A 57,671-nucleotide genomic window follows, 5' to 3' on the forward strand; every position below is an offset into this window, starting at 1 on the left:
TCATCGCATTTTTATCAATGGCAACAAAGTACAGATGGGATTAGTTGGACAGATATCTCAGGTGAAACTAATAATACGTATACCGTTCCAGCGGTAAGCAATACTATTTTATATAGAGCTTTAGTTGCGGAAGATGCTGTAAATGTATCTAACGCCTCCTGTAATTCCATATCAGAAATCTTCGAAATAAATATTATTCCATTTCCAGAAGCACCAGTCAATAACGGGGATGTTTTAATTTGTGAAAATGAGACCATGCCACTCACGGTGTCTGTGCCAAATGGTGTTATAGCGAATTGGTATGATGCTTCAATTGGTGGTAATCTGCTTCAAGCAAATAGTACATCGTATAATCCAGCAAATGAAGGCGTGTTTTATGCTGAAGCGGAAACAGTAACAGCAGGTTGTAAGTCCTTATCTAGAACTGAAATTAGACTACAATATTTTGAAACCCCACAAGTGCAAGATGACATATTATCGTTTTGCGAAGACACTACAATTATTCTAGAAGCGAATGCGAATATTGCAACAGTGACTTATTTATGGAGTACAGGAGCCATTACAGAAACCATTGAGGTTAGTGAACCAGGCATTTATACCGTAGCTGTTAGTAATGGTAATTGTACGGTAACTAAAACAATCGAACTTAATCAAATTGATACGCCTGTGATTGACAGCGTCATTTCAGATGGAAATGACATTATAATGACTACCACAAATTCTGGAGATTTTTTATACTCCATAAACGGTAATGTTTTTCAACCTAGCAATACTTTTGAAGACATAGAAGGGGGCTTATATACGCTTTATGTTAGGGAACAAAATGGTTGCGGAACAGATACCACACAGTTTATTCACTTTTATATCCCTAAGTTTTTCACGCCAAATAATGATGGTGTAAATGATGAATTTGACTTAAAGGGGATTGAATTTTTTGCAAATTCGCAGGTATCCATTTTTAATAGATATGGAAAACTTCTTAAAAACTCTAGAAATGCAGCATTTTCATGGGACGGAACGTATAATAATACCAACTTGCCAAGTGATGATTATTGGTATCTCATCATTATAGATAACCAAAAATTTAACGGTCATTTTACATTAAAACGATAAAAGATTAATCTTTAAATATACCAACGTATAGAGCGCCAGTCTCGTCCATGGTTGCGCGGTACATGCCTGCGGTATTAAATTCCATAACCATATTACCTTTTTTATCTATACCTATTATTCCTCCAGTACCCCCAAGGTTTTTCAGTTTAGTTTGAATCACTTCTTTTGCGGCCTCTCGTAAAGATAATTCGCGGTACTCCATGAGTGCCGATATATCATAAGCCACCATACCGCGAATAAAATACTCACCCCAACCAGTACTTGAAATGGCACAGGTTTTATTATTAGCGTAAGTGCCAGCTCCAATTATAGGGGCATCGCCAATGCGTCCCCATCGCTTATTGGTCATCCCGCCAGTTGAGGTGCCCGCAGCTAAATTTCCAAATTTGTCTAAAGCCGCACAACCTACGGTACCATATTTAGAATTTTGAATGTCCTCATCATAAAAAGAAGCCACCTTATTTTTTTCTGAAGCTTTGACCCGTTCTAAAGACTTCATGCGTTTTTCGGTGTAAAAATAATTTGGGTCAACCAGCTCTAAACCTTGTTCTTTAGCGAATGTTTCAGCCCCAGTTCCAGAAAGCATCACATGAGGCGAATGCTCCATGACCGCTCTAGCTAGGTTTATGGGATTTTTTACAGTTTTAGTTCCTGCCGAAGCACCGGCATTCAAATTGCTGCCATCCATTATAGAGGCATCATGTTCATTAGTACCTTCGTGCGTAAAAACAGCACCTTTACCTGCATTAAAAATGGGCGAATCTTCAAGCACGTTTATTGTTTTTTCTACGGCATCTAAACTGCTCCCTCCATGTTTTAAAATGCGATGCCCTACTTTAATAGCTTTTTCCAGTGTTGTTTTATAGAGCGCTTCGTTTTCGGGGGACAAATTTTCTCTTAAAATAGTACCAGCACCACCGTGAATGATAATAGAAAATTCCGCGGCCTTCTCCATTTTTTCGGGAGGTTCGGAGATCATAGTTGTGTCTTCTTTACAAGCTGTAAATAGAAATGAAAGAATGACTAGTAAGATGATTTTTTTCATATGAATTCAAATTTCATTGCGCATTAAATTTAAGCGTTTTATCATCACCAAACTTCAATAAAAACAACTTTTTATTGCTATATTCGCAGTCAAATTCAATTCAAATATTAAATCAATAATTATGCAAACAGTTGCTACCAATTTTGGTATAAACACAGCACTTAAAACTTTAGGTGTAAAGGATATAAATGAAGGCACATCAACGGGTTCAAATAATTTTTCCAACGGATCGGTCATCGAAAGTTTTTCACCTGTAGATGGCACTTTGATTGGTAAAGTAAAAACTACCACAGCTGCCGATTATGAGGAAGTGATGAAAGCGGCTACTTCGGCTTTTAAAACTTGGAGAACGATGCCGGCACCCTTAAGAGGAGAAATTGTGCGTCAGTTTGGTGATAAACTTAGAGAAAAAAAGGAAGCCCTTGGTAAATTAGTGTCTTATGAAATGGGTAAGAGCTATCAAGAAGGTTTGGGCGAAGTTCAGGAGATGATTGATATTTGCGATTTTGCCGTTGGTTTATCGCGTCAACTCCATGGTTTAACCATGCATAGTGAGCGTCCAGGACACAGAATGTACGAGCAGTATCATCCATTGGGTGCTGTTGGCATCATTTCAGCATTCAACTTTCCTGTTGCTGTTTGGGCATGGAATACCGCTTTAGCTTGGGTTTGTGGTGATGTATGTATATGGAAACCAAGTGAAAAAACACCGATGTGTGGAATTGCTTGTCAAAACATTGCCGCTGAAGTATTTGCTGAAAACAATTTACCTGAAGGTATTTCTTGTTTGATAAATGGTGATTACAGAGTGGGTGAGTTTATGACTAAAGATAAACGCGTGCCTTTAATTTCGGCAACAGGTTCTACCAGAATGGGCAAGATTGTAGCACAAGCGGTAGCGGGACGTTTAGGAAAATCATTATTGGAATTAGGAGGAAACAATGCCATTATAGTAACGCCGGACGCCGATATAAAAATGACTGTTATAGGCGCTGTTTTTGGAGCAGTAGGAACAGCTGGACAACGTTGTACGTCAACCCGTAGATTGATTATTCATGAAAGTATCTATGACCAAGTTAAAAAAGCGGTTGTAGATGCTTACAAGCAATTGCGTATTGGAAACCCGTTAGATGAAAATAATCACGTAGGCCCGTTAATAGATAAGGACGCCGTTAATATGTATAATCATGCCTTAGAGCAAGTTGTTGAAGAGGGCGGACAAATTATTGTCGAAGGTGGTGTGATGTCTGGTGAAGGTTACGAAAGTGGCTGCTATGTAAAACCAGCTATTGCTGAGGCGAAACCAGAATATAAGATTGTGCAACACGAAACATTTGCACCAGTTTTATATTTATTAAAATATTCTGGCGATGTTGAAAATGCTATAGCTATTCAAAATGAAGTGGCTCAAGGTTTATCTTCTGCAATTATGACCAACAATTTACGTGAAGCAGAACGATTCTTATCCGTTCAGGGATCAGACTGTGGTATTGCTAATGTAAATATAGGAACATCTGGCGCAGAAATTGGAGGTGCTTTTGGAGGTGAAAAAGATACTGGTGGCGGCCGTGAGTCTGGAAGTGATGCATGGAAAGTATATATGAGAAGACAAACAAACACGATTAATTACACTACCGAGTTGCCTTTAGCACAAGGTATTAAGTTCGATTTGTAGATTTAATAATCATATTCTAAATAAAAAACCGCTTCATTTGTGAAGCGGGTTTTTCACGTTTTCATTAAATTATTTTAGAAGAGAATGAGTCTTTAAAATTCAAATAGTGCTTAGAAATATTTACGCCACGGTATTAAACAAATGGCTTGTGGTAGATGATGCTAAAATATTAAATAGGTCATTTAAGTCATTAGACTTTATATAATAAAAAAAACCTCACTTCAATGCCGAGTTGTTCGGGAGAAGCAAGGTTTATATCTTGAAAAGATTAATAGCAATGCAAAGATGTGGCATTCAATTTAAATAAATGTGCTCTATCGATTAAATTAAGGTTAAGTTTATAGCTTTTTTAGCTATATTTCACTTTTCTGAGTACGCGTGCAGCTTCCTTGTAGAGAATATATAATTCTTCGCTATAATTTTTTAAATACGGTTTTGCTTCATGGAATTTATCAATAGCTTCATGAAACAAATTTAGATAGCATATTAAATACGTGACGGGAAGATTTTTTAAATCGATTTCTTCAGCCTTTGTTAGCGATAATCCTTTTTTAAGCTTCTCTACAATAATATTGTTAGCATTGTAAATATGATGCAACACCCTTTTATCAAATTGCGGCGCTTCGAATAATAGTTTGGTATCAATATTATAAGTAGCGTTGTCTCCAAACCGAATGATAGTTTCTTCTAAAGGATAATATTTAAAGGCTTTTTGAAGACCTAAATTTACATATTCAATAATCTTAAAGCTATCCTCGTCAAATTCGATGGACACTTCATCTAAGGCCGAAAAGAATAAACGTACTTGCTCATTTATTAATTCAATATCTACACGAGAAAAAAATGCATCATTTTTAACCATTTTTTTTTGGCCCGCCCAACACACCACAAAATATTCCTTAAAGACTTTATATTGTGCATTAAAATTTTGTCGGGCATTCATAAAGTCAAAAACGCCGTTCAGGGTGTGCTCAATATTGTTTTGCGCATTGTTTTCGATGGCTTCCACAATTTTGGAGTTCACATCTTTTATCTCAATATCAAACACCTTGGGCATGCTGGTGCTCCCATCCCTGAAAAACACCGAACCACCGTAATATTTCCAAATGTTTTTTCGCAGAGAAGTTATTTTACCTGTTGGCCTAATAGTCACCAAACCAACAACCTTGTTGTCGGGCAAATGTGGAAATGGAATATTCTCATACTGAACTATGGGCGGATGGGTTAAATAGGCATTTATAAGATTTTGAATTTTACTGTCGTCAAAAAAATCCACACCATCAATTCTGTTGTCTTCATCTTCTACTCCAATTACGATATACGAGTTGTTTTTTGGATTGCTATTAGATAGCGCGCACACGTGTTTTAAAAATTTGGCTTTTCCTTCTTTTTGACTAATATCTATTTTTCGCTTTTTATCATAAAAACTGTTCTCATCATTGTGAGCTAATAGATGTTTTATAAGTAGGCGTTTGTTAATCATAACATTCATTCCTGCGAAAGCAGGAATCTTATTGTTTTTGGTTTAAAATTCTTTTTTAACAATTGTTGAACTCGCCTGAGCCGTTGGAAAAACCAATACATCTGCAATATTTACGTGTGCCGGACGCGTTACGGTAAAATAAATAACATCGGCAATGTCTTCAGCTTGTAGGGCTTTAAATCCTTTGTAAACAGCATCTGCTTTAGCATCGCCTTTAAAGCGTACTTTTGAGAACTCCGTTTCTACCAAACCTGGGTTGATGGCACTCACTTTAATTCCAAAGGGGTTTAGATCAATTCGCATGCCTTCAGTAATAGCCAAAACAGCATGTTTGCTAGCACAATACACATTGCCTTTAGGGTATACTTCCTTACCTGCCGAGGATCCAATATTGATAATATGTCCAGACTGTCTAGCCGTCATTTGAGGGATAATGGCCTTGCTTACATATAACAGCCCTTTTACATTGATGTCCATCATCGCATCCCAATCATCAATACGTCCTGTTTGGATCGGATCCAATCCATGAGCGTTACCGGCATTATTAATTAAAATATCAATTTTTTTGAATTGTTCTGGCAGCGAATCTATCGCTTCAAAAGTGCCACGTTTATCGCGTACATCAAAATTTAGGGTGTGCACGTCAGTATGTTTTTCTAAAGCTTTCTGTATAGTGTCTAATCTGCTAGAGCGCCTTCCGCAAAGCACGAGTTTAATGCCGTGTTTTGCAAATTCATAGGCTGTTGCATGTCCTATACCACTTGTAGCACCAGTAATAAGAGCAGTTTTTGTCATTAAAAGGGGTTTTATTCTTGTAATTCACCTATAAAAATACTCAAAACTAGTTTAAAAATATAGTATTGAAAATTAATTGTTTTATGGGTTCAATAGTAAGTTTATAATCTACAAACCATTTTATCACGTATATACTCATATAAACTTTAAAAAATATAAAATGAGTATTTTAAGAAAGATTAAATTTATTTTCCCATTAGTATTCCTAACCTTTTTAATGTCTTGTAATGATAGCGAATCTAGTAGTATCAGTAAAGATGCGCCTAGATTAAGTATAAGGCTCGTTGATGGCCCTGGAGATTATGAAGCGGTTAATGTTGAAATTGTTGATGTTATGATTAAAATGGATAATGACAGCGATGACGGTTCAGGTTGGATGTCTCTTGAGGCTAATAACGAAATCGTAAACTTATTAGACTTTACAGGAGGCATAAGCAAAGTATTAGTAGAACGATTTCCAATACCAGCAGGAACTTTAAGCCAAATGAGGCTAGTTTTAGGTGATGGAAACACCATTGTTATTAAAGATGAAAATAATGAAGACGAAGAATTCGATTTAAAAACTCCAAGTGCACAACAATCAGGTTTAAAACTTAAAGTAAATACTTTAATTGAAGAAGGGTACACCTACGATTTTGTATTGGATTTTGATGTTGAAAAATCAATCGTACATGCCGGTAACTCAGGAAATATTATTTTAAAACCTGTGCTTTATGTAAGCGCTGAAGCTAGTTCTGGAATTATTGAAGGGACGGTTTCACCAAACGATGTTCCATCGATGGTTTCTGTTTTGGTTGATGATAAAGGAACTCCTGAAACTGATGACGATTTTGTAATTAGTGCATATACTGATGAAACTACGGGCGAGTTTGCATTATGGGGCGCTCCAGCAGGAACCTATGAAGTGACGGCAAAACCAATTGATGAAGATTCAGATTACTCATATGGAAGCGCTATGGATGTAACGGTTTCTATTGGTGAAATCACTACAATTACAAACCCCATTGAGCTTATGTTTAAAACAGCTTCCATTAGTGGGACGATCTATGGGCTAGGTGACGGACTTGTTGCTACAATATCTATTAATGATACGGCTTCAACAAGTGTTGAAGCAGACGGTAATGGCATGTATATAATAGAAAACCTTGTGCCAGGTGATTATACAGTAACAATAAGTGCAGAAGGCTATGCCCCACAGGAATTTATGATTACTTTAGAACCAGCTGAAGAAGAAGTTATAAATGCGACATTAGTATTGGAATAATAAAACCTAGATTTTAAAAATAAAGCGTAATATCGAAAGATGTTGCGCTTTATTTTTTAATTAAAAATTGCAATTATGATTTACTTATCATAATTATTCGTTAAAGCTTTAAATAAAGGCGTTTCACCAATTTTTTTAACCATTCTTTAACAAGGATTAATGAAAAATTTTAACAATTTGCATGGCTCAAATATGAGGAGTATATTCGAGAGCTTAAAAATAAAAAATAATGGAAGAGACAGGTACAATTGATATTAAGACAATTAACGAGAAGATTGAAAGAGAAAGCGCTTTTGTCGATTTACTCATGCTAGAAATGAACAAAGTGATCGTTGGCCAGAAACATATGGTGGAGCGTTTACTTATTGGTCTGTTGGGTCAAGGGCATATTTTGTTGGAAGGTGTTCCAGGTTTAGCAAAAACCTTGGCGATTAATACCTTAGCACAAGCTGTGCATGGCAGCTTTAGCAGGATTCAATTTACACCGGATTTATTACCTGCAGATGTGACCGGAACATTAATTTACAATATGAAGCTTAATGATTTCTCTATCAAAAAAGGGCCTATTTTTGCAAACTTTGTGCTGGCAGATGAGATTAACCGTGCACCAGCAAAAGTGCAATCGGCATTATTAGAAGCCATGCAGGAAAAGCAAGTCACTATTGGTGATGAAACTTTTATTTTGGACAAGCCATTTTTAGTTATGGCTACCCAAAACCCAGTTGAGCAAGAGGGTACTTATCCTTTGCCAGAAGCACAGGTAGACCGTTTTATGTTGAAAACGGTTATCGATTACCCAAAATTGGATGAGGAACAACTTATTATGCGTGCCAATTTAAAAGGCGCTTGGGATAAAGTAAACCCGGTAGTTTCGGTATCGCAAATTTTGAAAGCTCAAGAGGCTGTACGTGAGGTGTACATGGACGAAAAAATTGAGAAGTACATTTTAGATATTATTTTTGCAACACGGTATCCAGAGAAATATAAACTTGCCGATTTAAAACCACTAATCTCTTTTGGTGCGTCTCCTCGTGGAAGTATAAATTTAGCAACAGCAGCGAAATGCTACGCCTTTATTAAGCGAAGAGGGTATGTAATCCCAGAAGATGTTCGTGCCGTGGTTTACGATGTATTAAGGCACAGAATAGGAATTACTTATGAAGCTGAGGCTGAAAATGTCACATCTGAAGATATTATAGCTAAAATTATAAACGAAATTGAAGTACCATAAAAAAGCCCCTAACCCCAAAAGGGGGCACACTCGCACTCAATTAGGGGTTAAGAGGGCTTAAAACAATATCATGCGTAACACTGTTTTTCAAAATTAACATTTTAACCGCAATCAATTCCCCCTTTGGGGGTTAGGGGGCTTATGGATACTAAAGAATTACTAAAAAAAGTACGAAAAATTGAGATCAAGACGCGCCGTTTGTCTGATCATATTTTTGGAGGGGAATACCATTCTACCTTCAAAGGTCGTGGTATGACTTTTAGTGAAGTACGTCAGTATCAATTTGGAGACGACGTAAGAAACATAGACTGGAATGTGACGGCGCGCTACAATGAGCCTTATGTCAAAGTTTTTGAGGAGGAGCGGGAACTTACTATGATGCTCATAGTAGATATTTCTGGTTCTGAATTATTTGGCACCGAGGAGCAATTTAAAAACGAAGTGGTCACAGAAATAGCGGCAACCTTAGCCTTTTCGGCGACCCAGAATAATGATAAAATAGGGTTGATTTTATTTACAGATAAAATTGAACTGTATATCCCACCAAAAAAAGGGCGATCACACGTGTTGCGAATCATCCGTGAATTAATAGAGTTTCAACCAGAAAGTAAAAAAACGAATATCGCTGAAGCCTTAAAATTCATGCAAAATGTCATGAAGAAAAAAGCCATTGTATTTGTATTGTCTGATTTTATAGCAGACGATTACCACCAAACCATGAAAATTGTTGCCAAGAAGCACGATGTTACCGGAATACGGGTTTATGACAAACATGAAGAGGCCGTCCCGAATTTAGGAATGGTAGAAATGGAGGATGAAGAAACTGGCGAATTAATGTTGGTCAATACTTCCTCAAAAACAGTACGACGCAATTACAGTAAGTTTTATCACGATAAAGTGAATTATTATAAAGAGAGTTTTACGAAATCAGGCGCAGGTGCCATAGATTGTCGTGTTGATGAAAGTTACGTAAAAAAGCTTTTGGGTTATTTTAAAAGAAGAGGTTAATCTTAGTTAAAAGTTAAAAGTTAAAAGTGAGAAGTTTGAAGTTTAATTATAACGTGAATATTGAAATGAAGTCAGCAGTCTTCAGTTTTCGGGCTTCTGTCATTTTTTTCTTGGTCTTTTTTCTTTTCTCTCTTTTCTCATTTTCACAAGTTACATCTTCAATCGATCCCACTTCCATAAAAATAGGAGAACAGATTACCTACCACATTCAAGTAGAAGCAGATTCAACAGCTTTAGTCGTTTTCCCCGAAGGGCAAACTTTTGTGCCCTTGGAAATGATTGAATCCTATGATATAGATACTTTAAAAAACAAGGACAAATTCAACCTTATAAAGAGGTATGGATTAACGCAATTTGATTCTGGTCGGTATACTATTCCGAGGCAAAAAATTATTATTGGAAGCAAAACGTTTTTTACGGACTCTCTTCAAGTTGAGGTACGCAATATTTTAGTCGATTCAACCAAACAAGGTTTGTACGATATAAAACCCATTATTGAAGTTGAAAAAACAGGGAGCGATTGGTGGAAATATGTGTTGTTAGCGTTATTAATTATAGGCGTTTTAGGATTTTTAATCTATTGGTTTATTTGGCGAAAAAAGCCTTTAACCGAAGAAGAACAAATAGCTTTATTACCGCCGTATGACAGAGCCAAATTAGCTTTAAGAAAGTTGGATGAAAGCAACTATCTCGAAAACGAAGCTTTAAAGGATTACTATTCCGAACTTACCTTTATCATTCGAAAATATTTAGATGAAAAAGTATATGATCGTGCGCTAGAGAGTACCACAGATGAACTTATTAACAGACTTAATTTATTAAAAGCGGGGAATCAGGTCGATTTAAGCAAAGAAGATATTAGAAACTTAGAAAGTATCTTAAAACGTGCCGATTTGGTAAAATTTGCAAAATCTGCCCCAGATGTAGAACTCGCTAAAATAGATAGAAATACTATTGATATTGAGATTGACCATGTTAAGGAAGCCTTACCAGAACCTACAGAAGAAGAGAAATTGCAAAACATAAAATATAAAGAAGAACAAGAGCGTAAGAAGAAACGTAATAAAACCATTTTGACAGTTATAATCGGTATCGCTTTGCTTATTATGGTTTTTATAGGCTTCTCTATTAAATACGGTTTCAGTTATGTCAAGGACACTATTATTGGACATGATAGCATAGAACTTCTTGAAGGTGATTGGGTAACCAGTGAATATGGCGTGCCACCAATAACCATTTCAACTCCAAAAGTTTTAAAACGATTGAATCTAGAACTGCCTAATGAAGTTTTAGAACAAGCAGATGTCACCATGTTTGGATATGGTAGTTTATTAGAACGATTCAGTATTGTTGTGGCGACATCACATTTTAAAAATTTAGGAGAAAATAAAATCGACTTACAGCAATCGGTAGAAGCCAATTTAAAAATGTGGGAACAAAAAGGCATTCAGAATATGGTTGTTCAAAACGAAAAATTTACAACACCAAATGGTGCGGAAGGTTTAAAAACCTATGGTAATGCAGATTTTCCTTCTGTGAATGCCGGTACATTTGAAAAAGGGAATTATGTTATTTTCAGTTTTACTTCAGAAAATGTATTGCAGCAAATCATTTTGTCGTGGCGTGAAGATGATGTTTATGCAAAGCAAATGATTGAACGCATTCAAAATTCTATTGAACTTAAAAAACTAGAAGAATAATGTTTGAAGGGATAGAATTTGTAAATAAAGAATTCTTTTGGCTATTGCTACTTTTACCATTAGCAATGGCTTGGTATATGCTTAGTTTTAAACGGCAAACTGCCGAACTTAAGATGTCTAGCTTAAAAGGGTTTAAGCTTACTAGTTCCTGGTTGCCAAAACTAAAGCATCTGTTATTTGTGCTCCGATTAATAGCCTTGGCACTTTTAATCACAGCCTTGGCCAGACCACAAACAATTGATGTGTCTTCAAAAACAAAAACAACGCGCGGTATTGATATCGTTATGGCCATAGATGTATCGGCAAGTATGTTGGCTAAAGATTTGGTTCCTAATAGATTAGAGGCTCTAAAAAAAGTAGCGGCGGAGTTTATTAAGGGGCGTCCAAATGACAGAATTGGTTTGGTAGAATATGCTGGGGAAAGCTATACAAAAACACCGATTACAAGCGATAAAGCTATCGTACTGCGCTCTTTAAAAAGTATAAAATATAATACCATTATTGAAGGAGGAACCGCCATTGGTATGGGATTGGCCACTTCGGTAAACCGTTTAAAAGACAGCAAAGCGACAAGTAAGGTGATTATCTTATTAACGGATGGCGTTAATAACTCTGGTTTTATAGACCCTAAAATTGCCAGTGAATTAGCTGTCGAATATGGCATTAAAGCCTACACCATTGGTTTAGGTACAAATGGTATGGCATTATCACCTATTGGGATTTTGCCTAATGGAAAATTTCAATACGGGCGTGCTCAAGTAGAGATTGATGAAGCCTTATTAAAGGAAATAGCAGATGTTACGGGCGGTAAATATTTCAGGGCCACAAATAACAAAAAGTTGGAAGAAATCTATAATGAGATCAATAAACTCGAAAAAACAGAAATAGAGGAATTTAAGTTCTATAATTATGAAGAAAAGTATAGGGGGCTGGTTATTTTAGCTGGTTTTTTATTGCTTTTAGAACTGATTTTAAGATTCACTCTTTTTAGAAGTTTTGTGTAAATGAAAAAGGGAGTTATTGTTCAAGCAAGTAGTAGAAGCAACGGTAACACATCTTTGATCGTATCTTTTGTGAATGAAGAATTAGGGTTTGATATAATAGATTTAAATAAAAAGACTATTGGGCATTTCGATTATGAATTTAATAATCAGAATGACGATTTTAATAGCTTGTTTAAGCACATAGTAAGCAATTATGAAATTATCATTTTTGCTACACCTATTTACTGGTATACTATGAGTGGTATATTAAAAGTTTTTCTGGATAGAATTTCAGATTTTTTAAAAATTGAAAAAGAATTTGGAAGATTATTAAGGGGTAAAAAAATGTCAGTTATAAGTTGTGGTTCCGATCATGAAATATTTGATGGATTTACCATGCCCTTTGTTCAATCGGCTAATTATTTAGGAATGGATTATTTAGGACATGTACATACTTGGCTTGAAAATGATGAAATTCCAAATAAAGTTAATTTAGAAATAAAAAAATTCGTGGCAAAACAATTAAACAAATCCACGAAAAACACATAAACTGTAATGTATCAATTAGAAGAGAAAATATGGTTTTGGGCACTGGTTATTATCCCAGTAATAATCCTATGGTTTTTAGCGCTTCAGTATTGGAAACACAGAAAGCAAAATAAATTTGCAGATAAAAGACTATTGAAACGACTGAGCCCAAATAGGTCAAACTTCAAACCTGTTTTAAAAGTTGTTGTTTTGAGTTTAGCCTTTGCCTGTTTCGCAATAGCCTTAGTTAATCCAAAAATTGGCACGAAATTAGAAACAGTAAAACGGGAAGGGGTCGATATTGTTTTCGCATTAGATGTTTCTAAAAGTATGTTGGCCGAAGATATAGCACCCAATCGTCTTGAAAAGTCAAAACAGTTAATTACTCAAATCATCAATAATTTGGCGAGTGACAGGGTGGGTATTATTGCCTATGCCGGTAAAGCTTTTCCGCAGTTACCTATTACCACAGACTATGCTTCTGCAAAAATGTTTCTGCAAAGCATGAATACCGATATGCTGTCCTCTCAGGGTACCGCAATTAATGAAGCCATTAAATTGGCTAAAACCTATTTTGATGATGAAGAACAAACCAACAGGGTACTTATCATCATATCAGATGGTGAAGATCATAGTGAAGAAGCGGTAGCCGTAGCTGAAGAAGCGCACGAAGAAGGCATCCGGATTTTCACTATTGGCGTAGGCGATGTTAAAGGCGGCCCTATACCAGAAAAGCGAAACGGGGTTATTTTGAATTATAAAAAAGACAATCAAGGTGAAACGGTGATAACACGCTTAAATGAGGAAACTCTAAAAAATATAGCCAATGAAGCCAACGGGGTATACATAAACGGAAAAAACACAAATGAGGTTATTGAAAATATTAGAGGGATTTTAAATGGTATGGATAAAACCGAATTTGAAGCCAAACAGTTTGCCGATTTTAAAGATCAGTTTCAATGGTTTTTAGGTTTTGGGATTTTCTTTTTACTGTTGGATATATTTTTATTGGAACGTAAAACAGCTTGGTTGAAAAAGCTGAATTTATTTAATGAAAATTTTTAGGAACGAGAAAAGAAGGATATTTTATAAAATTCTTAACGAAGAAAAACAATACGTTTTTCTATATTAGAATTTAGAAGCGAATAAAAATGAAAAGGATAGTTTTAATTATAGTGTTAGTTTTTGTGTCAAACGGGTTTGCACAACAAAAAGAAGCGTTGTTGGCTGCAAAAAAAGCCAATAATTACGTATATGATGGCAACACCTTAGTTGATGAAGATGCGTTTATCGAGGCAGAAATGGCGTATAGAAAAGCTATTTCAGAGCAACCACAAACCGTGGCTGGAATTTATAATTTGGGGAATTCCTATTATGAAAAAGGAAATTTTGACGAAGCATTATACCGACACCAGCAAGCAGCAAAGACCACCACAGATAAATCTGAAAAGCATAAGGCATTCCATAATATGGGGAATATTTTAATGAAGAATAAAAAGTGCAAGGAAGCTGTTGAAGCCTTTAAAAGCGCATTGAGAAACAATCCTGCCGATGATGAAACCCGCTATAATTTGGGTTTGGCAAAAGAATGTGCTGAACAACAAAAGGATCAGCAGGATGATCAAAAGGACGACGACAAGAAGGACAAGAATAAGGAGGACGAAGAGAAAAAGGACGATAACGAAAAGAAAGACAAAGACGGCGACGAAAAAGACGATAAAAAGGACGAAGGCGACGAAGATAAAAAGGAAGGTGAAGATGAGAAAGATGAAGAAGGCAAACCAAAAGATGAGAAAGAAGACAAGGGCAAACAGGGCGATGAAGAAAAAAAGGAGCAACAGCAGCCCAAGCCGCAACCAGGGCAACTCTCGCCTCAGCAAATTAAAAGTCTTTTAGAGGCCATGAACAATCAAGAGCAGAAAGTTCAGGAAAAAATGAACGCTGAAAAGCAAAAAGGCGTAAAAGTAAAAACCGAAAAAGATTGGTAAAAGTTTAGAACAGAGAATCAAAAATCAATAAAGAAAATGTTTCTTTCCTTTTGGGAAAGATGACCGAAGGACAGAAAGGGCTATGAAGCTTATTAAATACATATCGGTAATTCTCCTCATACTTGTCACGAGTATAGGCACTGCGCAGGTAAAATTCGAAGCCAAAGTCAGTAAGAAATCGCTGGGGGTTAACGAAAGACTCCGTATTGATTTTGAAATGAACCAAGATGGCGACAATTTTAACCCACCAGATTTTGCAGGATTTACAGTGGTTGGTGGCCCTAATCAATCCGTTAGTAATTCATGGATTAATGGTGTACGGTCCTATAAAAAAACATACAGTTACTTTTTAGCGCCCAAAGGGCGCGGTACATTCACTGTTAAACAAGCAAGCATTACCATTGACGGTGAAACTTACAAAACACTCCCTCTTAAAATTCAGGTCACCGAGGCCGTTGATAAACCTAAGGATCCTAATGATCCTAGTTATATTGCTTCAGAGAATATTCATTTGGTAGCTGAGGTTTCAAAAGGCGATCCGTATTTAAATGAAGCCATAACCGTAGTATATAAACTTTACGTATCTCCTAATACTGGAGTGAGTAATTGGCGCCCCATTGACAATCCGAGATTCAATGATTTTTGGAGTCAGAATATCGAGATGAAAACCCAAAAAATTCAGAATGGCTCTTATAAAGGGGAAGAGTATCGTTATGTGGTGTTGCAAAAAGTCGTATTATATCCCCAAAAAACAGGTAAGTTAAATATTGAACCTTTAAGTTTAGACATAACCGTACAAGTACCAACAAACCGGCGTGATATATTTGGGAGCAGATTGATGACTTCGGTAAATAAAACGGTTTCCGCGGGCAACCGGACCATTACGGTAAAACCATTACCAGAGAAAGGAAAACCGGCAGATTTTTCAGGCGCTGTGGGCGATTTCAACTTTAATGTGTTTACTTCGAAACAAGTACTTGATGCCTCGGAGTCTTTGCAAGCTAAAGTAGAAGTCACGGGGAAAGGCAATCTTAAATTATTCAATCTTCCTAAAATCTCACTACCGAGTTCTTTGGAAGTGTATGAGCCTGAACATGAAGAAAATGTGTCAACAAATCTATCGGGAATGCAAGGGCGGATCTCAGACACCTATACTGTTGTTCCCCAATTTAAAGGCAAGTATCCTATACCGAGTATCTCCTTTTCATATTTCGATTTAGAAACTGAAACCTATAAAAGATTGTCGTCCCAAGAAATCATAATTAATGTTATGGAGGGACCGACCAATGGCGATACTTTTGCTGGTAATATAGCTTCAAATGGAAACAAGCAAGCTGTAGTTTTAAATAGTGATCAATTCAAATTTATTAAAACCAAAACTGATTTTATTAGCAAAACAGAATCAAATTTCTTTCAGTCTACCCCATTTTGGACCTTGCTATTAACACCATTTTTACTGATTCCTTTGGCCATTGTAATCCGAAAGAAAAAAGCAACCCGGGATGCTGACGTTTATGGAAATAGAATTAGAAAAGCAGATAAACTGGCTAAGAAATATTTAGGTCATGCTAAAAAAGCACTTGGTAATAAAGAGGCGTTTTATATCGCTTTAGAAAAAGCCTTGCATAATTACTTAAAAGCGAAATTACATATTGAAACAGGTGATTTAAGCAAAGACATAATTAAAAATCTGCTTAAAGAACGCGGTGTAAAACCTGATGTCATTCATGATTTTGAAAGTCTATTAGAAAATTGTGAATTGGCGCGCTATACACCAATCACCGTGGTTACCATGAAAGAGGATTATGAAAAAGCCGCGAAAACCATTTCTTTAATTGACAAACAAGCACGTTGATATGAGAACCATGATTTACATAATATGGCTGTTTTTAAGTCTGGGTAGTTTTGCTCAAAACAATGTATTATTTGAGCAGGGCAACACCTTGTACAATGCAGGTAAATATGCCGAAGCTATAGATAAATACGAGACCATATTAGAAACCAATGTACAATCATCAGACTTATATTTTAATTTGGCCAACGCCCATTACAAATTAGATAATATAGCACCAAGTATTTTTTACTACGAAAAGGCACTGCTACTAAACCCGAATGATAGTGATATTGCACATAATTTAGCATTTGCTAAAAACATGACCGTAGACGCTATAGACGATATACCGGATGCGGGATTTTCTAAACTCGTGAAAAGCATTACCAATATCACGAGTTTTAATACTTGGGCGAAATTTTCCATAGCCTTCGCTATAGGTTTTGTCGTTTTATTTTTGAGTTACTATTTTGCCCATGCTACCTTGAAAAAACGATTGGCTTTTATAGTCAGTTTGACATGTCTGTTTTTAATGTGTGTTACTTTAGTATTGGCATTTAATAAACAGAGTTTAGATAAAAGGAACAATCCTGCCATTGTATTTGCCCAAGAGAGTCAAGTAAAAAGTGAACCTAATAACAGAAGTGAAGAAGTTTTTAGATTACATGAAGGCACAAAAGCTCAAGTTCTAGATACCGTGAGTAACTGGAAAAAAATTAAGCTTGCCGATGGTAAAACAGGCTGGATACCTTCTGATGACATAAAAATGTTGAACAATTTTTAAATTTTAGTTAACAAAATAAAATCTAAATAGTATATTTGTGGCTATTCAAAAATAAATGCATGTCAAGAAACATTGTTTCTATATTATTATCATTACTCTTTGTGGCGTTTTTAGCAGCACCAACCATAATTTCTATAGTTGATGACTCTATTGATATATCTATGTTTTACGCATCTGCGGAAGAGGAAGATAAAGGACATGAAAAAAATAAAGATGTAGAAATTCTATTTTCAGAATTTGCTTTAGTTGAATCAGGTTTTACTTCTAGCGAAAAGGAAAATTATTTGGGGTATCGTTTTAAAAATTACCCAAAGCCGCATCTTAATCTTATTTCCCCACCTCCGGAAACACACATATCATAATCTAGTTTAATGACTTTTTTACAAAGTCAGTTATTTATTTTAACGGCTTTTAGTGTTTTACTAAAAGCAAAAACTTATTATATATGTTTAAAACTATTAAAAAAGACTTACCAGCGAGTATAGTCGTGTTTTTTGTTGCATTACCACTTTGTTTAGGGATTGCTTTAGCCAGTGGCGCTCCCTTATTTTCAGGTTTAATTGCAGGTATTGTTGGCGGAATTATTGTTGGCGCATTAAGTGGGTCCAAAATTGGGGTTAGTGGGCCTGCTGCAGGTTTGGCAGCTATTGTATTAGCAGCAATTGCAACCTTAGGAAGTTATGAAAATTTTTTAGTGGCCGTTGTTTTAGGAGGCATTATTCAAATTCTTTTTGGAATTTTAAAAGCGGGTATTATTGGCTACTACTTTCCGTCATCCGTAATTAAAGGAATGTTAACTGGGATTGGACTAATTATCATACTAAAACAAATTCCGCATTTTTTCGGGTATGATGGTAACTTTACATTTTTTCAAGTAGATGGAGAAAATACGTTTTCAGAAATAATCAATTCTATAAATTATATAAAACCAGGTTCAACGCTTATTGGTTTGATTGGACTTGGCATTCTGTTACTTTGGGATAAAGTGCTTTCAAAAAAAGGCAAAATTTTTCAACTTGTACAAGGGCCTTTGGTAGCTGTTGTAGTTGGTATCATTTTCTATGTTGTAACTCAATCCAATGACGCTTTAGCAATTGCCCAATCGCATTTAGTGAGTGTACCTGTACCGGAAGATGCGGCATCATTTTTAGGGCAATTTAGTTTTCCTAACTTTTCAGCTATTTTAAATCCGGACGTTTGGATTGTAGCTTTTACCATTGCCCTAGTCGCGAGTTTAGAAACACTTTTATGTGTTGAGGCTACAGATAAATTAGACCCCAATAAAAATGTCACTCCAACCAATAGGGAATTATTGGCACAGGGAACCGGTAATATTATTTCTGGAATGATAGGCGGGTTGCCAATTACACAAGTAATTGTTAGAAGTTCGGCTAATATTCAATCTGGAGGTATATCAAAAATGTCTGCTATAATTCATGGCTTTTTCTTATTGATTTCAGTAATATTAATTCCTAGGTTGTTAAATATGATTCCGCTATCCGTATTAGCGGCAGTACTTTTAATTGTAGGCTATAAGTTAGCAAAACCAGCATTGTTTAAAACAATGTATAATTTGGGTTGGAAACAATTTATCCCTTTTACGGTAACAGTTTTAGGAATTGTGTTTATAGATCTTTTATACGGAATAGGTTTAGGTCTTACCGTTGGTATTGTGGTTATTTTAATTAAAAGTTACCAGAACTCACATTTTTTACACATTGAAGATAAAAGTAATGGAAAGCATAAAATAAAAATGACTTTAGCGGAAGAGGTTACATTCTTTAATAAAGGGGCTATTTTAAAAGAATTACATAGTTTACCAAGAGATACGTATTTAGAATTGGACGTAAGAAAAACGAGATATCTGGACAACGATATTATTGAAATTCTAGATGACTTTGCATTTAAAGCAAAGGGAAAAAACATTGATATTAACTTAATTTCAGAACGCGGTATAGTTGAAAACCCTTCAAGTTTTATCGAGTTCTTTAAATTGAGACCAAAATCAGCTTAAATCAAAATATTATGAAAAACAATAAATATAAAATATTAGTCCTTTCAGACTTAAAAAACGCTACTAATACCACGTTAAAAAGCTCTATTAGTCTTGCTAAAATGGTTGATGGAGATATAGATTTTTTCCATGTGAAAAGACCTACCGATGTAGTAAAAAAAGAAAATCAATTATCGGCCATTCGTACTATTAATAAAGAACATTTTACAACGGATAAGGAAATTAAGAATTTAATCGACCCTATTTATAAAGATTATGGCATAAAGATAAATTATAAAATTTCTTATGGTAATGTAAAAAGTGAAATTAGTAGATACATTAAAGAACACAAGCCAGATATAATTGTTTTGGGCAAAAGAAAATCGAAACTACTTAGTTTTATAGGCGATAACATTACCCATTTAATTCTTAAAGAACATAAGGGTGTGATTATGATAGCTGCCGATAAAAATCCTTTGGAGCCAAATAAGGAAATATCATTAGGGATACTTAACGATATGAATGAATCGTTTAATCTGGAATTTGCAGAAGATTTGATACATCATAGTCAAACGCCGATAAAGTCGTTTAACATTATCAAAAATTCGAATGTATCAAAGCCCGACTACAAGGCGGCTAACGACGAAAAAACAAAAGCATTTGTATTTGAGCACAACGACAATGCAATTGAGAATATTGACAACTATCTGTCCAAAAACAAGGTAAACTTATTGTACTTAAACAGAACGGAAAATAAGGAGTCGGAAAAATTGGGATTAATAAATTCAGATCTTAATGAGGTAATTAGCAGACTGAATATTTCACTAATAGTTGCTGGAGAGCAAAACCTAACCTCATCATAACAACATTAATAAATAATAAATTTTAAATATTATGAAAGCACATACAAAAGAAACACAGTCAACCATGACACCGCAAAAGGCGTTGCAATTTTTAAAAGAAGGGAATCAAAGATTTCAAAATAATTTAAAAGCAAACAGAAACCTTTTAGAGCAGGTTAACGATACCAGTGAAGGTCAATTTCCATTTGCAACTATTTTAAGTTGTATTGATTCCAGAGTCTCAGCAGAATTGGTATTCGATCAAGGATTAGGAGATATTTTTAGCGTAAGAATAGCCGGAAATTTTGTGAATGAAGACATATTAGGAAGTATGGAATTTGCAAGTAAATTGGCTGGCACAAAGCTTATTGTAGTTTTAGGCCATACCAGTTGTGGTGCCATAAAGGGCGCTTGTGATGATGCTAAAATGGGCAATCTCACAAAACTGATTGAAAAAATCACACCAGCAGTTAAAGCCGTTTCAGAACCAGAAGATGCAAGTTTAAGAAACTCAAAAAACTTAGATTTTGTTGATACCGTTTCCAAAAAGAATGTGGAACTGACGATTGACAGGATACATGCCGAAAGCCCAATACTTTCAGAAATGGAGAAAGAAGGCGACATTATGATTATTGGGGCGATGTACGATATTCATTCAGGTGAAGTCACGTTCTATTAGATTTAAATGGATACTGTGGGAAGACATTATATAAAAAAGAAAATCACTGTGGCAGCGGTAATCCTCGGGTTACTGCTGCCTATTTTTGGACAAGCTCAAGATAGCAATTTTGGGAATTGGCTAATTTATTTCGGGAACAAAAAACTAAATACGAAGTGGAACATTCATCATGAAGTTCAATATCGAAATTATAATGCTATTGGCGATTTAGAGCAATTGTTATTAAGAACAGGTTTGGGCTATACCTTTAATGAAGGTAAAAGCAACGCTTTATTTGGTTACGGTTATATTTCCTCAGAAAATTATTTAGGTGATTCTGATGATAAGGTATCTGTAAATGAGCATCGTATTTTTCAGCAGTTTATATCTCAGCAAACCATAGGCGTCATAAAATTAAGTCATCGCTATCGTTTTGAACAACGTTTTGTGGAAGACGATTTTAAATTGCGATTCCGTTACTTTTTAGCGCTAAAAATGCCTTTCAAGTCACAGGAGAACGAACAAAGCAAATATTATCTTTCCGCTTACAACGAAATATTTCTAAATACCCAAACGTCTATTTTTGATAGAAACCGGGTTTACGCAGGAGCAGGTTATAATATCAACAAAAACGTAAGAATTGAGATTGGTTATATGAATCAATTTTTTGAAACAGCAAGTAGAGACCAGTTAAATATTATGACATTCGTTACTTTTTAATGATATTTACACATTAAAAAGCAATTCAGTGATAAGGGCTTTTTTTTTGAACATTTATCAATTAACTTAGAGATTTTAAAATAATAATTAAGAATGAAAAAACTTTTTTCAAACATAAAAGGAGATGCTTTTGGTGGTATCACAGCGGGTATTGTAGCCCTTCCTTTAGCCTTAGCATTTGGGGTGTCATCTGGTTTAGGCCCTAGCGCTGGACTTTATGGCGCTATATTTATAAGTTTCTTTGCAGCCTTATTTGGAGGTACACCAACCCAGATCTCTGGACCAACCGCACCAATGACGGCGGTAAGTATGGTGGTTATTGCTGGTATTATTGCAGCTCATGACGGTGACATTAATAAAGCACTTCCAGCGATATTGACCGTATTTTTATTAGCAGGACTTTTTCAGGTCGGTTTGGGTGTATTAGGTTTAGGTAAATACATTAAATATATTCCTTACCCAGTGGTATCAGGCTTTATGACAGCTATTGGTGTCATTATATTGGTCACTCAAGTATTGCCTGCTTTAGGATATTATCCTAAAGAAGACATGGAATTTGTCGATCAATACAAGCCACAGGCCGAAGAAATAATCCTTGAAAATATTTTAATAGAAGAAGCAGGCGAGGGTATTTTGGTTTTAGAAGATTTTCAAGAAACAGTAGATAGAGCGCAAAATATAACACAAGACGACATTTTAAAGGAATCTAAAACCTTAGCAGCTAATGAAGCTTCGGGTGTGCTGGGCGCTTTTAAAGTGCTGCCAAGAGCACTTAAAAGTATTAATTGGCTAGAGCTTATCTTAGCACTAGCGACTATAATCATTGTGTACGGGTTTAAAAAAGTAACCACAAAAGTACCAAGTGCGCTAGTCGCATTAGTTGTTGTATCTGGTGTGGCATTTGCTTTCGGGCTCGATTATAGACCTATTGAAGAAATTCCAACGGGCTTACCCATTCCTAAGCTGGAAATTATCACAGCATTTAAATTATCAAGCATTACACCTTATGTGTTTACCGCTATCTCATTAGCTTTATTAGGTGCAATCGATTCATTATTAACGAGTGTCGTTGCCGATAATATGACAAAAACCAAACACTTACCAAACAAAGAACTTATTGGGCAAGGTATAGGGAACAGTATCGGTGCCTTTTTTGGTGGTATTCCAGGTGCTGGTGCTACTATTCGAACCGTAGTCAATATTAATGCTGGCGGTAAAACAAAGCTTTCAGGAATGATTGCTGGTGTCATGTTACTTTTTATTTTGCTAGCGTTAGGTCCCGTAGCGTCTAAAATTCCTGCTGCGGTTTTGGCTGGGATCTTAATAACTGTTGGTATTGGGGTTATGGATTATAAAGGTTTAAAAGCCATTCCAAGCTTACCTAAAGACATGAAGATAGGTCCTTTAAAATTAAGCTCAGAGGTGCTCATTATGCTTGTCGTATTGGTGCTTTCTACTTTTTGGGACTTGGTTTACGCTGTAGGTATCGGGTTAGTTATTGCTTCTTTAATGTTTATGAAGAAGATAGGCGACTTAACTTCAGAGCGATCAGATGTGAAACCTCTTAAGGAAGAAAATTGGGCCGATGAAATTGACTTCCCTGAAAGTTTAAAAGAGGAAGTGTTTATCAAGCACGTTAAAGGCCCTTTGTTTTTTGGGTCTACAAGTGATTTTCAACAATTGGCCAAACAAATACCAAAAACTGCAAATACGGTAATTATTAGATTAGGCCGGATGCAATACATGGATCAGTCAGGTCTTTATGCGATGGAAGACGTGTTGATTGATTTGAAAAAAGACGACATAAATGTGTTATTTGTAAATTTATTACAGCAACCTAGGTATATGATGGAACGTATTGATATCATTCCTGATTTGATTCCTAAAGAGCATATCTTTACTAGTTTCAAAGCATGCCTGAATTGGGTGAAAACAAATGTGAGAGACGTCAACTAAATAACACTATGGATTTATCTAAAGTATTTCAGAACAATGAAGCGTGGATTAAGAAACAGTTATCAACTTCAGAGAATTATTTTGAAGACTTAGGTAAAGGGCAAAATCCAGAGCTCTTGTATATAGGTTGTAGTGACAGTAGGGTAACTGCTGAAGATTTAATGGGACTCGGTCCCGGTGAGGTATTTGTACACCGCAATATTGCCAATATGGTCATCAGCATAGATTTAAATGTGATGTCTGTTGTGGAATATGCAGTGGATCATTTGGGTGTAAACCATATTGTGGTTTGCGGGCATTATGCCTGTGGGGGCGTAAAAGCTGCTATGCAATCAGCAGATTTGGGCGTCTTAAACCCATGGTTAAGGAACATTCGCGATGTGTATCGTATTCATAAAAAAGAATTGAATGCTATTGAAGATGAAGAGAAAAAATACGATAGATTGGTAGAACTTAATGTTAAAGAACAATGCGTGAATCTTATAAAAACAGCAGCCGTTCAAAAAGCCTATAGGTCGCGGGGCTTGCAAGTACATGGTTGGGTGTTTGATGTGCATACAGGAAGACTTATCGATTTAGAAATCAACTTTGAAAAATACCTAAAAGATATCATGGAAATTTATCATTTAGATTAGTGATATAACAAAGGGTTACGCTTCGTTATCCAATTCAAATATTTCAGTATCAGTGTCGTCTGTATTTAAAAGTGCTGGAAAAATTGTAGGGACAAGCGATTTTACGGGCTCATAAAGTACAGACGATTCTAAATCTTCATCATCCGTAAAAGGAATCCCAAAGTCACTTATTTTTTCAAATATTAAGAGTATCACACTCAAAATTAAAGCTATTTTTAGACCTCCAAAAACCCCGCCAAGGAGTTTATTTATAATACCTAAAGCCGCAAAGTCGGCCAATTTAGTTAATGCTTTTCCTGCTAGAGCAATTACTAAAACAATAATTACGAAGGTAATCGCAAAAGCCACGATATTAATTGTTTTCTCATCCCAGTCAACCTTGCTATCTAAAAAACCTGCCGCAAAATCACTAAAATGAATTGCGCCATAAACCCCAGCAACCAATGCAATTAGCGAAGCGATTTCAACAAAAAACCCTTTCATTAATCCGCGCACCAATCCAAATAAAATTAAGGCACCTAAAACAATATCCAATACATTCATAAACTTTCAATTTAAACAAATATAAAATAATAGTGACAGTTAGGTTTATTAACTTTGCAACTTTAAAAATATTATGTCTAGAGACGAACAATTAAAAGAACGGTGGGAATTAGTAGTTACAAAACTATCTAATCAATTTGCAGATGGAGACGCTTTAGATTTAGATGCGATTATCTATTTAATAGGCGTTCAAGAGCTTGGGCAGTTGCATAAAACCTATAAAAAAGATCATAAGCTAGACCTCATGCACATTGCTATTTGCAAATTATTGAGCTCCTATGGTTATTATGAACTTGAATTTGTAGATGACGACGGTTGGCCGCATTACAAAGCATTAGAAACCTTGCCACATTTAAAAGCCGGTGAACAAAGTATTTTAATGAAGGAAGCCATCGTAAACTACTTTTTAGAGACAGAATATATACATTAATTTTTGGGCGTTACTTTTTAAAAAAAATAAAAAGTCAGGCTTTCCGCTATATCTTTTTACAAAAAAGTAAAAAGGATGCCGCTGCAATCCTTAACGCAAATCCCGATAAATTGATTAAATTTGCCATCATTTTAAGGATGTTATGATAGATAAGATAAACCAACTCATTGCCGAAGCCGAAGATTTTAAAGCACAATCGAAAGATGAGATTGAAGCATTTCGTATAAAGTACTTAGGTAAAAAAGGTTTGCTAAATGAGTTTTTTGCAGAGTTTAAAAATGTAGCTAACGACCAGAAAAAAGAATTTGGACAAACCATTAATAAGCTCAAAAAAATAGCAGAGGATAAAGTTAATGCTCTAAAAGAAGAGCTAGAAGGAAAAGAAGATGTCAAAGGCATTTATGGCGATTTAACACGTCCAGGTGATCCTATTCAAATAGGAGCCAGACATCCTATTTCTATTGTAAAAAATCAAATTATTGATATCTTTTCCCGTATTGGCTTTAACGTGAGCGAAGGTCCGGAAATTGAAGATGACTGGCATAACTTTACAGCGTTAAACTTACCAGAATATCATCCGGCACGCGATATGCAGGATACCTTTTTTATTCAAACCGATCCAGATATTTTATTGCGTACACACACAAGTTCGGTACAAGTGCGTTATATGGAAAATAACAAACCACCAATCAGAACGATTTCTCCAGGGCGTGTATATAGAAATGAGGCTATCTCAGCACGTTCACACTGTTTCTTTCATCAAGTGGAAGGCTTGTACATTGATAAAGATGTTAGTTTTGCCGACCTTAAACAAACCTTGCAGCACTTTACCACCGAAATGTTTGGAAAAAGCAAAATACGATTACGTCCGTCCTATTTCCCATTTACCGAACCAAGCGCGGAAGTCGATGTGTATTGGGGCTTAGAAACCGAGACCGATTATAAAATGACCAAGGGAACTGGTTGGTTAGAAATTATGGGTTGTGGTATGGTAGACCCAAATGTACTAGAAAACTGTGGCATTGATTCCAAGGAGTATTCTGGATTTGCCTTTGGGATGGGTATAGACCGAATCGCTTTATTACTGCATCAAATAAGCGATATACGTTTGTTAAGTGAAAATGACGTTAGGTTTTTAGAGCAGTTTAAATCCGCTTTTTAGAATAATGTTGTCATTCCGAGGAGGAACGACGTGGGAATCTGTTTAATTTAAAAGATTGCCACAACTTTTAATTAAAAGTTTCGCAATGACGAACCATGAAAAAAGATATACAAATCCCAAAAGTTGAAGATGTTTACATTGCCATTGTCAATGAATATAATGCGATTTATAAAACGCAAGATTGGAACGCTTATATTATAAACGATAAGCATGTAGATTTAGACATGGTTATTATAGTGACAGATGGCTATTCTAAAGAAAAAATAACCTCTAAATTCCGAAAAAAAATAGACGTCTTACCAAAGAAAAGCTATGCTAAAATTGAGATGATACAAGAGGAATTGTTTGCACTTAACAATGCTTTTAAGGTGTCTTTTTTTGAAGGGAACCAAATGTTTGATAAAACGTATCTCTTTAGAAAAAACACGGTGAATTTAAAAGCGTTGCAAGCAATCCCTTTAATGGATGTTAAAGGGGTCTTGGTGAAATAATAAATTCCTACGAAGGCAGGAATCGCATAAATTTAAACTACAACTATTCATTGAAGTCACGAACTGTGCTAGGGATTGAAACGGCATCCTTTTTGCTTTTTAGCAAAAAGATATAGTGAAACATGTATGTTCATGAATTCAACAAAGCAAAATTGGAGTGCATGAATAAAAGCCCGACCTTTAGGGAGCACCCAAATAAGCGGTATAGAATTAATAAGATTCCTTTCTTGAAAAGAGTTTTTAATCCAACTGATCTGTCAAGCGGTTAAACACTTTTTTAGGATTTTTGTTTTCGTACAAAATCTCATAAACCGCATGTATTATGGGGAGCTGTGTTTTCTTCTTATTCTTCTTGTTCAATAAATGTGCACTTTTAGTGGCGTAATAGCCTTCTGCCACCATACTCATTTCCATTTGAGCCGACTTTACAGTATACCCTTTACCAATCATATTTCCAAACATTCTGTTTCTTGAAAACACAGAATATCCCGTTACCAATAAATCGCCTAAATAAGCAGAATCGTTAATGTTACGTTTCATCTTATGCATTTTTTTAATAAAGCGTTTCATTTCCCTGATGGAATTGCTCATTAAAACACTTTGGAAATTATCGCCGTAGCCCAAACCATGTGCAATTCCAGCTGCTATTGCGTAAATATTTTTCAGCATGACGGCATATTCTACACCAATAACGTCATCACTTATTTTGGTTTTTATATAATCGCTAGACAGCTTATCGGCTATGTCTTGTGCTTTTACAGCATCTACACAAGATATGGTTAAATAGGATAGACGCTCAAGTGCCACCTCTTCGGCGTGGCATGGGCCAGCGATGACTGCAATATTTTCGAAAGGGACTTTATATATATCATGAAAATGTTCGCCAACCAGTAAACCAGTTTCGGGCATAATGCCTTTTACAGCCGATACAATGGTTTTATTGGAGATATCTACAGTCAATTTTTCTAATTCACTATGTATAAAGGCAGAGGGAATAACAAAAATTAAAACATCGGCGTAATCGGCAATGGCGTTAATGTCATTACTAAGTTTTAATTGCTTTAAATTAAATTCAACCGAACTTAAATAACTGGGGTTGTGTTGTTCCTTTAAAAGATGCTCTTTGGTATACACACTTCGCATATACCAGCCTACTTCGTCTAAATTTTCGCAAAGCATTTTCACAATGGCAGTTGCCCAACTTCCTGCTCCAAAAACCGCATATTTTAAAGAATTACTCATAAATTTTGAATGGTTAGTCTTCAAAAATACATAAAATATTCCACCTTCATTTTTACCTATAAAACGGTATCATTTAATTTTTGGCACGTGTTTTGAAAACCCTATTACAAGAACTCTAAATATTTTGATTATGAAGACGATAAAATTACTTTCAGGTTTTGCTCTTATGGCAACTTTGTTTACATCGTGCTACACAGAAGTTGTGGTTGATGAATATGTTGATGTTTATGATGAGCCAACAATTTCCTTAAACCAACTGTTAAATTCACACGAATTGTGGTACGTAGATATTAATCAAACTGTGGGTTATGGTGAAACACCTTTTTTGCAAAAAGCATTTACAATTTCATTTAGAAATGGTGTGTTATACGCGAATAACAATATTGTTGGTTTAGGCGATAGTGGTGGCGGATTTGGAATTGATGTAGGATCCTACGATGCCTATGACATGATTTTAGATGTTAATCATGATTTAGATGGTTTTGATACCTTTGATGTGTATCAAATAGATAATAACACATTGGAGTTGTACAATCCTAACAATGATACCTCGTACTTTTTAGAAGGCTACCAGCGTAGTAATTTCGATTACGACTTTGTGTTCTATGATAACATTCATTATTTTTTACAGGAATACGAGGCTTGGGAAAAAACCTATACAAGTGATTTTGGAGCTTTAAATGAATTTGATGAGGAAAACTTCTTACAATTTCTTGCAGGAGGGAATGATTCTACATTCCAAAGCTCACAGGATGATAATGGTACCGGAACAAATAATTTGTATTGGGATTATACGGGCATATATGGTGTAGGTGATGTTACAGGAGATATGTACCTAAAAACTTTAACATTAGATTATGATTATTTCGACAATGAATATTTTGAGTTAAGCGTTATAAATGATGGTAAGATAGAACTGTTCCATCCAGCATCTGAAACCGTTTATGAGTTTGCTGGAAGAGGTTATATACAATACTTTAAAACTGCTAATGTGAAAGGTAAAACAGCGACAACAAAAGAGAAGAGTAGAAAGTTTAGAAAAGATAAAGTCGTGAACCCGAGAGAGAACACGAGAATAAAATAGAAATTTTTGGTTGGTTATTTAGTTGGGAAACTGTTTAAGGCATCTGCTTTAAGCAGTTTCTTTTTTATATGGCAATGGGTTATGATTTATGGCAAATGAGCTAATGGACTATGAGCAAAAAACTTAATTTAGCTGACAGCAAATATTAATCATTTAACACAAAATAAAATTATGGGACTATTTTCATTTATTAAAAACGCCGGAGCTAAAATTTTTGGTATAGGCAAAACCGATAAAGAAGAAGCTGCCGAAGCAGCAGCCAAAGAAGTAAAAATGGAGGACCTAGCAGCGAGAAAGCTGGAAGAGACCATTAAAGATTTAGATTTAGAAGTAGAGTATTTAAATGTACATATAGATGACGACAAGGCGACCATAAAGGGAAAAGCCTACAATCAAGCTACTAAAGAAAAAGTAGTATTAGTTGTGGGTAATTCTGCTGGTATTGCCACAGTGGACGATCAAATGACAGTGGAGCACACAGAGCCGGAAGCGCAGTTTCATACTGTGGTAAGCGGTGACACACTTAGTAAAATTGCTAAGAAGTATTATGACAATGCTATGAAATACCCAGTTATTTTTGAAGCCAATAAACCAATGTTAAAAGATCCAGATAAAATTTATCCAGGACAAGTGTTACGTATTCCTGCCTTAGACTAAATAGGCATTTACCTTAAACGCATTAAAAAGCCAGCTTATATTTATAAGTTGGCTTTTTAATATCTCTTAAATTTCTAGTTATTTATTCTGTTTGTATTTAAAAAGTTTGCACTCATGAAGTAGGAAATATTTTATTGAAATAGGATAATTAGCCGATTAAATGCACGCCTAGCATGCTGTATGTCGAAAATATTAGGTGTTTCATGTATTGAAAGATATATTTACAATCTTAACCTACAAAACATGCATGTTATGAATAAGAATATTTTTTTAATTACGGTATGCCTTATTTCTACTTTATTTAGTTGTAATGTAGAAGGCGTTTTAGAGGATCAATCTATTGCCAGTACAAAAGTCAATAATAAAAACAAAGATGTTACTATCATAGAAAGTGATAACACTTCCACTGAATACTCCGATGAGCATTGTAAAACAATAGATCTTATTGCCGGACAACACCATATAGCAGGTACGGTAACTATAGATATTGAAGGAGGTAACATGATAATTACTTATCAAATAAACCTTGATTGGACTATTGATGCAACACACTTGCACATTACTAATTGTGAAGCGGATGGTTTCCCTGTTACAGGAGCTAATAATCCTAAAATTGGAAATTTTGATTACTCAAGTACCCATGAAGAGGGAGTGACAGAGGTTACATACATTTTTAATTTAAACGACTTTAACATAGACGATGCATTTTGTTTTGCCGCTCATGCTGAAGTCAGTGGGCCATCAGAGGAAACTGCTTGGGCTGAAGGTGAAGATTTTGGTGGAAAAAGCTGGGCAATGTTTGTTGAGGCTAATCTTACCGATTGTGAGGACGAAGGTGATGATGATGGAGGAGGTCCTTTTTAAAACTTATTTTTTTATTATGAACTCATACTTTCCCATTTATGAAAACTTGTTAATTTGTCTTAACCGATAAACAACGAGGTTTCATAATTGGGCTATTTTTACAATAAATAGTTCGTGTAAATTTGGAGCAATAAGATTGTGTTGTGGTGAATTAAACTTAATGTCGCTCACTTTAAAGTTTGTGAAATCCTTTATAAGCGTAATTATCTAATGGAGTAGATAAAGATTCCTATGATTCAAATTTTTTCAAGCTCATTTTAAATTATAATTGGTATAATTCTGAAATAGCGATATGGTTATTACTTATAAAAGTTCATTTCGTCTAGATATTCCCAAACAAATTCAGGTAACATGGGCCTCACGTTTTTGCCTTCTTTTATGGATTTTCGAATGAATGTAGAAGACAATTCCATAATTGGTGCTTTTACATGATGAATTTTCTCGTGTCCATCAAACCGTGTTGCTATAGTTTCACTTGAAATACGCGGGTAAACATAGAGATCATGATTTTCTATGATAAGCTCATAATTTTTCCATTTATGAAAACCTTTTAAGTTGTCTTCACCCATAATCAATGCGAAATCGTACTTGGGGTATTTCTCTTGTAAATAGGTTAGCGTATGTATGGTATAATTTGGCTGGGGCAAGTTAAATTCAATGTTACTTGGTTTGAGTTTTGTGTAATCTTTGGTTGCCCGATACACCATTTCCAAACGTTGATGGTTATCTAACAGCGAGCTCTTTTTTTTGAAAGGATTATGGGGCGTTACCACAAACCAGATTTGATCCAAATCGCTGTATTCGGCTAAATGGTTGGCAATAACAAGATGTCCAATATGAATGGGATTAAAGGAACCAAAAAACAAGCCAATCTTCATCTTAAGAAATTATGAATTCACAAAATTGTCCACTAAGGCTTCGGCCTCAAAAAGAGCATGTTCTAAATTATCATTTTCAATAATAACGTCAAATAATGGTGCCGTTGCAAGTTCGGCAGAAGCTTTAGCAATACGCATATTTATTTTATCCTCGCTCTCGGTTTTTCGCTTTTTTAATCGAATTTTAAGCGCATCAATACTTGGCGGTTTAACAAAAATAGCTAAGGTTTCTTCTGGAAATTTACGCTTGATGCGTAATCCTCCTGATACATCAATATCGAAGATCACATGTTTGCCTTTGGCCCAAATACGTTCTACTTCGGCTTTTAGAGTACCATAGAAATTATCCCGATATACTTCTTCCCATTCTAAAAATTCATCATTCTTGATCTTGGTTTTAAACTCCTTCGCTGATAAAAAATAGTAATCCTTACAATCGATTTCATCACCGCGTTTCTCCCTTGAGGTTGCTGAAATGGAGAATTCTAAATTTAGCGGTACTAAACCTAATAGATGCCTTACAATAGTTGTTTTTCCTGAACCCGATGGTGCAGAAAATACAATAAGCTTACCGGTATTCATGTCTTGAAGTTTCACTGTAATTATAAAACGTTTAGCAATTGTTCTTTAATTTTTTCAAGCTCATCCTTCATTTGTACCACGAGTTGCTGCATAGGTGCGTAGTTGCTTTTAGACCCGATGGTATTAATTTCCCTACCAATTTCCTGACTTATAAATCCGAGTTTTTTACCGTTTGAATCGATTGAATTGACACTTTCGGTGAAATATTCCAAGTGATTTTTAAGACGGACTTTCTCTTCGGTAATATCAAATTTTTCTATGTAGTAAACGAGTTCTTGCTCGAATCGATTTTCATCATATTTCTCTCTTAAATCCTCAACACCTTTAAAGAGCCGTTCACGAACCCCTTCTATACGATCGGGATCCATAGCAATCACCTCGTTGAGTAATGTATCTATGATTACGATGCGTTTATTAAAATCGTTTTCAAGCACTTTGCCTTCGTCACGGCGGTATTCATTTATAAGTATAACCGTTTTATCTATTTCGGCTTCAATAGCACGCCATTCGCTCTCGTCAATCTCTTCCCGAACGGTATTCAAAGCGTCTGGAAAACGTACGGCCATTTTTAGTAGCTCTATATCGTTAGCATCTACAACTTCTTTTAATTGCCTAATATATTGCTTAACAACGGGTGTATTAATTTGTGTTGAGGTATCCTCAGCAGTCGCTTCTACATAAATAGAAAAATCTACTTTGCCACGTACTAGTTTATCTGCTAATAGCTTTCGTATGGTGAGTTCTTTTTCTCTGTAAATAGAAGGCATTCTCGCGTTTAAATCCAGACTCTTGCTATTTAATGATTTTAACTCGATGGTTATTTTTTTGGTTGGCAATTGCAATACAGATTTTCCATAACCTGTCATTGAATGTATCATAAACTCGTGTATTAGATGGCGCAAAGGTAGTTAAATCCTAAGGTTTAGAAAACAGATTGTTAAATATATGGGCTATGTTGGAGTATGTGGTTAAGCGCTACCTTATCTTAATGAGTATGATATAAGTTTTACTACAATATGCTTTGATCGTCCAGTCTCAGTAATAACGTATTACAGAGCTAATTGAGAAAGAACTTATTTTCACGGATGCTTCTATGGCAAATTGGGAATAGCAAAAGTTGATTTATATCCATCTTTGGGAAGAGATTTTACAATAATTTAGAAGCAGTTGGCACATTTAAATACGCTTTTCCTTGCTCATTTTTTTATGATTATGAGCTAAAAGTAAAAATTTCGAAAATACAAGATGTTTATATCTAGCAAAACACATCATTGCACCGTGCAAATATTAAAAATAATATTTGTATATCCGTTTAATGTCCATTAGCTGTAATGCTAGCAATAATAAGCCTATCAAAGATTCGTTCTCCAAAATACCTGCGGTTGAGCTTATAAACAAACTCGTTCAGATATAATTGCAAATATTTCTTCTTGATTTTATGATAAGTTCCCGCAAAGTTCCTTTTAGCATTGCTTATTGCTATATGCACCCATTTGAGTGTTTCTTTGGTGGTTTGTTCGTTTGATTTCTCTGTCATATGTATTTCTACATAGTCTGCAATATTTACATATGAAGTACTCTTATCTGTAAATATAATAGTTTGCTCGTCATCAATAGCGTCTTTGAAGCTTTGGTCTGTGCCATCTGCCTTGTGGTCTTCTAATACCTTAGCTTTAAAATAACGGCATTGTCTATCTACTTTTCCTGTTTCTATATCTTCCAGTATGGTGCTTTCTGCCATAATCATAACATTGGATTTAGTTTTGCTCCCTCGACCTGCTTTTTGGGTTTTGTGTGCTTGTTCCGAGGCTTCAATAGTAAAATAGCCTTCATCCATTTCTATCATTCCTTCCAATGTGTACCTGTCATCACGATCCCCCATTGCTCTACGCAGTTTATGGACCATTGCCCAAACTGGCTCATAACGTTTTAGCCCCAACTGGCGCTGTATCTCTTTACTGGAAAATCCTTTTTTTGTGGTGCTCATCAAAAAAATGGTCTTGTACCAAACCAGAAATGACAATTTAGAGCTTTCCATTATGGTGCCACTGCGCAATGATGTCCTTGAGTTGCAGGATTTACATTGATAGCTCCATTTATTGATCAGCCAATAGTGGTCTGTACATCCGCAACGCTTACAAACAACACCTTGCTTGTCCCTTTGCTCCTTGAAATGAAGCCTGCAACTCTTTTCATCTGTGAAATGAACCCCAAAAGAAAATATATCCATAGCTAACTGTTTTTGAATCAATTAAATATACAAAATATTAATCAATATAGGGGTGTTTACGGATATACAAAAATAATAAAAAGGGAAACGATTAATGATTAATCGTTTCCCTTTTTATCTGTACTCAAGGTGGAACTAGTTAAATATTGAAAGATTGCAGTTTTAAAGGGGTTTCAGAGGATGAAAATTCCACTGACACCGAATTGAACTCCTTTTGTGAAAACTTTAACATTTGAACTATATTTATTGTCAATTAAGGCTAAATTGCATCATTACAACAAGTTCACCCCAGCTAAAATATACTCTTTAAGTTTCGGGTTATCTAAGTCAAGATCGGTTACGACCGTATCTATTTCTTTTAAACTACACACATCGAAATTAAGTTTTTCGTTTAATTTGTTTGAGGTCGCCAAATAAACAATATGCTCAGATGCTTTTATCATGGCTTTTTTTACCAATGATACTTCATAGCCTTCATCAGTTATTCCTTGCTCAATATTTAGGGCACTAACACCCATAAAACAAATATCCGCTCTGATGTCGGATAAATATTGAATAACATCAATGCCTGTTGTAACCATAGAGTTTCGATGTATTTTGCCGCCGATGAATATGGTTTCTATTAAAGGGTGCTCCGTTAATTGCATAGCTATTGGTAAACTATAAGTGTAAATAGTAGCTTTTAAATCTTTAGGAAATAATTTAGCAAGCATTAAATTAGTGGTCCCACCACTCATGATTATTGCCATGCTATCCTGTATTAAAGAAATCGCTTTTTGTGCAATCTGGATTTTATTGTCTCTATTATAGATAACGTCTTCGTTGTAGTGGTAGAGCTTTTGTATGGTTGAAATGGCACCTCCATGAACTTTGGTAAGTAATCCTTTTCCATCCAATTCATGAATATCTCTTCTAATAGTATCCTCAGAAACCTCTAATTTTTCAGATAATAAGCTTGAACTAATTTTTCTGTTAATGCTTACTTCATCTATAATTTTCTTTTGTCGCTCCTTTTTTTTCATAAACAGATTTCTTCAAAAATAAGTTTTTATTAAATAAAAAGACATTTTTTTGCAGGTTTTAGAACTAAATATGCATTTTTATAAAGTAAATTATACATTTGAAAAAGCTTTTCTAAAAAAATTCGATAAAAACAGTTTTCTGCATAAAATATAACTTTCAATATACAATTTGCAATTATTAAAATATTTTTTCGAGTTAAATTAATAAAACATGCATTTATTTGCAAAAAAAACGCATGTTTTGGTTTAATTTTTATATTTTTAGCATAAATAACTAAAACTCACTCTCATGAAAAAAACTAATGAAATGCTCTCTTATATTAAGAGATTTCAATTTATAAGTATCTTTTTGTTGCTTATCATGTTTAGCTTTACCTCACACGGCCAAACAACATATACATTACAGGGTAATGTGACTGATAATGTTGGTGATCCTGTTATGGGTGTTACAGTTCAAGTTAAGAATACCGCTCTAGGGGTAATTACCGATTTTGACGGAAATTATAATTTGAAAGCAAACATTGAAGCGGGTAACTATACACTCGTTTTTAGATCACTTGGATTAGCAACAAAAGAAGTTAAAATTATTTTAAACGCTCAGACCCAAGTGGTAAATGATGTTGAGATGACTGCAGATATCCTGGGGTTGGATCAAGTGGTCATAACTGGGGCAGGAGCATTGACAGCTAAGAAACAACTAGGAAACACTATTTCAACTATAAGTGGTTTGGATATTGCCGAATCTGGATCCGTTGATATTACAGGAGCACTTTCAGGAAAATTGGCTGGGGTACAAGTATCTCAAAATTCAGGTGATCCTGCCGGTGGTATTAGCGTTCGATTACGGAGTGCGAGTACGGTTAATGGAAGCTCAGATCCTTTGTATATTATTGATGGCGTATTTGTCAATAACAACTCTACTAACGTCTTGAATGTAAACAGTGTGGTTCAAAATCGATTATCTGATATAAGCCCACAGGATATTGATAGAATTGAAGTGATAAAGGGTGCAGCAGCAGCAGCGTTATATGGAGCTAGAGCTAGTAACGGTGTCGTACAGATTTTTACAAAAAAAGGAAAGTCTGGAGAACCTGTAGTTACATTATCTAGCAGTGTGAATTTTAATTCTTTAAGAAAGAAGCGTGATTTTAATCAAGAACCTTTTGATTGGACATCAAGTGATATTACCATTCTTAGTAAAGAACCAGTAACAAGGTATGACTATCAAGATATGGTGTTTGAAAATTCAACAGGAACCGATAATTACGTTTCTATATCAGGAGGAAAAGACAACACAAACTATTTTGCTTCATTTTCTTATTTAAAGAACAATGGAATTCTCAAAAACACCAATTTTGAAAGAGAAGGAGGAAGAATTAGAGTCAATCAAGTAATTAATAATTGGGCGTCTGCTTCTGTAGGGACCTATTTTTCTACAAGCAAAAGTCAAGACATGCCCAATGGAGGTTATGGATTTGGAGTATTACAAACTATATTATTTACTAATAATAAAATAGACCCAAGACCTGACGCTGATGGTAATTATCCTAATATGACCTTTTATCCAAATATTTTGGAGTACATCAATACCTTTGATTTTCATCAAAATAATAATAGAAATATTAGTGATTTGCAAATTAATATGAAACCTATTGATGGTTTAAAAGTGAACTACATTCTTGGTTATGATAATGCGGAATCTATAGGTAGTACATATGTTCCTATTGGAACCAATACTGTTTTATTAGGTAGCGCAAGCACATCTACAATTAGTACTAAGCTATTCAATAGCGATTTAACTGCTTCTTTTGATAAAAAGATAGGAGAGAATATAAAATCGACAACAACAACAGGCTTCGCTTGGCAATCAGAAAAGACTTTAGTGCGCTCAATTTCAGGCACAGGAATAGCTGAAGGAGTGAAAACTACCAATGGAGCAGCTTCAATTTCTACTAACGAAAACAGAAGTGAAATTACAACTTGGGGAGGGTTTTTGCAGCAAACATTTGGGTTTAGTGATAAACTTTTTATAACTGGCGCTATTAGATTAGATGGTGCTTCAGTATTTGCTCCGAATGAAAGGAATCAATTTTTTCCAAAAGCTAGTATGTCTTACTTGATTTCTGATGAAGATTTTTGGGAAAACAGTTTTGGAAACACAATCAATAGTTTTAAGGTGAGAGCAGCTTGGGGAGAAGGAGGAAGTCTTCTAGCTATCGGTGCTTTTGATCGGTTTCTAAATTTTGTAGCTGGAGGTATTGACGGGAATTCTGGTGTTATTCCTAGTACTCAACTTGGGAATCCTGATTTAAGACCTGAAAGACAATCTGAATTAGAATTCGGTATTGACGTGGGATTGTTTAATAATAAAATAGGGATTGAGCTTACCTATTATAAACAGAATATAACAGATCTTTTATTAAATAGAATATTATCTCCTTCGACTGGGGCAGGCACAAGGATTGAAAATATTGGAACAATGACTAACAGAGGATTTGAGGCATTAATTACAGCCACGCCAATTCAAACTAATGATTTTAGCTGGTCAATTACTGGAACATATTCCTCAAATAAAAATGAAGTTAATAATATAGAAGGTGAACAATTTGGAATTGGAAATTTCGGATTCTCTGTTGCTAAAAATGGTAATCCTTTAGGGGTTTTTTATCAAGGTTTCTATGCAAGAAATACAGATGGAAGTTTGCTTTTAACGCCTGGGGGTCTTCCTCAAAGAGAGAAGGGATCCCTTGATGTAAATGGAAATCCTGTACCAGAGAGAGATGGGTCCGGTCAGCCTAGTGGAGCTAATTTAAGTAAGGTTATAGGGGATCCAAATCCAGACTTTATAGCTTCTTTAATTAACGAAGTTACATACAAAAACTTTTCTTTTAGAATGCAGCTGGATGCCGTTCAAGGTAATGATATTTTAAGTTGGGATACGCGTATGTTCTATCGTTTTGGTGGTGGACCTGCTACGGCTAGTGAATTAAGAGGAGACGATGTTCGTGGAACTGGGGCGGCCAAGTTTGGTATTGCCGAATCTTATATTGAAGACGGATCTTATATCAAGCTTCGGGAAATATCGGCTTCCTATTTATTAAAAAAACCTTTAAAAGGGGTTAGCAGTATTAAATTATCGCTAACGGGGCGTAATTTATTCTCGATTGATAATTTCTCAGGCTATGACCCAGAAGTAAATATGGATGCACAGAGCAATGGTTCTAGAGGAGGAATTATGGGATTGGTTCCAATACCGAGTGTTATTAAATTTGGTGTAACAGCTACTTTTTAAGTATCAAAATAATAAAATAATAAAAAAATGAAAAATATAAAAATATATGCAATTGTAAGTGTTCTGCTTATTGGTAGTGGGTTGTTTACAGCATGCGAAACTGATTTCGAAAATCCAAACAGTCCAACCGAGAATCTTGTTTTAAAAACAAAGGGAGGTCTTTTTGCATTAGCTACTGGGATTAGGCAATATTATTCAGTAACGGCATTAAGACAAATAATTGAAGCGTCAGGAATTACTACAAGAGAACTTGGGGTAACCAATACCTTTTTAAATATTAACGAATTGGCTAAAGGAGGAGCAGAATTGCCTAGTGAAAGTGGAGGTATCACAAATCCTTGGGTAGCTCTTCTACGAGCTAAAGGCATGGCTGAATCATTAATTGAGGGGGCTAATACCGTTGAGTTTACTAATCAAGGAAGTAAAAGTGGGCTTATAGCTTATGGAAAATTAATCAAAGCCATGTGTTTAGGGTATTTAATTCAAATGTTTGAACAAGTACCTATAGATAATTCGGCCGATGGTGCTGCTCAATTTAGTGATAGAGCTACGGTATTAGCGAATTGTATTGCATTGTTAGAGGAAGCGAAAGATGTGATCACAACAACTCCTATGTCAGATGATTTTAAATCTAATGTTTTATGGAAAGATGTTATTTTGGTAGATCAAACAATTAGTCTAAATAAAATAATTAATGCTTATCTTTCAAGATATCAATTAATGGCAGGTAATTATGATGCTTCAATTACAGCTGCAAATGCCGTATTAAATGACAGTGATGCTACTAGGCCTATATGGGTTTATGATGCTAATAATCAAAACCCTATTTGGAATCGAACCGTTAATTCTGCTGATTTAAATCCTCAAACTAATTTTGGTTTACTAGGGGCGTATGTTCCAGAGGCTGGAGATGGACGTGTTGATTTCTATTTAGGTGCCGATGCCGGTTTTGCCAATGCAGATGCAGGCGGTCAAGCTTTAAGTGAAATGCTTGGTTTCTTTAGTACTAGTACATCGTCAATTCCAATATATCTTCCAGGAGAAATGTTATTAATTAAAGCGGAAGCGTATGCCAGATTAAATCAATTAGATGATGCGGTTACTCAATTAAATTTGGTAAGACAAAAGAATGACGATCCTTTTGGCGTAAATGCCAACCTTCCAGCTTGGACAGGAGATGAAACAAGTCAGAGCGATATTTTAGAAGAGATATATAAAAATAGAAGTATAGAACTATTTTTAACAGGATTAAGATTTGAGGACAGTAAAAGGTTTCATCCTGATTTTGTAGTTCCTTCTGCAGCCAATACAACTAATGAAAGGAACAGAAATTTTTATCCTTATCCATCTATAGAGAGGGAGAATAATCCAAATACTCCAACAGATCCGTCAATTTAAAATATTGTTATAACAATTTTTAAGTTTGTTTTTTTTTTGTTTAGTTAATATTTAGGGAAACAATATTGTTGTCCTAAATAAATTTATGAGCGAGAAGAGGTATTTTAAATAAAAAAATATGGCAGTTAAAACAGGTCTTGATGTATTAATAGAGGACAAAGAGATTTATAAAACATTTAAAGGTAATGTAGCTTTACTTTGTCATAATGCATCTATTGATTCTAACTATACACATGCAGCATTGAAATTCAAAGAGCTATTTGGCGCAAGGTTTGTAAAGCTATTTGGGCCCCAACATGGTTTTGCAACAGATGTACAAGATAATATGGTTGAATCCGACCATATTATACATCCATATTTTAATATCCCTGTTTACTCCCTATACTCTGAGACTCGTATTCCTACTGATGACATGTTAGATGGTATAGATCATTTATTTGTGGATTTACAAGATGTTGGATGCAGAGTTTATACATACATTTATACACTTACCCTTTTGTTAGAAAAATGTAGTGATAAGGACATTCAAGTTGTTGTACTTGATCGTCCTAATCCGATAAATGGAATTGATATTGAAGGAAATATATTAGAATTAGAATTTGAATCTTTTGTTGGACGACATGCGATTCCTATGCGTCACGGTATGACTATTGGCGAGGTTGGGTTAATGCATCAAAAATATTGGGTTAAAGAACAAGCTAACCTCAAAGTTATAAAAATGCAGAATTGGAATCGAGATATGTATTTTGAAGATACTAAGTTGCCATGGCTGTTACCATCTCCAAACCTACCTAGGGCAGAAAGTTCTTTAACCTTTCCAGCCACGGTTTTATTTGAAGGAACGCTTTTAAGTGAAGGAAGAGGTACAACACAGTCTTTAGAAATTGTAGGACACCCAAAAATTGAACCTTTTTCGTTTTATGAAAACCATATGCTTAGTGTTGTGAAAAATTCAAAATTAGAAGGTTTTGTGCTTAGGCCAGTTACATTTTTACCTACTTTTCAAAAACATGCCAATCAAGTATGCGGTGGTATTCAAATTCACGTTACTAACAAATTTACTTATAAACCTTGGCGTGTTGGGCAAATATTGATGCGTGAGTTATATCATTACTTAGCAGAAGATTTTATATGGAAGAAACCTCCTTATGAATATAATCATACTGAATTGCCAATTGATATTATTAACGGAAGTAAAAAAATAAGATGCTGGTTGGAAAATAATGATTCTATAGAAATGCTGGAGGCTTTTGAAGATTTAGAAGATTATAAATTACAGCTTAATGAAATAAAAATTTATTAAAAGTACGAAACCAATTATTCTATAATCGATTCATAAATTAAATCCTGAATTTCTGTTCTTATATTTTTCTCTCCTAATTTATTATTGGACATAGTTGGATATACCCTATTTGATAAAAAAACATATAATATTCCAGTTTCAGGATCTGCCCAAGTATAGGTGCCTGTAAAGCCACTGTGGCCAAAGCTATTTGTTGAAGCATATTTACTAGTCGCTTTGTCTTCTGAATTTAGCTGAGGTTTGTCAAAACCAAGCCCTCTTCGAATACTATCACTTTCATAATATCTATGATTAAATTTGTGAATTGTTTTTGATTCAAAATATCTTTTACCGCCATAATAGCCTTCTTGTAAATACATTTGCATCATTTTAGCGACATCGTTTGAATTTCCAAAAAGTCCAGCATTACCACTTACTCCGTTCATCATAGCAGCTCCCATATCATGAACATGACCTTGAAGAGTTTGGTTTCTGAAATAATTATCTACTTCAGAAGGAACAATTTCAGATTTATTAAACTTATTTAGCGGATTATAAGTTAGAGTTGTTGCTCCTAATGGTTTGTAAAACTCCTCATTGTCAAGATAATCCATTTCCTTACTGAAGGTATTTTTTATATATTTTTTAAATAAATAAAAAACCAAGCCACTGTATTTGTAACCCATTTCAGCCCGTTGCGGTGTCTCAGCTATTTTTTTGTATATAGAATCTGTGTATGAATTAATTAAATATAAATCTTTAGCAACTTTAATTGAAAAATCTTTGTTCTTAATTTCACTATAATATTTATTAAAAGGTATTTTAGTAATACTATCTATAGTTTCTAAATAATAAGGAATCCACGCTTTCATTTTTCCAGTATGTGATAGCGCTTGTTTTATAGTAATTGTATCTTTATTTGTTTCTTTTAAATAAGGTAATATTTTACCAAGAGTAGTATTTAAATTAAAGAGCCCCATTTCTTCACTTTTCATGATTAATGGAAGTCCCCCTAGTATTTTTGTCACTGAAGCTAAGTCATAAAGATCAGTTAATCTTACTTTTTGTTTTTTATTATATGTATGATAGCCAAAGCTTTTATGATAGATTACCTTACCGTAACGTGCAACTAAAACTTGCCCTCCTGGAGCCATTGAAGAGTCAACAACCATTCTCGTTACAGAATCTATTTTAGTAAGTAATTTACTGTTCATGCCCACATCTTCTGGAATAGAATAAGAAAGTCTTAATAAGTTAGGAGTTGTTATACCAGTTCCTTCCGGAAACATGTTTTTAATTGTAACAGGAAGTTTTCCTTTAATTTCTAATGCTCCAAAAATCATTTGAGCTGAAATTTCTTGTGATATATTACTATTTTGATATGATATTAGAATAGCATCTATAACACTAAAATCACTAATGTCTAAGAGCGTATATGGGCTTGCAAAAACATCTAATATGATTTTGTGGTTTTTAGAAATTTCCTGTAACCAAATTAATTCTTCATTAGACATTTTATAACCTTCCCAAGGTGTTTTGTTTGATTTATGATAACCTATTATCACAGTGTTATAAGGTTTTAATCTTTGAAGTAGTCCAGTTAAATTTTCATGAGAAATAATATCAACTTGGGTGTACTTTTTCAATGTATTGGTAAAGCTTAAATGGTCGGAATCCCCCAATTTTATATAGGCTATTTTGGCTTTGGCTAAATCACGAATAGGAAGTGTTGCATCATCATTTTTTACAAGTGTTATGGCTTCTTTCATTAAAGATCTATACAGCAGTTTGTCTTTTGTAGTAATAATATCATCTTTAATGCCTTCTCCTTTTATTGGGACAAAATTATTTAAACCCACATGATATTTAGCCAGTAATATTTTCCGAACGGATTGATTTAAACGTTCTTGGCTGAACATTTTATTTTTAAGCGCGTTTTTTATTTTTTTTACAGCTTGCTTTATCTCCTCAGGAATAAGCAAAATATCATTTCCAGCAAGAAAAGCAGCCAAATCAATATCACCTGGTTTGGCATAATTAGCAGCACCTTTCATATTTAAAGCATCAGTAAAAATTAAACCATTAAAATTCATTTTCTTTTTTAAAAGCTCCGTGACTACTTTATATGACATAGATGTTGGAACGCCTTCTTTTGGTTCCAAGGATGGGACATTTAAATGAGCAATCATAACACTTGCTAAGTCTGAATCAAATAGTTGCCTATAAGGATATAATTCAACGGAGTCTAATCGTTTTAAGTCAAAATCTAGAAAAGGTAGTGTTTTATGAGAATCTGTTGAAGTGTCTCCATGTCCAGGAAAATGTTTAGCATTTGCTAAAACTCCCATACTTTGAATACCTTTAGTAAAAGCGATTGCTTTTTTAGCTACATTGTATTTGTTTTCTCCAAAAGATCTATTTCCAATAATAGGGTTTTTAGGATTAGTATTAATGTCAACAACCGGAGCAAAATTAACATGAATGCCAACCCGTTTACAGTGTTTTCCAAGTTGGTAGCCAAATTGCTCAATCAAGGTATTGTTTTGAACGGCTCCTAAGGTCATATTCCATGGGTAACGGAAAGTGTTTTTTAATCTCATATCTAAACCCCACTCACCATCAAACGCTATAAGTAGAGGGATTTTAGATTTAGATTGATATATATTCGTTAATCTCACTTGTTTTTCAGGTGTTCCTTGCATAAAAATTAAACCACCAATGTGGTATTTCCTTATCATTCTTTTAATGAAGTTCTGATGCTTTTTATCTTTGTTTGAATAGGCTTGAACCATAAAAAGCTGACCGATTTTTTGATTTATGGTTAAATTTGTCATTATACTATCTACCCACTGTTTTTGATTTTTTACGTCTAGAGTAAGTAGTGGTTCCTGTTGTTGTGCGTAGCCTACAATACATACTAAAAAGGCACTAACAATAACTAGTCTTTTCATTTTTATTTAGTTTTACACCTTAGGCTGTATCATTTCTTAGAATGAATACTATTCATTCTTTGGCAAATTAATTATTTACAACAAGTTTACACCAGCTAAAACATACTCTTTAAGTTTCGGGTTATCTAAGTCAAGATCGGTTACGACCGTATCTATTTGTTTTAAACTACATACATCGAAATTAAGTTTTTCGTTTAATTTGTTTGAGGTCGCCAAATAAACAATATGCTCAGATGCTTTTATCATGGCTTTTTTTACCAATGATACTTCATAGCCTTCATCTGTTATACCTTGTTCAATATTTAGGGCACTAACACCCATAAAACAAATATCCGCTCTGATGTCGGATAAATATTGAATAACATCAATGCCTGTTGTAACCATAGAGTTTCGATGTATCTTGCCGCCGATGAATATGGTTTCTATTAAAGGGTGCTCCGTTAATTGCATAGCTATTGGTAAACTATAGGTGTAAATAGTAGCTTTTAAATCTTTAGGAAATAATTTAGCAAGCATTAAATTAGTAGTCCCACCACTCATGATTATTGCCATGCTATCCTGTATTAAAGAAATCGCTTTTTGTGCAATTTGGATTTTATTGTCTCTATTATATATTGCGTCTTCGTTGTAGTGATAGAGCTTTTGTATGGTTGAAATAGCACCCCCATGAACTTTGGTAAGTAATCCTTTTCCATCCAATTCATGAATATCTCTTCTAATAGTATCCTCAGAAACTTCTAATTTTTCAGATAATAAGCTTGAACTAACTTTTCTGTTAATGCTTACTTCATGTATAATTTTCTTTTGTCGCTCCTTCTTTTTCATAAATTAATTTCTTCAAAAATAAGTTTAAATAAAATCACTATGCAGATTTTTTTTAAAAATAGGCATTTTTTTGCATGTTTTGGAGCTAAGTTCGCATTTTTATAAAAAAAATATTATACTTTTGAACAAGCTTTTCTAAAAACTTCGATAAAAATATAAAATTATGAGCACATCCGGCAGATTAATTTCTTTAGATGTTTTAAGAGGTTTAACCATTTTATTGATGATATTGGTTAACACTCCTGGTAGTTGGGCTTATGTGTATCCACCACTTAGGCATGCAGAATGGCATGGATGCACACCAACAGATTTGGTATTTCCTTTTTTTCTGTTCATAGTAGGTGTCTCTGCATGGTTTTCCTTTAAAAAGTATGGAACTAAACTATCTAGAACAACCCTATTTAAAATACTTAAGAGAGCTACCATTATTTTTCTATTGGGTTTTTTGCTTAATTTGTATCCCTTTTTTGATTTTGAGAAGGTTAGGGTAATGGGGGTTTTGCAGCGAATAGCTATTGCTTATGCCTTTGGAGCCATTATTTGTTTAAGTTTTAAAAGAAAGAAACTTTTATTTGTATTAGGGTTAATTGTTTTAGGTTACTGGTCTTTGTTATATTTCTGTTCGGCAGAAAATCCATATTCATTAAATGAAAATATTGTCAGAAAGTTTGATTTATTTGTATTTGGAGAAAAGCATATATATAAAGGTTTTGGGATTCCTTTTGATCCTGAAGGTCTATTATCAACCATCCCATCGATTGCAACGGTAATAATTGGATACCTTGTTGGGCAATTTATAAGTCTTGAAACGGGAATTCTATTAAAAATAAAAAAATTAGTGCTTTATGGTGTTTTATTAACCGTAATAGGATTTGCATGGGGATTTTTGTTTCCAATTAACAAGGCTTTATGGACGAGTTCCTTTGTTTTATATACTGCGGGTTTAGCAATATTGTTTTTGGCTCTATTAATTTATGTTATTGATTTTAAGGGGTATAACAAATGGGCAAAACCTTTTGTACATTTTGGAACTAACCCACTCTTTATTTTTGTGTTTTCCGGCTTATATGTAAAAACAATAAGTTATTTAATTGAAATACCTTTTAAAGATAGCACGATATCAGGATACCAATACTTGTATAGTCAAGTATTCGTTCCAATTGCTGGCAATATGAACGGTTCATTGTTATTTGCTTTAGCTCATATAGCTGTCTATTGGGTTATTTGTTATTTTCTGTATAAAAATAGAATATTTATAAAAATATGATTTACTTCATGCAGAATTCAAGTAATTCGAATAATTTTTCGACATTATGAAATAAAACATGCATTTTAATGCATATTTCTTGCGTGTTTTATTTTTTATTTATATTTTTATATTCATTAACTAAAACTATAACTCATATGAAAAATTATTATTTGCAATTAGTCACTCTGGTAGTGTTGCTTTTTGTGCAGAGTTCTTTTGCGCAATCAGCCACTATTTCGGGTGTAGTTACCGATAAAGGAAGTGGTATTCCTTTGTTAGGCGTAAATGTTGTCATTGAAGGCACTACGAATGGGACTGTTACTGATTTTGATGGAAACTACTCGATTTCTGGAAGTCAATTGGAAGGAAGTGTCTTAAGTTTTAGTTTTGTTGGTTTCAAAACGACTTCAATTGCATTGACAGGTAAGAGTCAAGTAGTAGATGTGGCATTAGAGGAAGATGCTACTAGCCTTGACGAGGTCGTAGTTACGGCATTGGGAATTAAAAGAGAAGCCAAAGCTTTAGGGTATTCCTTAACCCAAGTAGATGGCGATGAATTGTCTACAGTAAAAACTGCAAGTGCTGTTAATTCGTTGCAAGGTAGGGTTGCGGGTGTAAATATTTCTACAAGTAGCACAGGAGCAGCTGGATCTAGTAGAATTATTATTAGGGGAGCAAGTTCATTGACGGGTAACAATCAGCCTCTCTATGTAGTTGATGGTATTCCTATTATAAACAATACCAATGGATCTGTTGTTGGTCCGACTAATGATGGAACAGGAGATGGTGGTGATGATATATCTACCATAAACCCAGATGATATTGAATCAGTATCTGTATTAAAAGGTAGTTCAGCGGCAGCACTTTATGGCTCATTGGCCTCTAATGGTGTCATTATGATTACTACAAAAACAGGTAAGGGCAAAGGAAGTTTAGGAATTGAATACTCAAGCTCCTATACCTTTGATAGAATAAACACCGATCTTCAGGATTTCCAAACTTCGTATGGACAAGGTAATAATAGGCTAAGACCTGGTTATGAATATGATATAAATAACAATGCAGTAGAAATAACAGATCCTGCTCTTGCTGTTGATGATTCTTTTGTTAGCTCATTGCAATCATGGGGTGATCGTTATGATGGTTCGCTGGTTTATAATTGGGATGGTGCTAGAAGACCTTACTCATATATGGGTAACAATCTAGATAAATTTTATGATACTGGAACAACAGCTATAAACACGCTTGCTTTAACTAAAGGAAGTGATGATCTAAGCTATCGATTTTCTTTTTCTAATTTAGAAAATAAAGATATTTTCCCTAATTCAACGTTAAACAGGAAGTCATTATCATTAAATGCTTCTGCAAAAATAAATCCAAAATTAGCCTCTACAGTTAATGCAAAATATGTTATTGAAAAAGTCCATAATCGTATTAATATTGGTGATACTCCAGGAAACGCAAACACGGTTGCTTTCGTATTGCCGGGAAGTTTGGATATCAATGATTTAAGACCTGGTTCTAATGAAGAAGGAACAGAGCTTTTATTTCAGCCAAGTCAGTTTATTTCAAATCCATACTGGGCGGTTAATGATTTTAATAATGATGATCAGAAAAACAGGTTGACTGTATCGACCACGTTAAGATATGATATCACAGATTGGTTATATGCAACAGGTAGAGCAGGTATTGACACCTATGATCTCTCTAGAAGAAATGTAACCCCTTTTGGAACAGCGTATCGTCCTGGTGGTCAAATGTCTCAAAGTAAATCGACCTTTACGTCATTTGATTCTGATATTATGCTGGGCGTTAATAAAGCGCTAACAGATAAAATTTCAACAAATATTATAATTGGTGGAAATAGCAGAACATCAACTTTTGAACAGTTAAGTGCACTTGGTAGAGGTTTTATTGTAATAGGCTTAGAAGATATTAATAACACCACTTTACCAGAACCTGATAATAATTACTTTAAAACAAAAACGAATTCATTATATGGTTCATTTGAAGTAGATTATGGTAAATTCTTATACCTAACATATACAGGAAGAAACGATTGGTTTTCTACACTCTCTTTTCCGGGTAAAACAACACCAAACAATGACTTTTACTGGTCATTAAGCGGTAGTTTATTATTAAACGAAGCGTTGAATTTACCTAAATCAATAAACTATGCAAAAATAAGGGCAAGTTACGCGCAGGTAGCAGGTGGTGCAAGAAATGCCTATGCATTAAATTTAGACTATGCGGTTACTGGTTCATTTCAAGGTCAATCATTTGGACAGTTAAATGGAAACTCCATACCTAATCCAAACTTAATACCATTTCAAAAAAATGAATTTGAAGTAGGTTTTGATGGTCGATTTTTTAACAATCGTTTTAATTTAGATGTAGCTTATTACCAAAATCAAACAACAAATGATATTGTTAGAGCAGCAGCTTCTCAATCATCTGGTTTTACTTCATCAATACTAAATATAGGTGAACTGGAAAATAAAGGAATAGAACTATTAATTGGGGGTACACCGATTAAAAATGAAAATTTCTCATGGAATACGTCATTCAACATAGGTTATAATGATAGTGAAATTATAAGTACCGATGATGAGGATACACCTATTAATGTTGATGGCAGTCAAACACGATCTAGAACCGCTATTATTTCTCATATTGTAGGTGAAAATTATGGTGTTATTTGGGGTTCATCTTATAAAAGAGATGAGAACGGAAATATCATGTATAATATTACAGGTTCTGTACCAAAACCCATACAAGGGGAAAACAAAATATTAGGACAAGGTGTGGCGCCTTACACCATGGGATTCTCTAATACATTTAGATATAAAAATGTGTCATTAGGATTTTTAATTGATGCTAAATTTGGTGGTAGTGTACACTCTGGTACCAATAGAGAACTGATGTTAAGAGGCTTGCACAAAAAAACACTTGAAGGGCGCGAGAATGGTTTAGTTGTGTCAGGAGTTGATGACGCCACAGGCGACCCATTTACTATGACAGTGGCGCCTGAGAACTTAAGAACCTACTATGGTTTTATTGGAGAAGAAAGTGCTGGTATATCTGAAGAATTTGTATACAGTACGGATTTTATAAAGTTTAGGGAATTAAGCTTATCTTATAATTTACCACAGAACATATTAAAGAACATATTTATTAAAGATTTAAGACTATCAGTAATTGGTAGAAATCTTTTCTTTATCAAAAAAGATATTGATAATGTAGATCCGGAGGCAGCTCTAAATAATCTTAACTCGCAAGGTATAGAGAGATTTGGGATTCCATCAACCAGAAGCTATGGTTTTTCTGTAAATGTTAAATTTTAAAAAAAAGAAAATGAAAAAAACACTTATTTTACTAGTTATAATAGTATTATCGTTTGGATCGTGTGATAATGGCTTTGAGGAACTTAATGTTAATCCTACAAAGCCCACACAACTTGATCCATCAACAAAGTTGACATACGTTCAGCTATATACAGGAGGTAGTAACTATGTTGCTTATTTATTTTGGAATGTTATTCACTTAATGCAAAATGTTCAACATCTTAATAATACATCATATATTTCATTTCTGTACAAAGAAGGGAACACCCATTGGTTATTTGAGGAACAATTTAAAACTACGGTTAAGAATATTGTAGACTTAGAAGCTCAATTAGAGGCCAGTGATGCATCTACCGCTGCTACAGATTTGGCTATAGCCAGAATACAGAGAATTCTTATATTTAGTAGAATTACAGATGCCTATGGAGATATTCCTTATAGCGAAGCTGGGAAAGGGTTTTTAGAGGGTATTCGTTTCCCTAAATATGACAAGCAAAGTGATATTTATGCCGATATGTTAGCAACTTTAGAAAGTGCTGCTGCAACGTTAAGTTCAGGTGGAGCTAGCTCGTTTGGTTCTGCTGATTTGTTGTATGGTGGCGATGTTCTAAAATGGAAAAAATTTGCCAATTCATTAATGCTACGTTTAGCTATGCGTATGGTTAATGTTGATGAAGCTGGAGCACAGGCATGGACAACTAAAGCCATTAATGGTGGTGTTATGACAAGTAATGCCGATATTGCTTATACACAATATGAAAACTCTGCAAATGATGGTGGTCCCAACGTTAATCCCCTTACAAAATGTTTTACTTCAAGAGATTATAGGCAAGTAAAAATTTCTAAAACATTTATGGACTTTATGAAAGATAGAAATGACCCACGTGTTTCTGTATTATGTTCAACTACAGATGGTGATACAGATCCAGCATTACAATTTGGTCAAGATATTAATGACCCTACCCGAGCTGCTGCAAATTCAAAACCAAATGTCAACATTTTCGGAGGACAATTAAGCGATTTATCTAGAATTATTATTTATGATGCACCTTTTTTCTTCCAGACCTATGCTGAAGTAGAATTTATGCTAGCTGAAGCTGCAGAACGCTGGGGATTAGCAGGTGGGAATGTTGAAGCTCACTATAACGCTGGGGTGACGGCGGCAATGGATTATTTATCTCTTTATGGGCATGGTGTAAATATAACACTTACCCAAATTAATGATTACTTAACGGCAAATCCATTTGTGCCAGCTCAAGCATTAAAAATGATTAACGAGCAATATTGGGTAGCCACTTTTGGCAATGGTTTAGAGACATTCTCAAATTGGAAGAGATCAGGGTATCCTGTATTGGTTCCCGCAGATGTTGCAAATATTCTTACTGACGGAAAAATACCAAGAAGATTGCCATATCCAGGTTCTGAAAAATTAAATAATCCAGATGCGGTAGAAGCAGCCATTGCGCAACAAGGAGGTGACGGTTTATTAACCCGAATGTGGTGGGATGAAAATTAGATGCTAGGTAATAATACATCTAATAAATCCTCATCAAAATTTTTATGAATTTAAATTAGTTTGAGTTAGTTTTAATTCTAGAGGTGAGAGAAATCAATGCATGACTCTCACCTCTTATTTTAAAAATATTTTGTTGAACTTAAGTCATTTGTTTTGAAAAAAGTAAAAACTGGTCTCGATATATTGGCTGCTAACAGCAAACTACAAAAAACTTTTAAAGGGAATGTAGCACTGTTATGCCATAACGCATCTGTTGATAGCACCTATACACACGCTGCTCTTAAATTTAAGCATTTATTTTCAGAGCGTTTTGTAAAATTATTTGGACCTCAACATGGTTTTGCAACGGATGCTCAAGACAACATGATTGAAACAGATCATTGCATACACCCGTACTTTAATATTCCTGTATATTCTTTGTATTCTGAAACAAGAATTCCAACAGATGAAATGCTTGAAGGAATTGATCATTTGTTTGTCGATTTACAAGATATAGGATGCAGAATGTATACATATATTTACACACTTACCCTTTTGCTGGAAAAATGTATTGATAAAGACATTGAGGTCATTGTTTTAGATAGACCTAACCCCATTAACGGAATTGAAATAGAAGGAAATATTTTAGAGTCAGATTTTGAATCTTTTATCGGGAGACATCCTATTCCTGTGCGCCATGGCATGACCATTGGTGAAGTAGCATTAATGCATCAAAAATTTTGGACTAAAAATCAAACAAATTTAAGAGTGATAAAAATGCAATATTGGGAACGTGATATGTATTTTGAAGATACTGAACTGCCATGGCTTTTGCCTTCACCAAATATTGCAAGGACAGACACTCCTTTAATTTTTCCAGCAACTGTATTATTTGAAGGAACCCTTTTAAGTGAAGGAAGAGGTACTACGCAGTCTTTGGAAATTGTTGGGCATCCAAAAATTGAACCTTTTTCATTTTATGAAAATCATTTGGCAAGCGTCATAAAAAAATCACAACTGGAAGGATTTAAATTGAGACCCATCACATTTCTGCCAACTTTTCAAAAACAGGAGAATGAAGTTTGTGGCGGTTTTCAAATTCATGTAACCAATAAATCCACTTTCAAGCCTTGGCGCGTGGGACAATTATTAATGCGGGAGTTATATAATAATTTAGGAGAAGCGTTTGAATGGAAAAAACCTCCTTATGAGTATAATTACACTCATGAACCAATTGATATTATAAATGGAACTGACAAATTGAGACATTGGGTAGTAAATAATGAACCACTAGAAATATTAGATGCTTTGGAATGTTTAGACGACTATAAATTAAAACTTGACGAAATAAAAATTTATTAAAAAATAATACTGATTAAAAGAGCAATCACTAACTATTTTGGCTCCTAATAAAGTAATTGAAAATAAAGAAATAACATAAATGAGCGCAACACTAATTTTAATAATCATAGCATCTTATTTTGGGGTGTTAATGTTGATATCACATGTGGTTTCAAAAAATTCAAGTGATGAGTCCTTTTACACGGGCGACAGAAAATCGCCTTGGCAAATAGTTGCTTTTGGAATGATTGGGGCGGTATTATCTGGTGTCACCTTTGTTTCAATCCCAGGGATGGTTGGTACCAATTATTTTTATTATTTACAGTTTGTTTTTGGGAACGTGGTTGGGTATGTATTTATAACATATGTTCTTATTCCTATTTATTACGATTTAAAATTAGTTTCTATATATACCTATTTAGAAACTAGATTTGGAATTAGAGCCTATAAAACGGGGTCATTATTTTTTTTAATATCACAATCATTTGGCGCAGCATTAAGATTGTTGCTTGCCGTAAAAATCTTACAGTATGCTGTCTTTGATGCTCTAGGAGTTCCCTTCTTTTCAACGGTACTTATTGTACTTTTCCTAATATGGGTTTACACCCATAAGTCGGGTATCAAAACAATTGTTTGGACAGATACACTTCAAACATTTTTCTTATTAATGGCGGTAGGAGTCACTATATATATAGTTAAGAGCTCATTGAATTTAAGCTTTTCTGAAACAATTTCATCCGTTGTTGACCATCAATATTTTAAAATTTTTAATTGGGATTTTAACTCGGGAAACAACTTTTTTAAACAATTTATTTCTGGGGTTCTAATTGCCGTTGCCATGGTTGGTCTAGATCAAAATATGATGCAAAAAACGCTAACATGTAAAAACAAAAAAGAAGCTCAAAGAAATATTTTGACCTTTAGCTTAATTTTAGCAATTACTCAATTTCTGTTTTTAGGATTGGGTGTTATGTTGTACTTATATGCTGAAAAGTTTGGCATTGGATTGGATATAGAAAATGGAAAATTTATTAATACCGATACGTTGTTTCCGATGCTTTCTTTAAATCATTTTGGAACTATTGCCAGTGTTAGTTTTATTTTAGGAATAACAGCAGCTTCTTTTTCAAGTGCGGATTCTGCCTTAACAGCCTTAACAACATCTTTTACACATGATTTTTTAGATATTCAACATAAAAGTTCAAAAGAAAAAAAGAAATTAAAAAATCGTGTTTTATTTGGCTTTTCAGTGATAATTTTTACAATCATTATGCTTTTTTCTCAAAGTAAAGGCGATGTTATTTCAATGATCTTTAAAGTAGCAGGCTATACTTACGGGCCCTTATTGGGACTTTATTTATTTGGGATTTTTACCAAAATAAAGATAAAAGATGCCGCAGTTCCATTTATATGTATCCTAATGCCAATATTGACGTACTTTTTAAATCATTACTTCATCATCTGGTATGAGTTTGATTTTGGATTTATGAACATTTTTGTTAACGCATTGTTAACTGTTTTATGCCTCATTATTTTTAGGGATAATAAATCGGTGAATCTTGATAGACCAACAATAAAATAATATTTAGAAAGAATGAAAACTGAAAAGCACAAAATACACTTAATACTATATTTCTGTATGGCATTTTTTTGCTTTTTCGCTTGCAAGCAAACTCATTCAGAACAAAATATAACCATAGAAAATGGTAAGATAGAACTCGGTTTTGATGCACATACTGGAGCGTTACTTGTTTTTCGAAATATAGATAATTCATATAATTTCCTTGATTCGGAAAGTGTTCCTGTATCCCTTTGGGAAGTTGAATTATTCAATAATTCAGAAACTAAAACCATTGATATGACAAATGCTTCCGATTTTAACTTTGAAAAGCGAGACGCCTACAATTTGGTTTTAACTTGGGATAAGTTCAAAGAAATTAAAAATGAAGATTTTAAAATTATAGCAAACATTAAGCTTGAAAAAGACAAAACCATGTCATCATGGAAAATAACTGTTGAAGGCACAAAAGGTAAAAAAATAAGTAAAGTAGTATTTCCTATAATTAGTGGGATTAAAGATTTAGGTGATGAAAATTTGGCTGTACCGAATTGGATGGGTGTTAAAGCAAAGAATCCAAGAGATCGACTTTTAAAATTAGAGAGTAAAGAAAAAAAATACCAATGGGAGTATCCAGGTAGAATGTCAATGCAATGTATTGCATTATACAATGATTCTAAAAAATTCGGATTGTATACATCCTGTAATGATTCTTTAGCTTATAAAAAAAGTTTTTCATACACACTAGATAGCATTAATAATCTAACCTATAAAATAGCTAATTATCCTTCCATAGATAAAGAGGCAAAGAGTTATAGCCCTCCTTATGAAGCCATAATAGGTTCTTTTGACGGCGATTGGATAAGTGCAGCCGATATATATAGAGAATGGGGCTCAAAACAAAAATGGGCATCAGAAAGTAGATTTAAAAAAGGATTAACTCCCCAGAGTTTAGAAAAAACTGCTTTATGGGAATGGAATAGAGGTGAGTCTGATAATGTCCTTAAACCTGCTGAAGATTTAAAACAAAAACTTGGCCTACCTGTAAATGTTTTTTGGCATTGGTGGCATGGGTGTTCTTACGATGATGGATTTCCGGAATATTTTCCGCCTAGAGAAGGTGAAGAATCTTTTATAAAGGCGATGAAATCTGCACATAAAGAAGATGTTGGAGCTATTGTTTACATGAATCAAATGCAGTGGGGAACTAATACTGAAAGCTGGGAAGAAGAACATGCAGAACGCTATGCCGTGAAAGATATAAACGGAAATTTAAACACGCATTTGTACAACGTATTTACTGGTAAATCTTTAACCACTATGTGTATGGGTACACAATTTTGGAAAGATAGATATACGTCTCTATGTGATACGGCTGTAAATACCTACCAAACTAATGGTGTATATATGGATCAAGCTTGTTTTAGTTTTTTATGTTATGACGATACCCATGGGCATGATGTTGGAGGCGGTAATTATTGGTTAAAAAACTTTGCTATACTTACCCAACAAATTCGTTCGAAGTTTCCTAAGGGAAAAGATATATTCTTAGCTGGCGAAGGTGTAAGTGAGGCATGGCTTCCTTATCTAGATGCTTTTTTAACCTTGCAGGTGAGTATGGAACGCTATGCAGGTGATAGTGGCTGGGAGCCCATACCATTTTTTCAGGCTGTGTATCATCAATTCGCTATTACTTATGGGAATTATTCATCTCTTCTTATTCCGCCTTATGATGAACTTTGGCCTAAAGAATATGCGCCAAAAGAACCTTTAAAACTTTTAGACGAGAGTTATAGTAAACAATTTTTAATGGAGCAAGCCAGATCATTTGTATGGGGTTTGCAACCAACAATTTCTAATTATCAAAGTTTTTTGTCATTAGAACGAAAAGAAGAAATAGATTACTTATTAAGTCTGGCCAGGGTTAGATATCGAGGACTAAAATATTTGTTGCATGGAAAATTCTTGCGACCTCCAGTTATGGAATTTCCAAAAGAAGAATTACATATGTCTAGATTATCAATCTATGCAGGAAAAACAGGAGAATCGGTAACCACATTTCAAAAAGAGTATCCATTAATATATTCAGGAGCTTGGAAATCTGATGATAATCAAATTGGAATCCCAATAGCAAGTATTAGCGACCATCCTTATCGTGTTGATTTTAGTATGGATACGAAAGACTATGCACTTTCTGCTTCTGGTAAAATCAATATTATTAATGAGGATGGAGAAAATTTTTTGACAACATACACCGATGGAAAAGTTAAAATAGATTTCATACTTCAACCTAAACAATTGTGTATTGTGGAAATAATACAAAGCATATAAAATTTTAATTAATATGGACAACAACCTAACAACCGAGCAAGCTTCATCTTATAATGATTTGGAAAAAATGAAGACATTAGATTTGCTCTCAAATATGAATGCCGAAGATAAAACAGTTCCTTACGCAGTTGAAAAGGCTATTCCTTCCATTGAAAAACTAGTAGATATCATTCATAGTAAAATGAATATAGGGGGGCGTTTATTTTATATAGGAGCTGGAACAAGTGGTAGATTGGGAGTGCTTGATGCATCTGAATGCCCACCGACTTATGGTGTTACAGATGATTGGGTTATTGGATTAATTGCTGGGGGAGAGATAGCACTCAGAAAAGCTGTAGAAAACGCTGAAGACGATACCACATTAGCATGGGAAGATCTACAAAAATTTGATATTAATGAAAATGATGTCCTTATAGGAATTGCAGCATCAGGCACCACACCGTATGTTATTGGAGGGGTTAAAAAGGCAAGAGAAAATAATATCGTTACAGCTTGCATTACTTGTAATGAGAATTCCCCTTTATCATTAGAAGTCGACCATGTTATTGAATTGATAGTTGGATCTGAATTTGTTACTGGAAGTACCAGAATGAAAGCTGGAACCGCTCAAAAACTAGCATTGAATATGATTTCTACAACGGTTATGATAAAGTTGGGAAGAGTGAAGGGAAACAAAATGGTAGACATGCAGCTTTCAAACAAAAAACTTGTAGACAGAGGTGTTAGAATGATTATCAATGAACTTAATATTGATGAGCAAACGGCAAATAAATTACTGCTAAAACATAAAAGTGTTAGAAAAGCAATTGACGCATATAATTTAATTAAATAATGAATAAAATCACAGTAATAGGTATCCTGTCATTATTTTTATTGGGGTTTTTATCTTATAGTTGTAAAAAAAGTATTACGAATAAAAACCCGAAGACTCAATGGGTAGATAGTATTTATAAAAATATGTCTATTCAAGAAAAAGTGGGACAATTATTTATGGTGGCTACATATTCAAATCGAGATAACAGCCATATAGATTCCATTCAAAACCTTATTAAAAATAGCAATATTGGTGGACTCATATTTTTTCAGGGAGGGCCAGTACGCCAAACTAAATTAATAAACAGTTATCAATCTATGGCCAAAGTGCCTTTATTGATTGGTATGGATGCCGAATGGGGCTTGAATATGAGG

At 34.5% G+C, this 57,671-nt stretch carries 48 protein-coding genes (2 of these 48 only partly in view); 36 read left to right on the plus strand and 12 right to left on the minus strand.

What is annotated here, in order from left to right; all coding sequences use genetic code 11:
- Positions 1-1,113 carry the 3' portion of a T9SS type B sorting domain-containing protein gene (locus tag FAF07_RS08670; RefSeq protein ID WP_142784730.1) on the plus strand. It extends 762 nt beyond the left edge of the window, so only the last 1,113 of its 1,875 coding nucleotides appear in the window; its start codon lies off the left edge, out of view; it ends in the stop codon at positions 1,111-1,113.
- Positions 1,114-1,117: 4 nt separating this feature from the next.
- On the opposite strand, the gene FAF07_RS08675 is transcribed toward FAF07_RS08670, so the two are convergent.
- Positions 1,118-2,158 carry an isoaspartyl peptidase/L-asparaginase family protein gene (locus tag FAF07_RS08675; protein WP_142784731.1) on the minus strand — a complete coding sequence of 347 codons (1,041 nt, stop codon included), beginning with the start codon at positions 2,156-2,158 and terminating at the stop codon, positions 1,118-1,120.
- Between the two features lie 121 nt (positions 2,159-2,279).
- Here FAF07_RS08675 and amaB point away from each other — a divergent pair, with 121 nt between their 5' ends.
- Positions 2,280-3,833 carry an L-piperidine-6-carboxylate dehydrogenase gene (amaB, locus tag FAF07_RS08680; RefSeq protein WP_142784732.1) on the plus strand — a complete coding sequence of 518 codons (1,554 nt, stop codon included), beginning with the start codon at positions 2,280-2,282 and terminating at the stop codon, positions 3,831-3,833.
- Positions 3,834-4,182: 349 nt separating this feature from the next.
- Here amaB and FAF07_RS08685 read toward each other — a convergent pair whose 3' ends face one another.
- Together FAF07_RS08685 and FAF07_RS08690 are read right to left on the minus strand one after the other, a co-directional pair.
- Positions 4,183-5,316, minus strand: a complete 1,134-nt coding sequence (locus FAF07_RS08685) for an ATP-binding protein (RefSeq protein ID WP_142784733.1) — start codon at positions 5,314-5,316, stop codon at positions 4,183-4,185.
- A 42-nt stretch (positions 5,317-5,358) separates the two neighbouring features.
- The gene (locus tag FAF07_RS08690) at positions 5,359-6,111 is read right to left on the minus strand and encodes an SDR family NAD(P)-dependent oxidoreductase (protein WP_142784734.1); all 753 of its coding nucleotides are present in this window, start codon (positions 6,109-6,111) and stop codon (positions 5,359-5,361) included.
- 160 nt (positions 6,112-6,271) lie between these two features.
- Between FAF07_RS08690 and FAF07_RS08695 the strand changes: the two genes are divergently transcribed.
- The 17 genes from FAF07_RS08695 (at position 6,272) to FAF07_RS08775 (ending at position 24,232) form a co-directional block, all read left to right on the plus strand.
- Positions 6,272-7,375, plus strand: coding sequence for a DUF4382 domain-containing protein (locus tag FAF07_RS08695; protein ID WP_142784735.1), 1,104 nt, complete (start codon positions 6,272-6,274; stop codon positions 7,373-7,375).
- Between the two features lie 229 nt (positions 7,376-7,604).
- Positions 7,605-8,606 carry an AAA family ATPase gene (locus FAF07_RS08700; RefSeq protein ID WP_142784736.1) on the plus strand — a complete coding sequence of 334 codons (1,002 nt, stop codon included), beginning with the start codon at positions 7,605-7,607 and terminating at the stop codon, positions 8,604-8,606.
- Between the two features lie 141 nt (positions 8,607-8,747).
- Positions 8,748-9,614: a DUF58 domain-containing protein gene (locus FAF07_RS08705; RefSeq protein ID WP_142784737.1), complete on the plus strand. Its 867-nt coding sequence runs from the start codon at positions 8,748-8,750 to the stop codon at positions 9,612-9,614.
- 65 nt (positions 9,615-9,679) lie between these two features.
- On the plus strand, positions 9,680-11,314 hold the full coding sequence (locus FAF07_RS08710) for a BatD family protein (protein ID WP_142784738.1): 1,635 nt from the start codon (positions 9,680-9,682) through the stop codon (positions 11,312-11,314).
- Positions 11,314-12,318 carry a vWA domain-containing protein gene (locus tag FAF07_RS08715; protein ID WP_142784739.1) on the plus strand — a complete coding sequence of 335 codons (1,005 nt, stop codon included), beginning with the start codon at positions 11,314-11,316 and terminating at the stop codon, positions 12,316-12,318. Before FAF07_RS08710 ends, FAF07_RS08715 begins: the two co-directional genes overlap by 1 nt.
- Positions 12,319-12,846, plus strand: a complete 528-nt coding sequence (locus FAF07_RS08720; RefSeq protein ID WP_142784740.1) for a flavodoxin family protein — start codon at positions 12,319-12,321, stop codon at positions 12,844-12,846.
- Positions 12,847-12,852: 6 nt separating this feature from the next.
- Positions 12,853-13,890, plus strand: a complete 1,038-nt coding sequence (locus FAF07_RS08725) for a vWA domain-containing protein (RefSeq protein WP_142784741.1) — start codon at positions 12,853-12,855, stop codon at positions 13,888-13,890.
- Between the two features lie 86 nt (positions 13,891-13,976).
- Positions 13,977-14,813 carry a tetratricopeptide repeat protein gene (locus tag FAF07_RS08730; protein WP_142784742.1) on the plus strand — a complete coding sequence of 279 codons (837 nt, stop codon included), beginning with the start codon at positions 13,977-13,979 and terminating at the stop codon, positions 14,811-14,813.
- 82 nt (positions 14,814-14,895) lie between these two features.
- Positions 14,896-16,668 carry a BatD family protein gene (locus tag FAF07_RS08735; protein WP_142784743.1) on the plus strand — a complete coding sequence of 591 codons (1,773 nt, stop codon included), beginning with the start codon at positions 14,896-14,898 and terminating at the stop codon, positions 16,666-16,668.
- A gap of 10 nt (positions 16,669-16,678) precedes the next feature.
- Complete coding sequence (locus FAF07_RS08740; RefSeq protein ID WP_317130347.1) at positions 16,679-17,428, plus strand: tetratricopeptide repeat protein; 750 nt, start codon at positions 16,679-16,681, stop codon at positions 17,426-17,428.
- 59 nt (positions 17,429-17,487) lie between these two features.
- On the plus strand, positions 17,488-17,790 hold the full coding sequence (locus FAF07_RS08745) for a hypothetical protein (RefSeq protein WP_142784745.1): 303 nt from the start codon (positions 17,488-17,490) through the stop codon (positions 17,788-17,790).
- Positions 17,791-17,873: 83 nt separating this feature from the next.
- Positions 17,874-19,442 (plus strand): SulP family inorganic anion transporter, encoded by a 1,569-nt coding sequence (locus tag FAF07_RS08750; protein WP_142784746.1) that lies wholly within the window; start codon positions 17,874-17,876, stop codon positions 19,440-19,442.
- 11 nt (positions 19,443-19,453) lie between these two features.
- Positions 19,454-20,284 carry a universal stress protein gene (locus FAF07_RS08755; protein WP_142784747.1) on the plus strand — a complete coding sequence of 277 codons (831 nt, stop codon included), beginning with the start codon at positions 19,454-19,456 and terminating at the stop codon, positions 20,282-20,284.
- A 31-nt stretch (positions 20,285-20,315) separates the two neighbouring features.
- On the plus strand, positions 20,316-20,942 hold the full coding sequence (locus tag FAF07_RS08760; protein WP_142784748.1) for a carbonic anhydrase family protein: 627 nt from the start codon (positions 20,316-20,318) through the stop codon (positions 20,940-20,942).
- A gap of 6 nt (positions 20,943-20,948) precedes the next feature.
- Positions 20,949-21,641 (plus strand): DUF2490 domain-containing protein, encoded by a 693-nt coding sequence (locus tag FAF07_RS08765; RefSeq protein WP_142784749.1) that lies wholly within the window; start codon positions 20,949-20,951, stop codon positions 21,639-21,641.
- A gap of 93 nt (positions 21,642-21,734) precedes the next feature.
- The gene (locus FAF07_RS08770; protein WP_142784750.1) at positions 21,735-23,597 is read left to right on the plus strand and encodes a SulP family inorganic anion transporter; all 1,863 of its coding nucleotides are present in this window, start codon (positions 21,735-21,737) and stop codon (positions 23,595-23,597) included.
- An 8-nt stretch (positions 23,598-23,605) separates the two neighbouring features.
- Positions 23,606-24,232 carry a carbonic anhydrase gene (locus FAF07_RS08775; RefSeq protein ID WP_142784751.1) on the plus strand — a complete coding sequence of 209 codons (627 nt, stop codon included), beginning with the start codon at positions 23,606-23,608 and terminating at the stop codon, positions 24,230-24,232.
- A 15-nt stretch (positions 24,233-24,247) separates the two neighbouring features.
- On the opposite strand, the gene FAF07_RS08780 is transcribed toward FAF07_RS08775, so the two are convergent.
- Positions 24,248-24,775 carry a CvpA family protein gene (locus FAF07_RS08780; protein WP_142784752.1) on the minus strand — a complete coding sequence of 176 codons (528 nt, stop codon included), beginning with the start codon at positions 24,773-24,775 and terminating at the stop codon, positions 24,248-24,250.
- A gap of 73 nt (positions 24,776-24,848) precedes the next feature.
- Between FAF07_RS08780 and FAF07_RS08785 the strand changes: the two genes are divergently transcribed.
- The 3 genes from FAF07_RS08785 to FAF07_RS08795 all read left to right on the plus strand — a co-directional run bounded on the left by FAF07_RS08785 (position 24,849) and on the right by FAF07_RS08795 (position 26,858).
- Positions 24,849-25,205 (plus strand): hypothetical protein, encoded by a 357-nt coding sequence (locus FAF07_RS08785; protein ID WP_142784753.1) that lies wholly within the window; start codon positions 24,849-24,851, stop codon positions 25,203-25,205.
- Positions 25,206-25,347: 142 nt separating this feature from the next.
- Entirely contained in the window at positions 25,348-26,367 is a 1,020-nt protein-coding gene (gene pheS / locus FAF07_RS08790; protein ID WP_142784754.1) for a phenylalanine--tRNA ligase subunit alpha, read from the plus strand.
- 95 nt (positions 26,368-26,462) lie between these two features.
- Entirely contained in the window at positions 26,463-26,858 is a 396-nt protein-coding gene (locus FAF07_RS08795; protein WP_142784755.1) for a hypothetical protein, read from the plus strand.
- A gap of 240 nt (positions 26,859-27,098) precedes the next feature.
- Here FAF07_RS08795 and FAF07_RS08800 read toward each other — a convergent pair whose 3' ends face one another.
- On the minus strand, positions 27,099-28,100 hold the full coding sequence (locus FAF07_RS08800) for an NAD(P)H-dependent glycerol-3-phosphate dehydrogenase (protein ID WP_142784756.1): 1,002 nt from the start codon (positions 28,098-28,100) through the stop codon (positions 27,099-27,101).
- 130 nt (positions 28,101-28,230) lie between these two features.
- Between FAF07_RS08800 and FAF07_RS08805 the strand changes: the two genes are divergently transcribed.
- The 3 genes from FAF07_RS08805 (at position 28,231) to FAF07_RS08815 (ending at position 30,705) form a co-directional block, all read left to right on the plus strand.
- The gene (locus FAF07_RS08805) at positions 28,231-29,184 is read left to right on the plus strand and encodes a nicotinic acid mononucleotide adenyltransferase (protein WP_142784757.1); all 954 of its coding nucleotides are present in this window, start codon (positions 28,231-28,233) and stop codon (positions 29,182-29,184) included.
- A gap of 171 nt (positions 29,185-29,355) precedes the next feature.
- The gene (lysM, locus tag FAF07_RS08810) at positions 29,356-29,841 is read left to right on the plus strand and encodes a peptidoglycan-binding protein LysM (protein WP_142784758.1); all 486 of its coding nucleotides are present in this window, start codon (positions 29,356-29,358) and stop codon (positions 29,839-29,841) included.
- Positions 29,842-30,093: 252 nt separating this feature from the next.
- Entirely contained in the window at positions 30,094-30,705 is a 612-nt protein-coding gene (locus FAF07_RS08815) for a hypothetical protein (protein ID WP_142784759.1), read from the plus strand.
- Between the two features lie 299 nt (positions 30,706-31,004).
- On the opposite strand, the gene nadD is transcribed toward FAF07_RS08815, so the two are convergent.
- The 5 genes from nadD to FAF07_RS08840 form a co-directional block, all read right to left on the minus strand.
- Positions 31,005-31,583 (minus strand): nicotinate (nicotinamide) nucleotide adenylyltransferase, encoded by a 579-nt coding sequence (nadD, locus tag FAF07_RS08820; protein ID WP_142784760.1) that lies wholly within the window; start codon positions 31,581-31,583, stop codon positions 31,005-31,007.
- Between the two features lie 9 nt (positions 31,584-31,592).
- Positions 31,593-32,165: a guanylate kinase gene (gmk, locus tag FAF07_RS08825; protein ID WP_142786575.1), complete on the minus strand. Its 573-nt coding sequence runs from the start codon at positions 32,163-32,165 to the stop codon at positions 31,593-31,595.
- Between the two features lie 20 nt (positions 32,166-32,185).
- The gene (locus FAF07_RS08830) at positions 32,186-33,043 is read right to left on the minus strand and encodes a YicC/YloC family endoribonuclease (protein ID WP_142784761.1); all 858 of its coding nucleotides are present in this window, start codon (positions 33,041-33,043) and stop codon (positions 32,186-32,188) included.
- A gap of 434 nt (positions 33,044-33,477) precedes the next feature.
- Positions 33,478-34,395 (minus strand): IS1595 family transposase, encoded by a 918-nt coding sequence (locus FAF07_RS08835; RefSeq protein WP_142783597.1) that lies wholly within the window; start codon positions 34,393-34,395, stop codon positions 33,478-33,480.
- Positions 34,396-34,667: 272 nt separating this feature from the next.
- Positions 34,668-35,417, minus strand: a complete 750-nt coding sequence (locus tag FAF07_RS08840; RefSeq protein ID WP_142784762.1) for a DeoR/GlpR family DNA-binding transcription regulator — start codon at positions 35,415-35,417, stop codon at positions 34,668-34,670.
- Positions 35,418-35,706: 289 nt separating this feature from the next.
- Between FAF07_RS08840 and FAF07_RS08845 the strand changes: the two genes are divergently transcribed.
- The 3 genes from FAF07_RS08845 to FAF07_RS08855 all read left to right on the plus strand — a co-directional run bounded on the left by FAF07_RS08845 (position 35,707) and on the right by FAF07_RS08855 (position 41,410).
- Positions 35,707-38,709 carry a SusC/RagA family TonB-linked outer membrane protein gene (locus tag FAF07_RS08845; RefSeq protein ID WP_142784763.1) on the plus strand — a complete coding sequence of 1,001 codons (3,003 nt, stop codon included), beginning with the start codon at positions 35,707-35,709 and terminating at the stop codon, positions 38,707-38,709.
- Positions 38,710-38,736: 27 nt separating this feature from the next.
- Entirely contained in the window at positions 38,737-40,107 is a 1,371-nt protein-coding gene (locus tag FAF07_RS08850) for a RagB/SusD family nutrient uptake outer membrane protein (RefSeq protein WP_142784764.1), read from the plus strand.
- Positions 40,108-40,225: 118 nt separating this feature from the next.
- Positions 40,226-41,410: an exo-beta-N-acetylmuramidase NamZ family protein gene (locus FAF07_RS08855; protein WP_142784765.1), complete on the plus strand. Its 1,185-nt coding sequence runs from the start codon at positions 40,226-40,228 to the stop codon at positions 41,408-41,410.
- A gap of 14 nt (positions 41,411-41,424) precedes the next feature.
- Here the strand turns inward: FAF07_RS08855 and FAF07_RS08860 are convergent, their stop codons facing one another.
- Both FAF07_RS08860 and FAF07_RS08865 read right to left on the minus strand, forming a co-directional pair.
- Positions 41,425-44,340, minus strand: coding sequence for a glycoside hydrolase family 3 N-terminal domain-containing protein (locus FAF07_RS08860; RefSeq protein ID WP_142784766.1), 2,916 nt, complete (start codon positions 44,338-44,340; stop codon positions 41,425-41,427).
- A gap of 75 nt (positions 44,341-44,415) precedes the next feature.
- A complete protein-coding gene (locus tag FAF07_RS08865) occupies positions 44,416-45,165 on the minus strand; it encodes a DeoR/GlpR family DNA-binding transcription regulator (protein WP_142784767.1) in 750 nt (249 codons plus the stop codon).
- 163 nt (positions 45,166-45,328) lie between these two features.
- Between FAF07_RS08865 and FAF07_RS08870 the strand changes: the two genes are divergently transcribed.
- The 8 genes from FAF07_RS08870 to FAF07_RS08905 all read left to right on the plus strand — a co-directional run.
- Complete coding sequence (locus FAF07_RS08870; protein WP_142784768.1) at positions 45,329-46,432, plus strand: acyltransferase family protein; 1,104 nt, start codon at positions 45,329-45,331, stop codon at positions 46,430-46,432.
- A gap of 137 nt (positions 46,433-46,569) precedes the next feature.
- On the plus strand, positions 46,570-49,758 hold the full coding sequence (locus tag FAF07_RS08875) for a SusC/RagA family TonB-linked outer membrane protein (RefSeq protein ID WP_142784769.1): 3,189 nt from the start codon (positions 46,570-46,572) through the stop codon (positions 49,756-49,758).
- Positions 49,759-49,768: 10 nt separating this feature from the next.
- Positions 49,769-51,274, plus strand: a complete 1,506-nt coding sequence (locus FAF07_RS08880; protein ID WP_142784770.1) for a SusD/RagB family nutrient-binding outer membrane lipoprotein — start codon at positions 49,769-49,771, stop codon at positions 51,272-51,274.
- Positions 51,275-51,427: 153 nt separating this feature from the next.
- Positions 51,428-52,615 (plus strand): exo-beta-N-acetylmuramidase NamZ family protein, encoded by a 1,188-nt coding sequence (locus FAF07_RS08885; protein WP_142784771.1) that lies wholly within the window; start codon positions 51,428-51,430, stop codon positions 52,613-52,615.
- Between the two features lie 79 nt (positions 52,616-52,694).
- The gene (locus tag FAF07_RS08890) at positions 52,695-54,176 is read left to right on the plus strand and encodes a sodium:solute symporter (protein ID WP_142784772.1); all 1,482 of its coding nucleotides are present in this window, start codon (positions 52,695-52,697) and stop codon (positions 54,174-54,176) included.
- 57 nt (positions 54,177-54,233) lie between these two features.
- On the plus strand, positions 54,234-56,483 hold the full coding sequence (locus FAF07_RS08895) for a DUF6259 domain-containing protein (RefSeq protein ID WP_142784773.1): 2,250 nt from the start codon (positions 54,234-54,236) through the stop codon (positions 56,481-56,483).
- A gap of 13 nt (positions 56,484-56,496) precedes the next feature.
- Positions 56,497-57,315, plus strand: a complete 819-nt coding sequence (gene murQ, locus FAF07_RS08900; RefSeq protein WP_142784774.1) for an N-acetylmuramic acid 6-phosphate etherase — start codon at positions 56,497-56,499, stop codon at positions 57,313-57,315.
- A protein-coding gene (locus FAF07_RS08905; RefSeq protein WP_142784775.1) for a glycoside hydrolase family 3 protein crosses the window boundary here: on the plus strand, positions 57,315-57,671 show its 5' portion. Its footprint extends 1,335 nt past the window's final position; the window shows 357 of its 1,692 coding nt (coding positions 1-357); its start codon is at positions 57,315-57,317; the stop codon falls past the right edge of the window. The genes murQ and FAF07_RS08905 overlap by 1 nt, the downstream gene beginning before the upstream one ends.

Origin of the sequence: Changchengzhania lutea, assembly GCF_006974145.1 — a bacterium.
GTDB lineage: Bacteria > Bacteroidota > Bacteroidia > Flavobacteriales > Flavobacteriaceae > Changchengzhania > Changchengzhania lutea.

Coding starts and splice junctions, on each gene's coding strand:
- FAF07_RS08675 (WP_142784731.1), bottom strand. CDS start 2,158: ATGAAAAAAATCATCTTACTAGTCATTCTTTCATTTCTATTTACAGCT.
- amaB (WP_142784732.1), top strand. CDS start 2,280: ATGCAAACAGTTGCTACCAATTTTGGTATAAACACAGCACTTAAAACT.
- FAF07_RS08685 (WP_142784733.1), bottom strand. CDS start 5,316: ATGATTAACAAACGCCTACTTATAAAACATCTATTAGCTCACAATGAT.
- FAF07_RS08690 (WP_142784734.1), bottom strand. CDS start 6,111: ATGACAAAAACTGCTCTTATTACTGGTGCTACAAGTGGTATAGGACAT.
- FAF07_RS08695 (WP_142784735.1), top strand. CDS start 6,272: ATGAGTATTTTAAGAAAGATTAAATTTATTTTCCCATTAGTATTCCTA.
- FAF07_RS08700 (WP_142784736.1), top strand. CDS start 7,605: ATGGAAGAGACAGGTACAATTGATATTAAGACAATTAACGAGAAGATT.
- FAF07_RS08705 (WP_142784737.1), top strand. CDS start 8,748: ATGGATACTAAAGAATTACTAAAAAAAGTACGAAAAATTGAGATCAAG.
- FAF07_RS08710 (WP_142784738.1), top strand. CDS start 9,680: ATGAAGTCAGCAGTCTTCAGTTTTCGGGCTTCTGTCATTTTTTTCTTG.
- FAF07_RS08715 (WP_142784739.1), top strand. CDS start 11,314: ATGTTTGAAGGGATAGAATTTGTAAATAAAGAATTCTTTTGGCTATTG.
- FAF07_RS08720 (WP_142784740.1), top strand. CDS start 12,319: ATGAAAAAGGGAGTTATTGTTCAAGCAAGTAGTAGAAGCAACGGTAAC.
- FAF07_RS08725 (WP_142784741.1), top strand. CDS start 12,853: ATGTATCAATTAGAAGAGAAAATATGGTTTTGGGCACTGGTTATTATC.
- FAF07_RS08730 (WP_142784742.1), top strand. CDS start 13,977: ATGAAAAGGATAGTTTTAATTATAGTGTTAGTTTTTGTGTCAAACGGG.
- FAF07_RS08735 (WP_142784743.1), top strand. CDS start 14,896: ATGAAGCTTATTAAATACATATCGGTAATTCTCCTCATACTTGTCACG.
- FAF07_RS08740 (WP_317130347.1), top strand. CDS start 16,679: ATGATTTACATAATATGGCTGTTTTTAAGTCTGGGTAGTTTTGCTCAA.
- FAF07_RS08745 (WP_142784745.1), top strand. CDS start 17,488: ATGTCAAGAAACATTGTTTCTATATTATTATCATTACTCTTTGTGGCG.
- FAF07_RS08750 (WP_142784746.1), top strand. CDS start 17,874: ATGTTTAAAACTATTAAAAAAGACTTACCAGCGAGTATAGTCGTGTTT.
- FAF07_RS08755 (WP_142784747.1), top strand. CDS start 19,454: ATGAAAAACAATAAATATAAAATATTAGTCCTTTCAGACTTAAAAAAC.
- FAF07_RS08760 (WP_142784748.1), top strand. CDS start 20,316: ATGAAAGCACATACAAAAGAAACACAGTCAACCATGACACCGCAAAAG.
- FAF07_RS08765 (WP_142784749.1), top strand. CDS start 20,949: ATGGATACTGTGGGAAGACATTATATAAAAAAGAAAATCACTGTGGCA.
- FAF07_RS08770 (WP_142784750.1), top strand. CDS start 21,735: ATGAAAAAACTTTTTTCAAACATAAAAGGAGATGCTTTTGGTGGTATC.
- FAF07_RS08775 (WP_142784751.1), top strand. CDS start 23,606: ATGGATTTATCTAAAGTATTTCAGAACAATGAAGCGTGGATTAAGAAA.
- FAF07_RS08780 (WP_142784752.1), bottom strand. CDS start 24,775: ATGAATGTATTGGATATTGTTTTAGGTGCCTTAATTTTATTTGGATTG.
- FAF07_RS08785 (WP_142784753.1), top strand. CDS start 24,849: ATGTCTAGAGACGAACAATTAAAAGAACGGTGGGAATTAGTAGTTACA.
- pheS (WP_142784754.1), top strand. CDS start 25,348: ATGATAGATAAGATAAACCAACTCATTGCCGAAGCCGAAGATTTTAAA.
- FAF07_RS08795 (WP_142784755.1), top strand. CDS start 26,463: ATGAAAAAAGATATACAAATCCCAAAAGTTGAAGATGTTTACATTGCC.
- FAF07_RS08800 (WP_142784756.1), bottom strand. CDS start 28,100: ATGAGTAATTCTTTAAAATATGCGGTTTTTGGAGCAGGAAGTTGGGCA.
- FAF07_RS08805 (WP_142784757.1), top strand. CDS start 28,231: ATGAAGACGATAAAATTACTTTCAGGTTTTGCTCTTATGGCAACTTTG.
- lysM (WP_142784758.1), top strand. CDS start 29,356: ATGGGACTATTTTCATTTATTAAAAACGCCGGAGCTAAAATTTTTGGT.
- FAF07_RS08815 (WP_142784759.1), top strand. CDS start 30,094: ATGAATAAGAATATTTTTTTAATTACGGTATGCCTTATTTCTACTTTA.
- nadD (WP_142784760.1), bottom strand. CDS start 31,583: ATGAAGATTGGCTTGTTTTTTGGTTCCTTTAATCCCATTCATATTGGA.
- gmk (WP_142786575.1), bottom strand. CDS start 32,165: ATGAATACCGGTAAGCTTATTGTATTTTCTGCACCATCGGGTTCAGGA.
- FAF07_RS08830 (WP_142784761.1), bottom strand. CDS start 33,043: ATGATACATTCAATGACAGGTTATGGAAAATCTGTATTGCAATTGCCA.
- FAF07_RS08835 (WP_142783597.1), bottom strand. CDS start 34,395: ATGGATATATTTTCTTTTGGGGTTCATTTCACAGATGAAAAGAGTTGC.
- FAF07_RS08840 (WP_142784762.1), bottom strand. CDS start 35,417: ATGAAAAAAAAGGAGCGACAAAAGAAAATTATAGATGAAGTAAGCATT.
- FAF07_RS08845 (WP_142784763.1), top strand. CDS start 35,707: ATGAAAAAAACTAATGAAATGCTCTCTTATATTAAGAGATTTCAATTT.
- FAF07_RS08850 (WP_142784764.1), top strand. CDS start 38,737: ATGAAAAATATAAAAATATATGCAATTGTAAGTGTTCTGCTTATTGGT.
- FAF07_RS08855 (WP_142784765.1), top strand. CDS start 40,226: ATGGCAGTTAAAACAGGTCTTGATGTATTAATAGAGGACAAAGAGATT.
- FAF07_RS08860 (WP_142784766.1), bottom strand. CDS start 44,340: ATGAAAAGACTAGTTATTGTTAGTGCCTTTTTAGTATGTATTGTAGGC.
- FAF07_RS08865 (WP_142784767.1), bottom strand. CDS start 45,165: ATGAAAAAGAAGGAGCGACAAAAGAAAATTATACATGAAGTAAGCATT.
- FAF07_RS08870 (WP_142784768.1), top strand. CDS start 45,329: ATGAGCACATCCGGCAGATTAATTTCTTTAGATGTTTTAAGAGGTTTA.
- FAF07_RS08875 (WP_142784769.1), top strand. CDS start 46,570: ATGAAAAATTATTATTTGCAATTAGTCACTCTGGTAGTGTTGCTTTTT.
- FAF07_RS08880 (WP_142784770.1), top strand. CDS start 49,769: ATGAAAAAAACACTTATTTTACTAGTTATAATAGTATTATCGTTTGGA.
- FAF07_RS08890 (WP_142784772.1), top strand. CDS start 52,695: ATGAGCGCAACACTAATTTTAATAATCATAGCATCTTATTTTGGGGTG.
- FAF07_RS08895 (WP_142784773.1), top strand. CDS start 54,234: ATGGCATTTTTTTGCTTTTTCGCTTGCAAGCAAACTCATTCAGAACAA.
- murQ (WP_142784774.1), top strand. CDS start 56,497: ATGGACAACAACCTAACAACCGAGCAAGCTTCATCTTATAATGATTTG.